Here is a 56,146-nt window from a genome sequence, read left to right on the forward strand (position 1 = left end):
GTCAACCCGTTCTTCCATACCTTCGGGTTGAAAGCGGGCATCGTGTCCTCGCTGGTCCGGGGCGCGACCATGCTGCCGGTGCCGGTGTTCGACGTGGACCGGGTGATCGAACTCGTGGAGACCGAACGGATCACCATGCTGCCCGGGCCGCCGACGCTGTACCACTCGCTGCTGGAGTACCGGGGTGCGCGCGATATCTCCTCGTTGCGCGCGGCGGTGACCGGGGCGGCCGATATCCCGGTCGACCTGATCCGCCGGATCCGGGAGGAACTGCCGTTCCGGTCGATCATGACCGGTTACGGCCTCACCGAAGCCGGTACGGCCACCGCGTCGCGGCCCGGGGACACCTTCGAGCAGATCGCGACCACCGCGGGTAGCGCCTGCGACGGAATCGAATTGCGCATCGCCGACGACGGAGAAGTGCTCATCCGCGGTTACAGCGTGATGCAGGGTTACCTCGACGACCCGGAGGCCACCGCCGCGGCCGTCGATGCCGACGGCTGGCTGCACACCGGCGATCTGGGCAGTCTGGACGACGGCGGCCGGCTGAAGGTGATCGGCCGGAAGAAGGATATGTACATCGTCGGCGGGTTCAACGCCTATCCCGCCGAGATCGAAGGGTTCCTGCTGGAACATCCGGCGGTCGCGCAGGCCGCGGTGATCGGTGTCCCGGACGAGCGGATGGGCCAGGTCGGGAAGGCGTTCGTGGTGGCACGCGGACAACTCGGCGAAGCGGAGCTCATCGTCTGGGCCAGGGAACGCATGGCGGGGTACAAGGTGCCGCGGTCGGTGGTCTTCCTCGACGAGCTACCGCTCAATGCCACCGGAAAGGTCGTGAAGGATCAGCTGCGCTGAGAACAGCGGCGCGGCACCGGATCACCGGGAACTGTGCCGAGGAATCGGTGCGGCGAGATTCCACTCCGACCCGCACGGTAGCGGATCGGGCCCGTTCCCGAAGCGGTACCTCCGGCGGGTGCGCCGGGCTCCTCCGCGGAGTCCGGCGCGTCGGCATGCCCGGCGGTGGCGTCCGTGCCGGGTTTCCGCCGGCGTCCGTGCCGGGTTTTCGGCGGGATCCACCCGCGAACGATCTCGACCGGGACAACGCCCACGGTGTATCGTCGAACACAACCGAGAGTGAGATTCTCATAAAAGGAGACTTTTGATCTCCTGGTCCGGGCCGCGCCCGGCGTCGACCATGAACAGCGAGGAGCCCGGTGAATATCGACGACATGATTCTGGTGAGCATCGACGACCACGTGGTCGAGCCGCGCAATATGTTCGACAACCACGTACCGAAGAAGTACGCCGAGTACGTTCCCAAGGTCGTCGTCGACGACACAGGCATCGATCGCTGGATCTACCGGGACCGGCCCACCGGTGTCACCGGGCTCAACGCGGTCGTCTCCTGGCCGGCCGAGGAATGGGGATACGATCCCGCCGGATATGCCGAGATGCGGCCCGCCGTCTACGACATCCACGACCGGGTACGCGATATGGACGCCAACGGCGTTCTCGGCTCCATGTGCTTCCCCACCTTCACCGGTTTCAGCGCCGGGCATCTGAGCCGCGGTGGCATGGACGAGATCACCGTCGCGATGATCTCCGCCTACAACGACTGGCATATCGAGGAGTGGGCGGGCGCCTACCCCGGTCGCTTCATCCCGATCGCCATCCTGCCGCTGTGGGAGCCACAACTGGCCGTCGACGAGATCAACCGCGTCGCCGCCAAGGGCTGTCATTCGGTGACCATGCCGGAACTGCCGCATATCGACGGCCTGCCCAGCTACCACGACATCGACTACTGGGCCCCGGTCTTCCAGGCACTCAGCGATAACGACACCGTGATGAACCTGCACATCGGGCAGGGCTTCGGCGTCCTCAAGCTGGCGCCGGACGCGCCGATCGACAATCTCATGGTCCTGGCGCCCAGTATTTCGCTCATCGGTACCCAGGATCTGCTGTGGGGACCGGCCTTCCGCAGCTTCCCGAAACTCAAGGTCGCCCTGTCCGAGGGCGGCGTGGGCTGGATCCCGTTCTTCCTGGACCGTTCCGACCGGCACTACACCAACCAGCGCTGGCTGCGCCGCGATTTCGGCGGCAAGATGCCCAGCGAGGTGTTCCGGGAGCACGTCCTCGCCTGCTATGTCACGGACCCGACCTCACTGAAACTGCGGCACGAGATCGGCATCGAGAACATCGCGTGGGAATGCGACTACCCGCATTCCGATTCGCTGTGGCCGGGCGCCCCGGAATTCGTGCTCGACGAACTGCAGGGTGCCGGTGCCGACGACTCCGATATCGACAAGATCACCTGGCAGAACGCCTGCCGCTTCCTGAACTGGGACCCGTTCGCCCATACCCCGCGGGAGCAGGCGACGGTCGGCGCGCTGCGCGCGAAGGCCACCGACGTGGACCTGTCGACCACGACCCGCGCCGAGTACGCGGAGCGCTTCGCGGCCAAGCACGCGAGCTGAGCCGGGGTAGCCCGCGTTCCCGAGAAGGCGCCGAACATGCGGACCCCGTGCCGGGCTCGGGGAGACCGACCCGGAGTCGGAGATGTTCCGCGAATGCGCATCCGCGCCCACGGCGGCCGGAGTCTCCAGCGGTCGGTGGCCCGAGTCTTTCCGGGCCGGTGGCTACCGTAGGTTGCCACCGGCCCGGTCCGGTTACGCCTCCCGGCCGGCAATCACGCCGGGTTCGCGGGCACCCACGGTCGCGGCTCGCCCTCCCCGGCGCCGCGGTAGCCGGCACCGTCGTGGATGTGCAGGATCGCATCGGCGGCATCGATCGAGGCTCGATCGAGCGGGAAGTAGCCGTGCGCCGGGGTGTGGTCGTCGCGGGTACGGGCGGTGGGGATCTCGGTGGGTGCGATCAGTCCCCGATCCGGGATACGGGTCTGCAGGAACCCCTCGTAGGTGCCGGGGTCGGGTTCGAGCAGGTCGAAGGTCTCGTCGCGCCCCAGGCTGCCGAGGACCAGAGCGTAGCCCGTGCCCACCAGAGAGTGCACGACGGCGCCGGCGCTGTGCCAGTCGAGTTCCATGGGCCCCATGGTCATATGGCTCGGGTTCCGTTGCAGATGCGCGTTCTGGGCGAATACCAGCGTCGGGCCCCGGCCGGCCTCGAAGCGGCGGATATCGAGGAGGTTCTGTGCCATCAGCGCGTCCCGGGCGGCACACATACGGGTCCAGCGGTCGGCCTGTTCGACGCGGCGGGCCGCCAGCCCGTGGTACCGCAGCAGACCGAGTCCGGCGGTGAGATATGTTTCGGCCCGGAACCATTCGGCACGTGAGGTTTTCTCCATCAGCTCCGGCGCCCGCAGATAGAGCTCGGTGAGCATATCGTCGGCGTGCACCCGGAGGGCGCCGGCCGCCGCGGTCGCACCGATCGATTCCGCCGGATCCATGACCGCCTCCGTGCGATGCCACCGTTCGTCCGCACCGAGCAGGCCGGCCAGCTCGAGGTCGAGGCCCAGGTAGTCGCGGGCGTATTCGAGGTAGCGGCGCGGACTGAACGCGCTCATCGTCTCCGCGGAGATATCGAAGCCGTGGAACGACAACCGCTCGGCGGCGGGCCGCCCCTCGTTGTATTCCCGCATCCAGGCGACCAGCTGCCGGTTCGCGGCGAGACCACCGAACCCGTGCGAGAAACCCTCGTCCATGGCCGTATCGAGGGTGCCCACACCCTGCTGGACATAGTCGTTCACGGTGAGGGCGGCCACCCGATCGGTCTCCAGGGCGATCGAGCGATAGCCGCGGCCCGCCAGTTCGGCGAAGAGCTCGTTGCGGGTCCAGGCAAAGGCGGGTTCGAGATGGGTCGGTTCGCCGAATGCCAGCAGCTCAGGAGAGGTGGTGAGCAGGGTATCGATATCGAAGTTCATTTCTTCGATCGTATCTTTGAAGGCCCGGTTGATACTTTCTTCACCTCTACGCGTTGATCGGGCGGTAAAGTTTCAAACCGATGATCACCCTGCGACCGGCCGACCTCGCGCGCGAGCACGGACTCTCGACCCAGGCGGTCCGCAATTACGAACGAGACGGATACCTCCCGGCCGCCGAACGCACGGCGAGCGGCTACCGGGTCTACACCGAGGTCCACGCGGCGGCCCTGCGCGCCTTTCTCGCCCTGGTCGCGGCATACGGGCACGCACTCGCCGGCCGGATCATGACCGAACTGCACACCGGCGACCTGGACAACGCCCTGAAACTCATCGACCGCGGGCACCAGCAATTGCTGCGGGACCGCGAAACCCTGGAGACGGTCCGCCGGGCCATCGCGCACCTGCCTACCGGGCACGACCCCGACCCCGGCCGTTCACGTGCGACCACCGACCGCACTGTGGGCGAGCTGGCCCACCACCTCCACCTCACCCCGGCCACCCTGCGCGCGTGGGAAGCCGCGGGAATTCTCATCCCCCAGCGCGACCCGGGCACCGGCTACCGGATCTACCGCGCGCCCGATATCCGTGACGCCGAACTGGCCCACCTGCTCCGGCGCGGGGGCTACGGGCTGGAACGTATCGCCACGGTGGTCGCACAGGTCCGGACAGCCGGCGGCACCGACGCCCTGACGACCGCGCTGGCCGCCTGGCAGCGCCGGCTCACCGACCAGGGGCTCGCCATGCTGCGGGCAGCGGGCCGGCTCGGAGAGTATGTGCCCCACCTCCCGCACGGAGACCGGGAGCGGCCGGGATGACCGTGGCTCGTCGCTCGCGGGGTGCGCGGCGAATGTGCGTATTCAGGGGTGTTCGGCGGCGTAGTTCTCGCGCCATCGGTCGATGAGAGGGACCAGTTCATTGAGCATGAAGGTGTAGAAATCCTGCATTTCGTGCATGCGCCGCGCGGTGACGGTATCGGGCCCGGTGGCGTCGAGGCCTTCTTGCGCGGAGTCGCGCATGGTGGCGAGCACGCTGTTCTGCTGCGACATCAACGCCGCCCAGGCTCCGGCCCGGAACCGGTAGTGGTCACGGCGGCTCCCGGGCGCGGGAACGCGTTCGATGAACCCTATCGGGGTGAGGTGTTTGATCGCGGTCGACACGGCGCCGGAGCTGATCGAGAGCTCTTCACACAGGTCGGCGGCGGTCATGGTGTCCTGCTCGGTGTAGAGCAGGGCGGTCAGTACCCGGGCGGTGGAGCGTTGCATCCCACCGCCGGCCGACAGGACCAAGGCCAGTTTCTCGGCGGCTTCACGCAATCGCTCGTTGGTGCCCATGCCCGTCAAAATATCAGAAGGATGAGCATTCTGAATATTTACAAATCTCTGAACTCTGGATAGTTTCTGCTCATGGTGAAAGCAATCGAGCTGCACGGGCTCACGAAGACCTACGGCTCGTCCCGCGGTCTGGCCGGATTGTCGCTATCGGTGGAGAGGGGGGAGGTCTTCGGCTATCTCGGGCCCAACGGCGCCGGGAAATCCACCACCATCCGGCTGCTGCTCGATCTGATCAGGCCCACGGCCGGCACTGCTCGGGTCCTCGGCATGGAACCTCGTGCCGATACGGTGGCGCTGCACGCGCGGCTGGGCTATCTGGCCGGGGATTTCGTCACGCCGGGACGTCAGCGGGTCGGTGCGGCCCTGCGATTCCTGGCCGCGCTGCGGGGCGGAGCGGGAGCCGACCACATCGATGGACTGTGTGAGCGGCTGGAGTTGGATCAGGGGGCGCGGACCTCGGCGCTGTCGAAGGGTAATCGGCAGAAGGTGGGATTGGTGCAGGCGTTCATGCACAACCCGGAGCTGCTGATCCTCGATGAACCCACCAGCGGGCTGGACCCGTTGGCGCAGCAGACGTTCCTGGACATGGTGACCGAGGCCGCGGCCGCCGGGCAGACGGTGTTCATGTCCAGCCACATCATGAGCGAGGTCGAGGCAGTCGCCGACCGGGTCGCGATCATCCGCGAGGGACGACTGGTCGCGCTCGACACCGTGGCGGGCCTGCGTGCCGACGCGGTCCGTGACGTCGAGGTCGGCTTCACGAACACGGTCGAAGCCGGCGAGTTCGCGGCGTTGCCGGGCGTCACGGGCGTGCGGGTCGAGGCGAACACTCTCCGCTGCCAGGTGACCGGCAGCCCGGACGCACTGCTGCGTGCGCTGGCCGGCTATCACGTGGCCGGGCTGCTGGTCACCGAACCAGCCCTCGAGGACCTGTTCCACAGCTACTACACCGGAGAAGCCGATGCTGCCTGACCTCTACACCCGCACCCTGGCCGACAACCGCCGTGCCCTGCTGGCGTGGTCCGCCGGTATCGCCGCGGTGGGGTCGGCCTATGCCGCGTTCTATCCGCAGGTCTCCGAGGGCGGTATGGCCGACACCGTGGCGAACTACCCCGAGGCGATGCGCGAAGCCCTGCGGATACAGGATATGAGCTCCGCGGCCGGATATCTCGGGTCCACCGTGTTCGGGTTGCTGCTGCCGCTGCTGGTCACCGCCTTCGGGATCACCTTCGGTGCCCGCTTGATCGCCGGCGACGAGGAAACCGGATACCTGGACCTGCTGCTGGCCCATCCGCTGGGCCGCATCCCGCTGGCGCTCCAGCGTTTCGCCGCCCTGGCCACCGGCGCGGCCGGCATCGCGCTGCTGGTCTTCGCCGCGATGATGGCGATCCGATCCGGCGCCGACCTCGACAGCGTCGGTATCGCCGGGTTCGCCGGCCAATGCGTGCACCTGGCGCTGCTCGGCACCACCTTCGGAGCCCTGGCCATCGGCCTGGGCGCGGCGATGGGCACCCGCGGACCCGCACTCGGTATCGCGGCCGGGATCGGAGTGTTCACCTACGTGGCGGGCAACCTCGCCGGTGTGATCGGCGCCGACCGGCTGAAATACCTGTCCCCGTTCCACTACTACATCGGCGGTGAACCCCTGCGCCATGGCCTGCAACCCGGCGATGCCGCGGTCCTGCTCGCACTCACTCTCGTCCTGCTCGCTCTCGGGTTCTGGCGATTCGACCGCCGGGACCTACGCTCCTGACCGAGCACCGGGATGCCCCGTAGCACAGTGAATGGCTGCGGGGCCTTTCTCGACACGGCCACGGCGGAGCATCGAAGCCCGCCTACCGCCGCGACACTCCCAGAAGCCGGCGGTGACCGGCGGTATCGGACCGCACGCCTGCATCCGGCGGGCCGAACGTGGATACTGCGAACACGGACAGCCGTTCCCCGAGACGAGAGGAGCAGCGAGAGTGCGATACATCGCGAACACCCTGGGCGTCCTCGCCACCGGCGCGGCGCTCACGCTGACCGTCCCGCTCAGCGCGCACGCGGAGGCCGGCGACTTCGTCTACGTATCACAGAAGGGCGGCCCGGCCGTATTGAGCGATCCGGTGCCCGATCGATGCCACAACACGCCGGGCGCCGCCGGGATGCTCGCCAACGACACCCGGTTGCGGGTAGCCGCGTTCCCCGGGCCGAACTGCGAGGGCGCCCCCTCCGCCCCGGAGCAGCAGTCGGCGTTCGAGAGCGTGGTCTTCAGCGAATAGGCCGTACCCGGAACCCGAGGAGTACCGGGCAACCCGTTCCCGATCCGGATTCCGTGGTCGAACCCGGAGTTCCGACCGGGTCAGAAGCCGCGCAAGCGGTCGGGCACCACGCGGAGCGGCACCGAATACTCGGCACGGAACTGATCACCGGTCATGGCCAGCTCGGCCAGCCCCGACTCGTACTTGTCGAGATAGGCCGCGATCTCATCCGCGTCGACGGGGGGCTCGAGTTGGGCAGCACCGCCGAAGACCACCACTTCTCCCCCGCTCTCGGTGCTGTTGAAATGCAGCGCAACCCGCGGGTTACTGGCGATATTGCGCAGCTTGGGACGGTCGGGCTGACTGAATATCAGGAAGCTGTGCCCGTCCCAGCGGAACCACACCGGGTTGGGCTGCGGGGTCCCGGTGGGGCCCACGGTGGTCAGCCAGATGATCTGCTCGCGGTCCAGCCGCTCGGCCACACGGGCGCCGAAATCCGTTGCGGGGTCGATCAGATGCGCGCGCGGTGTCGTCATGAGCGGCCTCCGGGGGGATGGGCGGGCGGGATGCGCCCGGAACAACATTCGGGCCCACGCGAGGATTCCCGCCCGAGAACGCGGTTGCCCTGCGTTCCGGTAAGTATCCGGTAACTATTTTTATAGGTCACTTTTCCGTTAAATCCGGGCTTGCCCGGCCGGGGTCGTGCAAAACTTCAGCGATTCATCCTTCCCGCTGAAAGAAGCCTCGATGAAAACCCTGTCCATCCTGGGCACCGCCGCCCTCGCCGCCGCGTCGTTCGGCCTGATGGCAGCCGCGCCGGCCGGCGCCGCACCGGCCGGATGCCACGCCTCCTACGACCCCTGCGTACCCATCACCAGTGATGTCGACTGCGCCGGCGGCAGCGGTAACGGGCCCGCCTACACCGGGCGAGTGCGGGTGATCGGACCCGACGAGTACGACCTGGATCGCGACGGCAACGGAATCGGCTGCGAGAGTAGCTGAACGGACGCGCAGTGGCGCCGGCACCCTCGAGGTGCCGGCGCCACTGCGTGCGATCGGTCAGGCCACCGCGCCGCTGGTCTTCAATTCGATGATCCGCTCCCAGTCCCAGCCGAGCTCGAGCAGAACCTCCTCGGTCTGCGCCGCGAACTCCGGCCCGGGCCGCAACTCGGGAGCCGTGACATCGAACTGCACCGGACTGGAGACCAGTTCGAGCTCTCCGGCCGGGAGAATGTATTCGTTGGACCTGATCTGCTCGTCCTGTCCCACCTGGTGCGAGTCCTGGACCGGGGCCCAGGGGCCCTTGAGTGTCGCGAATTTCTTCGTCCACTCGGCCAGCGTCCGCTGCGCGATGGCCTCGCGCAGGATCTCGACCCCGGCCGCGGTATTGGCGGCGATCTGCGCCGCGTCGGCGAAGCGGGGATCCTCGGCCAGCTCCGGGCGGTCGATGTGGTGGCAGACGTCGGCCCAGAACTTACCGGGCTGCAGCATGACGAACGACAGATAGCGGTCGTCGGCCGTGCGGTAGAGGCCTGACAGTGGGTTCGCCATCGCGCCGTGGGTCCCGGGCGGAGGTGCCAGCATGGGTTCACCCTGATACGCCGACAGCGCGACCGTATGCCCCAGCGACCAGAGTCCGCTGCCCAGCAGCGAGACATCCACGACGGACGGTTCCCCGGTGCGCTCCCGCTTCAGCAACGCCGCGGCGATTCCGCCGGCCAGGTTCGTCCCGGAGATAGTGTCGCCGAAGGCCGGACCGGGCGGCTGGATCATCCCGTCGGTGCCCTCCGGGGTGATGGTGGCGGCCACACCGCCGCGACACCAGAAGGCGGTCATGTCGTAGCCGCCGCGATCGGACTCCTGGCCTCGCGGTCCCAGCGCGCTACCCCGGGCGTAGACGATCTTCGGGTTCACCGCGCGGATATCGTCGACGTCGATCCCGAACTTCGCCCGGGCCGAGGGCAGGAAACTGGTGAGGAACACATCCGCGCGTCGCGCCAGTTCGTGGATGACCTCGCGGCCCCCGGGGTTCGACATATCCACGCCGATACTGCGTTTCCCACGGTTGGCGTGCTCGATGTTCGGGTTCGGGTCGCCCTCGACCTTGAACTTGCCGATCTGGCGCAGCCCCCGCTGCGGATCGCCGGTGACCGCGTGCTCGACCTTGATCACGTTCGCGCCCCAGTCGGCGAGCACCGCGCCCGCCGAGGGGACGAACCCGTACATGGCGACCTCGAGGACCGTGATCCCCTCCAGCGGCCTGCTCCTGTGCCCATCCGGCACGAGCGAGGGCCCTGCGTGGTCACGCTCCGCTGCCGCCTCCGGGCCTGACTCGCTCATGCCGAAACCACCTCCGCGAGGGTCTTGCGCTCCATGAACTCCTCCATGCCCACGACGCCCATCTCCCGCCCGACACCGGACTGTTTGTAGCCGCCGAACGGCGCGTCCGGATGGAAGTAGTTGCCACCGTTGATGCTGAAGGTGCCGGTGCGGATCCGGCGGGCCACCCCCCGCGCCCGCTCCGCGTCGGCGCCGAAGACGCCGCCGGACAGGCCGTAGATGGAGTTGTTGGCGATCCGCACGGCGTCGTCGATATCGTCGTAGGGGATCAGCGCGAGGACCGGGCCGAACACCTCCTCCTGCGCGATCTCGCTGTCGGGGTCGACATTCGCCAGCAGGGTCGGCTTGTAGAAGTACCCCGGATCGACCTTCTCGCCGCCGGCCACCAGAGTGGCCCCCGCGGCGACCGCCCGCTCCACCAGGCCGTGCACCTTGTCGCGCTGGCGTTCACTGATCAGCGGGCCCATATAGTTCTTCGGGTCGGCCGGGTCGCCGTAGGTGATGTTGGCGAGGTTGGCGGCCACCAGTTCGGCCACCTTGTCGTGGTCGGCGCGGGGTACCAGCAGGCGGGTGGTGATCGCACAGCCCTGGCCGGCATGCGAGCAGATGCTGAACGCGGCGAACATGGCGCCCAGGTTGTAGTCGGCGTCGTCGAGCAGGATGGCCGCGGATTTTCCACCGAGCTCGAGGAAGACCTTCTTGAGGGTGGCGCTGGCGGCGGCCATGATCTTGCGACCGACCGGGGTGGAGCCGGTGAAGGACACCACGTCGACGTCGGGATGCGTGGTCATCCGTTCCCCGACGGCCACATCGGAGCCCGCGAGGATGTTCACCACCCCGGCGGGGATATCGGTGTGGTTCGCGATGAGCTCACCCAGTGCCAGCGTGATGAGCGGGGTGTCGGGGGCGCCCTTGAGCACCACCGTGCAGCCCGCGGCCAGCGCCGGCGCGAGTTTGGCGAATGCCAGCTGGTAGGGATAGTTGTACGCGGCGATGGCGGCGACGACGCCCGCGCCCTCCTTCTCCACCCAGCGCTGGTGCTGCGCACCGCGGATCTCAACCGGGCCGAGGTCCTCGGTCCAGGTGTAGTCCTTCAGCACGCCCGCGTAGTACTTGACGATCTCGAACGGGGTCTCGAGCTGGTTACCCTTGGTGAGGATGTAGCTCGCGCCGACCTCGGCGATCATCAGGGCGCGCAGGTCCTCCACATTGTCCTGCAGCGCCTGGTAGAGCTGTTCCAGGCAGCGCGCGCGGAATGCGTGGTTCGTCGACCAATCGGTGGTGTCGAACGCACGACGGGCGGCGGCCACCGCGGCGTCGACTTCGGCGACACCGGCCTCGGGCGCGTGGCCGACCACTTCCCCGTTCGCGGGGTTGAGTGAGGCCAGGGTCGCCCCGGTCTCGACCAGCTGCCCGTCGATGAGCAACCGCTGGGTGGCAGTCACCGCCTCTTCCTGCGTTGACATCCTGCCTCCTCGAAAGATTATGAAAATTGCATTCTCGTTTGAGGAGAATAGTACATTTGGCAAGGGTGGTCCGGCTGACGATTCGGCGAGCTGGAGCAATCCGAAACATCCGCAGGTCGACCGCCCGCACGCGGCTCCCGCCGATCTTGCGGAGACGAACTGTACGAGAGTACGGTTCTCCATAATCGGAATGCATATTCTTGCGTCGGTGGGCGCGGGAGAGGAGAGGCAGGCGTGAAAACCGCAGTTGTCACCGGCGGCGCCTCGGGCATCGGACTGGCCATCGCGCAGCGGCTGCGCAGCGACGGATTCCATGTCGCCGCCCTGGACCGCAACGCCGCCGCGGAGGACGATTCCGCCTACCGGGCCGATGTGACCGATCCGGACAGCATCGCCGAAGCACTCGGAGCCGTCCGCGAGAAGCTCGGCCCGGTCACCGTTCTGGTGAATGCGGCCGGAGTCGACGGATTCAAACGGTTCCAGAACATCGACTTCGCGGAATGGCAGCGGGTCATCGAGGTGAACCTGCACGGCGTCTTCCACACCATCCAGGCGGTACTGCCGGATATGATCGAGGCCGGCTGGGGCCGCATTGTGAACATCTCCTCGTCGAGCGCACAGTCGGGTCAGCCGTTCATGTCCCACTACGTATCGTCGAAATCCGCGGTCAACGGACTCACCAAATCCCTTGCGCTGGAATTGGGTCCCTCGGGTATCACGGTGAACGCGGTACCCCCGGGCTTCATCGACACCCCCATGCTGCGCCGCTCCGAGGAACGCCGGTTGCTCGGCGGCACCGTCGAGGACCATATTCAGCGCACCCCCGTGCGGCGCGTCGGCAAGCCCGAGGACATTGCCGCCACCTGCGCTTTCCTGATCTCCGAGGAGGCCGGCTATATCACCGGCCAGATCATCGGCGTCAACGGCGGACGCAACACCTGACAGCCACAGGAATCCGCCCACCGCATCCGAAGGGAAGTGACAACCGTGAAGGTCCATGTCGATCAGGAACGCTGCCAGGGGCACACCCTGTGCTCGATGATCGCCCCGAAAGCGTTCGAACTCAGTGAAATCGACGGGCATTCCTCGCCGGTCGACGAAAATGTAGCCCACGACCAAGAGGACCAGGTGCGCGAAGCGGTGCACTCCTGCCCCGAGCGCGCCATCTCGCTCACCGAGTAGTACGAGGGGCACCCGATGTCCGCCACCGAACCCACCGACCGCCTGCATCCCCGGCTCGATTTCGACCGCTACGGGCCCGCCTACCGGGAATCGTTCCAGGCGATCACCGAGCATATGCACCGGCAGTGCCCGATCGCCTGGACCGACCGCCACGACGGTTACTGGGTGGCCGCGGGAAACCGGGAGGTCTTCGAACTCGCCCGGTGCCCCTACGTCTCCAACGACCGTGACGTCGACGGCGTGCGGCGCGGATATCAGGGCATCACCATCCCCTCCACCAACCAGGCCGCCATCCGCAACGGCATCCTGGAGATGGACGACCCCGAGCACCGTGAACTGCGGGCCGTGCTCAACCCGTATCTGTCGCCCGCCGCGGTACAGCGGTGGATCCCGTTCGTCGACGAACTGGTCCGCGCCGCGCTCGACGAGAAGATCGCCACGGGCCGCATCGATTTCGTCGACGACCTGGCCAATATCGTGCCCGCCGTCCTGACCCTGGCCATGCTGGGGGTACCGCTGCGCAACTGGGCGGTCTACAGCGAGCCCGCGCACGCGACGGTGTACACCCCGCCCGACTCGCCGGAGTTCGAGCGGGTACACCGGATGCACCAGGAGATGGGCCTGGACCTCTACACCAATCTCACCGAGATCCGGGCGAATCCCCGGCCCGGCCTCATCCACGCGCTCGCGACCGAGGCGACACTGGGCGGGGAGCCCCTGTCCGATATCGAGATCCTCGGCATGCTCGGCCTGTTGATCGGCGGAGGTTTCGACACCACCACCGCACTCACCGCGCATTCGCTGGAGTGGCTGTCCGAGCATCCGGGCGAACGGGAAACGCTCAGCCGGGAACGGGACCAGCTGCTGGACTCGGCGACCGAGGAGTTCCTGCGCTACTTCACGCCGGCGCCCGGCGACGGCCGCACCGTGAACACCGATGTCGAAGTGGCCGGCGCGCGGTTCGCCGAAGGTGAACGACTGTGGTTGTCCTGGGCCATGGCCAACCGTGACCCGGCCGTGTTCGAGCACCCCGATACGGTCGTGCTGGACCGTAAGGGGAACCGGCACTTCAGTTTCGGATTGGGCATCCACCGGTGTATCGGATCGAATGTGGCCCGGGCGGTGTACAAGCGGATGCTGGTCGCGGTGCTGGATCGGCTACCGGACTTCCGGTGCATCCCGGAGGAGGCCGTGCACTACGAGACCATCGCGGTGATCCAGGGCATGCGGCACCTGCCGGCCACATTCACCCCCGGGGAACCGCTCGGTCCCGGGCTCACCGAGACACTCGCGAAACTGCAGACCGTCTGCGACGAACAGCGGCTCGCCGAGCCGGTGACAGTCCGCAAGGACGCGGCGCAGATCTGACGCAGAACAGCACAACGTAATTCCGGCCCCCGGACGGGCGACCGCCCGGGGTGGAACACCGGACGTGGTCGCCACCGGCGGCACCGGGCCCCGGTACCGACGCCACGAGGAGGCGATATGTCATCGACGACCGGCGACGAACCGGCACCCCGATCGGGGCGACCACTACCGCTGCTGTCCCTGGACACCGAGTTCTTCTGGACGTCGGGCGCCGACGGGAACCTCCGCATCCAGGAGTGCCGGGCGTGTTCGGCACTGATCCATCCGCCGCAGCCTATCTGCCGCTACTGCCGAGGACGCGAGCTGGCGCCCCGGATCGTGTCGGGTACCGCGATCCTCGCGTCGTTCACCGTCAACCACCGCTTCGCGCTACCGGGTCTCCCGCCGCCGTACGTGGTGGCGACGGTGGCGCTGGACGACGATCCGCGGGTGCGGCTGACCACCAATATCGTCGACTGCGATCCCGGCGAGCTCACCCTGGGTATGCGGCTGGAGGTGGTGTTCCGGCAGGACGGCGATGTGTGGCTGCCACTGTTCCGGCCCGCCGCGCAACAGCCCGGCCCGGCACCGCTGCCGGTGGACGAGATACCCGCGGATCAGTTCGGGCGGCACGTGACGACGATGCGGCGCCGCGACAAGTTCGAGGACAGCGTCGCGCTCACCGGGATCGGGATGTCGCGAATCGGGCGGCGGCTCATGCGGCCGCCACTGGAACTGACCGTCGACGCCTGCCAGCAGGCGATCGCCGACGCGGGCCTGGGCCTCGACGATATCGACGGACTGTCCTCGTATCCGGGCGGCGGTAATCTCGGCGGATTCGGGGAAGGCGGCGTCACCGCGCTGGAGTCCGCGCTCGGTATCCGGCCCACCTGGCACAACGGCGGGATAGAGACCTTCGGGCCCGGCGGGTCGGTCATCGCGGCCATGCTCGCGGTGCACGCGGGTCTGGCCACCCATGTGCTGTGTTTCCGCACGGTCTGGGAAGCCACGTTCAACGAGTTGATGAAGCGGGGCACGATCCCCGCGGCCGGCGGCGGCCGCACCGCGAGCTGGATGCATCCGTTCGGCTCCACCTCGGCCGCGCATACGCTGGCGCAGAAGGCGCAGCGGCATTTCCACGACTACGGCACCACCCGCGAAACCCTCGGCTGGATAGCGCTGAACCAGCGCGCGAACGCCGCGCTGAATCCGAGCGCGGTGTACCGGGATCCGCTGACGATGGACGACTATCTGAACGCCCGCCCGATCACCACACCGTTCGGCCTCTACGACTGCGATGTCCCGTGCGACGGCGCCGTCGCGGTGATCGTCTCGGCCCGGGAGGCCGCCGCCGATCTACCCGGCCCCGCCATCCGGGTGGAGGCGGTGGGCACCCAGATCGTCGAGCGGATCGAATGGGATCAGAGCACGCTCACCCACGAACCCCAGGTTCTCGGCCCCGCCGCCCATCTGTGGACCCGCACCGAGCTGCGGCCCGAGGATGTGGATGTCGCCGAGCTGTACGACGGGTTCACCATCAACTGCCTGTCCTGGATCGAAGCGCTCGGTTTCTGCAAGATCGGCGAGGCCAAGGATTTTTTGGACGGCGGCCGGAACATCGCCCGCGACGGCGTGCTGCCGCTGAACACCCACGGCGGCCAGCTCTCGCACGGCCGCACCCACGGGATGGGGCTGATGCACGAGGCGATCGTGCAATTACGCGGGACCGCCGGGGCGCGGCAGGTGCCCGGCGCGAAGGTGGCGGTGGTGTCCAGCGGGGGTCTCACCCCGGGCGGCGCGGTCCTGTTGCGGAGCGAATCCTGATGGCCCGGGGTGCGTGGTGACACTGACCGGATTCGAGCCGGCCCCGGCCGAGTCCACCGGCCCGTTGCCGGTGGTCGCCGAAGTACCCGAAGTCGACAGGATCCCGGTCTCCGGACTGCTGGCCGAGGTGGCCGACCCACGGGCGGTCGTGGTCGCCCTGCACGGCGGCGCCGTGGACTCCCGGTACTTCGACTGCCCCGGACACCCGGAGTACTCGCTGCTGCGCACCGGGCAGCGGCTCGGCTACACCGTGCTCGCGCTGGACCGCCCCGGGTTCGGCAGTTCGGCCCCGCACGCCCGGCTCCTGGACCCACCGCAGCGCCGGGTGGACCTCGTCTACGGCGCCGTCGACGCACTCCTGGACGGCTTGCCGCGCGGCGCGGGCGTCTTCCTGCTCGCGCATTCGGCGGGTTGCGAACTCGCGGTCCGGATGGCGGCCGCCGACCGCGGCGCCGACCTGCTCGGACTCGAACTCGCCGGCACTGGACGCCGGCACCAGCAGGCCGCGCAGGACCTGCTCTGGGGCGCCGACCGGATCGCCGGCCGGCGGCCGCGTGGGGTGGGGCGGCTGATCTGGGAACCGTCCCGGCTGTATCCCGACGACGTCCTGGGCGGCAGTACCGTGTCCGCGCAGGGCTCGCACCTGGAGTCGCGGGCGCTGCACGACTGGGCCGCGCGGGAATTCCTCGGCCTCGCCCCCGATATCGGTGTTCCGGTGCGATACAGCCTGGGTGAATACGAACGGGTGTGGCGAAACGATCCCGCGGAGATGGTCGCGGTGGGCGGTTTGTTCACCCGGTCGCCACGGGTTGTACTGAACCGGATGCCCAATACCGGTCACAACGTCGGCCTCGGCCGGACCGCACCGGCCTACCACCTCACCGTGCTGGCCTTTGCCGAGGAGTGCATCATCGCCCGCGGGACCGGAGAATTCTCCGGCCCCGCCCTGCAATTCGACGGCGGCGCGGCGGCGCGGCCGGAAAGGTAGCCGAATGGACGTCACCGATATCGCACTGCTGCTGCTCCGCCTGGTCGTGGGCGGCACCATGATCGCCCACGGGATCAACCACTGGATCGGGGGCGGCAAGATCGCCGGCACCGCAGGCTGGTTCAGCGGCCTCGGGTTACGCCACGGCGTACTGCAGGCCTGGTTCAGTGTGATCACCGAGATCGGCGCGGGGGCGCTGCTGGTCGTCGGGCTGCTCACCCCGCTGGCCGCCGCGGCGGTGATCTCGGTGATGCTGGTCGCCGCCCTGCTCGCGCACCGGAAGAACGGCTTCTTCGTGTTCAAGGACGGCTACGAGTACGTCCTGGTCCTCGCGGTCGTCTCGCTGGCGCTCGGGATTCTCGGACCCGGATGGCTGTCGGTGGACCACGCCGCCGGGATCGAGCTCACCGGCTGGGGCGGCGGCGCCGTCGCGCTGGGGGTCGGTGTCATCGCCACCGCCGGTCTGCTGGCGGTCTTCTGGCGACCGGCCACCCCGGAAACGGAGTCGGCGGCCGCCGACTCCTGAGCTGCGCGAGAGAGGAACACCATGCGCGTCGGATTCATCGGACTGGGTAGTCAGGGCGGGCCCATGGCCCGCCGTATCGTCGAGGCCGGGTACCGGACCACCCTGTGGGCACGCCGCCCCGTCACCACCGAACCGTATGCCGATACCGCGGCGAAAGTCGCCGCGACTCCCGCGGAACTCGCCGCCGACAGCGATCTGGTGTGTCTGTGCGTGGTCGGTGACGCCGATGTGCGCGAAGTCCTCGAACGCGCGGACGGCGTCCTGGCGGGATTCGCCGCCTCCGCGGCCGGGCGCGACACGGCACCGGTGATCGCGATCCACAGCACGGTCCACCCCGACACCTGTCGGGAACTGGCCGAAATCGCCGCCACACAGGGCGTTTCGCTCATCGACGCACCGGTCAGCGGTGGGGCCCCCGCGGTCGCGGCCGGGCGGCTGCTGGTGATGGCCGGGGGTGACGAGGACACCCTCGCGCGCTGCCGGCCGGTTTTCGAGACCTACGCGGCCCCGATCGTGCATCTGGGCGGTGTCGGCGCCGGGCAGACCACCAAACTGCTCAACAATCTCCTGTTCACCGCGCATATGGCCACCGCGGTCAGCACCTTGGAACTGGGCGCCCGGCTGGGCGTCAGCCCCGAGCGGCTCGGCGAAGTGATCGGCAACGGCAGCGGCAACAGTTTCGCGCTCGGCCGCATCCTGGCGGGCGGCGGAAGCCTGGACCAGATCGCCGCGCACGCGGGTGATCTGCTGCGCAAGGACGTCCGGTTGATCAGCGAACTGGCCGACGCCGCACAGATCGTCCCCGGGGTGGTACTCGATACCGCCGACGCCACGCTCGCCCTGATGGGCCGCCCCCGCTGACCGAACGAAGGAGAACCGAGTGCGCATCGGATTCATCGGCGCCGGCCGCATGGGAACCCCCATGATCCGGCGCCTGACGGCCGCCGGGCACAGTGTCCGTGCACTCGGGCGCAATCCCGGCGCCCGGGCCGCGATCACCGCGACCGGCGCCACCGCGACCGGCTCGGTGATCGAGGCCGGACAGGACGCCGAGGCGGTGGTGGTCTGCGTTTTCACCGATCAGCAGGTCCGCGAGGTGTGCCTGGACAGCGGACTGCTCGAGACGATGCCGCCCGGCTCGGTCCTGATTCTGCACACCACCGGCAGCCCCGACACCGCGACGACGATCGCCGCCGACCGGGCCGCTGCCGGACGCCATGTGGTCGACGCCCCGGTGAGCGGGGGTCCGCACAACATCGCCGACGGTTCGCTCACCGTCTTCCTGGGCGGCTCGGCCGACGCGACCGCGCGGGCGCGCCCCGTGCTGGCCGCGTACGCGGATCCGGTCCTGGCGGTCGGGGAACTCGGTAACGGGCAGCGCGTGAAACTCGTCAACAATTCGCTGTTCGCCGCCCAGATCGGCCTGGTCACCGAAGCGGTGCGGCTGGCCGGCGAACTGGGCCTCACCGAAGCCGAGGTCCTTTCCGCACTGCCGCATGCCAGTAGTTCGGGGCGTGCGGTGCTGAGTGTGGCAGCCAAGGGTTCGGTGGCGGCGTTCGCGGACTCGGTGGGCGATTTCCTGCGCAAGGATGTCGCCGTGGTCCGCGAACTCGCCGACCGGCTGGGCAGCGATCTCGGCCTGCTCGACCCCGCCATCCGCGCGGCGGTCGGCTCCGGCTGACTCCGGCATCCCGCTTCGTGCCGAACACCGCCCGCTGCTGCGCCGCCTTGTTGTCGCGGAGGGGTTTCCGGGTACCGCGATGTCGGTGATGGTCGACAGGACGAACGATTGCCTCACCGGCCATTCCGCTGCCGCTCCCCGTTTTCCCCGCCGTCACAGAGCGGTTGGCGCCGAGGGGCCGGCCCGGAGGACTGCTACTCGCTTTTCGGCCAGGCGGGCGAACGACCGAGCAGGCGGAGGATCCGGTCCAGCGGCGCACCCGGGTCGCCACCCGGCAGCGCATGGGCGAAGGGGGACCCGGGCTGCTCGCGTTCCGGGCCGTCGGGGACGGATTCGGCGATACGCAGCACCGGCTCGGCCGTGGCCGCGTCCAGTTCATAGCCCACACCGAGGGCTCGCGCGAGATCCCAGCCGTGGACGACGTAGTCGACCAGGTGGAATCCGAGGGCCTGATGGCCCGGGACCGTGACGTCCGGCCCGAATTCCGGCATCGCGAAGAGGCGTTCCACCGTGCCGGGCTCGGCGAATGCCTGTAGGACCTCGGCCGCGGATTCGGTGTACTCGGCCGGGGTGTGCGGTCCCGGCGGCCGCACCTGCCAGTGGGCGAGGTCGGCGCCGTCACCACGGGCACTGGCGGCGAAGCCGCGATGCTGTGCGGCCATATGCGCCAGCAGGTCGCCCACCGTCCAGCCCGCGCACGGGGTCGGCAGGCCGAGTCGGTCGGGGGTGACGAGTTCTGCGGTGGTCACCGTGGTGAGTACCGCGCGGCGGTCGAGTTCGACGAGGCCTGTGGTCATATCGCAGACCATACGCACCAGCTTATCGTACGTCAATGCGTACTGTTTTCCAGTGGGTAGGTTCTACTCATGGGAACCACGGACCGTCCGGATCTGGCCGCGATGCTCGCGCCGCTGACCCGCACCCTCATCGCCCTGGAACGCCCGATTCTCGAAGCCCACGGGCTGACCATGTGGGCCTACACGGTCCTGATCGCGCTGAGCCGGGGCTCCGCCCGCGGGCAGGGCGTACTCGCCCAGGAGATCGGCGCCGACAAGACCCGGATCATCGCGGTCCTCGACGACCTCCAGGAGCGCGGTCTCATCGAACGCACCCCCGATCCCGCCGACCGCCGGGCCCGGCTGCTGGCGCTGACGCCGGAGGGCCACCGGATCGCGGCCGCGGTACAGGCCGAGATCCAGGCGCGCGAGAACGCACAGATCCTGGAAAATCTGCCCGCCGCCGACCGTCGCGGCTTCCTCAACGCCTTGCGCATCCTGACCGAGCTCCCCCGGGATCCGGCACCGGACGGGAACGACTGACAGCGACCCTCGGCCCTCGCCAGCCGATTGCGGGTGGCCGACCGCCCTGGTCGACCAGAGATACTGTCGCGGCCGGCGGTCGAACCGGACGATCGCACCGGGCGCTGGGCGGGGACACCGGACCGCTCGACTACGACCCGCCCGGCAGGTGCGCCGGTTCGCTCACTGCCCGTCTTCGCTCGCCCGCAATACCCGCAGCGGCGCGTGATTCGCCCAGCCTTCCCGCGGCCAGTTGAACCACCCGGCGGACGCCCACGTACCTCCATCGGGGTGCAGGGTGGTCCCGGTGAGGTAGGCCGACAGGCGGGAAGCCAGGAATACCGCGCACTGCGAGATATCGGTGAGGTGCCCGGCCCGGCCCATGGGGATGGCCACTTTCACGCCTGCCGGGTCGGTCATGGCGTTGTCGCCGGTCCCGATACGCTCCAGATTCGGCGTGGGCACGAAATCGGGGGCGATGTTGTTGACCCGGATCCCGTCGGGGGCCACTTCCACGGCCAGCGTGCGGGCGAACTGTTCCACCGCCGCCTTCGCCGCGGCGTACACCGCGAAACCCGGTGCGGCCCGGTGGGCTTCGATGGTCGTGATATTGATGATGCTGCCCCCGCGGCCCCCCGCGCGCATCCGGGGTACGGCCAGATGGCAGGCGTGCAGGACATGGGTCAGATTGGTGCGCAACAGCGCGTCCCAGCCCTTCGGGCCGGTCTCGGAGAAGGGGGCGCGGAAGGTGCCGCCGACCACATTCACCAGGGTGTCGAGTCGGCCCCATCGGGCGTCGGCGGCCTCGAACAGCGCCGCCAGGACCGCCGGGTCGCGGGCATCACCGTGGTGTAGGACGGCCTCCTGCCCGGCCGGTGACTCCCGCAGTTCCGCGAGCGCCGCGGCATCGAGATCGAGTACCGCCGGACGCACTCCATTGGCGACCAAGTCCGCGACGATCGCCCCGCCCAGACCGCCGGCCCCGCCGGTCACCACCGCCACACTGCCGGCGAGACCGCCACGTTCCTCGAACCAGCCCATCGGTTCCGCCTCCCTAGCCGATGTAGTGCGCGCCGAAGGACGTCAGGAAATCGAAGGTGGCCGCCGGGTCGAGCGGATCGCGCACACCGCCCCGAGTGGAGACGGTGATCCAGTCGACCCCGGCGCGCGCCAATTCGGCGAACGCTTCCCGGTGGGGGCCGGGATCGGCGCCTGGACCGGTGAGCCCGGTATGGCTGTAGGAGTACACCAGGTCGATATGGCCGGTGCGCCCGTTGTCCGCGGCCGCCGCTCGCACGTCGGCGATCTTGCGGGCCAGGTCCGCGATGGTGCCCAGTTCCGGTGTGCGGGCGGTGGTGCTGAGTTCGGCGCCGCCGGACATCGGGATCCAGCCCTGGGCCGCCCGGGCCACCCGGCGCCGGCTCAGCGCCGAATTACCCCCGATCCAGATGGGGATGGGCTGCTGGACCGGGGTCGGGCGGGCCTGCACCTCGCGGGCGCTGAAATGTTTCCCGGTATAGCTGAACGGCTCGCCTTTCCAGTGCAGCGGCAGCACGTCCAGGGCTTCGTCGAACAGGGTGTTGCGCTCCTCGAAATCCACCCCGACCGCGTGGAATTCACCCTTCAGATAGCCGGTACCGATACCCAGGACGGCCCGCCCGCCGGACAGTTTGTCCAGGGTGGCCGCCGCTTTGGCCAGCAGCATCGGGTTCCGGTAGGGCGCCACCGACAGATAGGTGATCAGGCGGATCCGTTCGGTCAGCGCCGCCGCGTACCCCAGTGACACGAAGGGGTCGAGGGTTTGATGGCCGCCGGCCCCCAGCCACCGGGCGCCCGGCGCCGGATGCTCGCTGAGCGAGAATCCGGCGAAGCCGGCTCGCTCGGCCGCGCGCGCGACCTCGCCCAGCGGCCCCGCGTCGAGCACATCGCCTGCCGCGCCGCCGGTTTCGGGATAGTGGAAGATGAAACGCATCGCTACCTCCGTGTCCTCGCTCCGTCTCCGGCGTTACCGTCCACGTTTCACCTCGTTGAACGGCACGTCCCGGTCGGCGGCGTACTCCCGCGGCATCCCGAGCACGCGTTCGCTGATCACATTGCGCGCGATCTCGGTGCTACCGCCCGCCAGACTCCAGGCGGCGCGGAACAGGAAGTCGGTGCCGATGCGCGCGGTGTCCACCGGGTCGCCCGGGGCGTGTGTCGCGGCGGCCGCCCCCGCGACCTTCACCGCCAGATCCGTTTGCAGCCAGGAGTTCTCCGCACTGAACAGGCGCGTGATCGAGCCGGCGGCCGGCGGCAGCTCCCCGGCGAGCACACTGTGGGTGATGTGGTCGATGAGCTGATCGCGCACCACCTGCATGGCCCGCGCCTCGCCGACATCCTCGCGGACCCGGATATCGTCGAGCCGGCCGCCGGCGCGGGCGATATCCAGGAGCGGGGACTCCTCGCCGCCGATATGCGGCCGGGCGCCGCTGAGATAGGGCGAGGTCCCGCCGATGGCCGAACGCTCGTGATAGAGCAGCCGGGACGCCGCCTCCCAGCCGTCGTCGACCCGGCCGATCACGGCTTCGTCGCCCAGCACCACATCGTCGAAGAACTCCTGGCAGAACTCGGTGGATCCGGTAACCTGTTTGATCCGCTGCACGGTCACTCCCGCGGCGTCGATGGGCACCAGGAACATGGTGAGCCCACGGTGCTTGGGCACCTCCCAGTTGGTGCGGGCCAGGCACAACCCGTAGTCCGCCGCGTAGGCGCCCGAACTCCAGATCTTGGAGCCGTTGAGGAGCCAGCGGTCGCCGTCCCGTTCGGCCCGGGTGGTGAGTCCGGCCAGATCCGACCCGCCGCGCGGCTCGGACAGCAACTGCACCAGCACCTCGTCCCCGCGCAGCACCGCGGTCAGATGCTCCCGCTTCTGCTCCTCGGTACCCAGGTCGAGCAGGGTGGCCGCGCAGATGGCGAGGGTCGGCACATTCAGGATCACCGGCATCTCGTAGGCGTAGGACTCCTTGGTGAACGCCTGCTGATGCGCGAGGGTCAGGCCGAGGCCGCCGTACTCCTTCGGAAAGCAGATGCCGGCGAATCCGCCGTCGTGGAGCATCCGCTGTAGTTCCCGCGCCCGGTCCCACTCCTCTTTGCTGTCGGGCGGGCCCTGGTCCGCCGGCGCGGGGGGAAGGTTGGCGCGCAACCAGTCCCGGGCGCGTGCGCGGAACTCGGCTACGGGTTCGGGTTCGGTGGTCATAGCGGTACTGCCTTCCGGAGAGTTCTGCGGCGCTACGCGGCGGTGAGGAGGTCGGTGATCCGGCGGCGATGCTCCTCGGGCGTGCCGTAGAGCGCGCGGCCCAGTCCGATCCGCCGCAGATACAGATGCAGATCGTGTTCCCAGGTGACCCCGATGCCGCCGTGCAACTGCACACAGTCCTGACCGATCACCGGCGCTTTCGCGCCCACATAGGATTTCGCGACGCTCACCGCTTCCGCGGCGGACCCCGGATCGTCGTCACAGGCGGCCGCGGCCGCGGCGGCGGTCGCCCGGCATGCCTCGTACCAGGTCTTGTTATCGGCCATCCGATGTTTGAGCGCCTGATACGAGGCCAGCGGGCGGCCGAAGGTGAAGCGGTCGGTGAGCCAGGCCAGGGTCGCCTCCATCGCCTTGCCGGTGGCGCCCACCGTCTCCGCCGCCGTCAGTACCGCGGCGGTGTGCAATTGGGCGCGGACGGCGTCGGCCGCGGCGGCTCCGGTGTGCACCACGGACTCCGCGGGCACCGCGACCTCGGCGAATTCGATCCGGGCGGTGCGGCGTACCAGGTCCAGGGTCCAGGTGGGGATGACGGTGACCCCCGGTGCGTCGGTGGGCACCAGCAGTTGTACCGGGCCGTCCGCGCTCTGCGCGGTCACCAGCAGGATATCGGCGCGGTCCCCGGCTTCGACCCGGTCCTTCACCCCGGTCAGCCGGTAGCCGTCGCCGTCCCGGACCGCACGCGCCCATTCCCCGTCGGTGGGCGCTTCGCGATCGGCGAGCGCGTCGACGATATCGAGACCACGTCCGGGTTCGTAGACGGCCCAGGTGGCGATGAGGGTGCCCGCCGCGATTCCCGTGACCGTATCGTCGAGCGCCGCGCGCGCGGTCGCCAATCCGGCGAGGACCGCATTGGTGGTGACGAACGGCCCCGGTGCGCAGGCCCGGCCGAGTTCGGTGGCGATCAAGGCCAATTCGGTCATCGGCCGCCCGGACACGGTGCCGCCGCCGTGCTCCTCCGCGACCAGCATGGCGGTCCAGCCCAGTTCGGCGGCCGAGCGCCACCACCGATCGTCGAATCCGGTCCCGGCCTCGCCGAGCGCGCGTACTGTCGGCACCGGGACGGTGCCGGCCAGGAATTCCCGGGCTGTCTGCTGGAACAGCCGCTGGTCAGCGGTGAGATCAAGGGTCATGTTCGCCGGTCCTCCGGTTGACGCACGGCACACCGTGTGGAAATCTCATATTCACAGATGAGAGTTATATTCTCAAATGCGGAAGTCAACCGGCGGAGCTGCTCGTGGTGGTGGGTGCCGGCCGAGCGAAGGGAACCCGTCACGTGAAAAACTTCGAGGATCTGGACTTCTTCCTCGGGCAGGAGCTGGTCGCCGATCCCTATCCGTACTTCGACGCCCTGCGCGAACAGTGCCCGGTGACCCGCGAGAAGCACCACAACGTCATGATGGTGACCGGCTACGACGAGGCGTTGGAAGTCCTCAACGATGCCGAGCGTTTCTCCTCCTGCATTTCGGTGACCGGACCCTTCCCCGGCTTCCCCGTGCCCATCGACGAGAACTCCGACGCCGACGCCCTCATCGCCGAACACCGCGATTCGCTGCCGTTCAGCGATCAGCTTCCGGCCCTGGACCCACCGACCCATACCGCGCACCGTGGGCTGCTCATGCGGCTGATCACCCCCAAACGTCTCAAAGAGAACGAAGAGGCGATGTGGGATCTGGCCGACAAGATGCTCGACGAGTACCTGGCGCCCGGAAAAGGGGAACTCATCCGCGATTTCGCGGGCCCCTTCACCCTCTATGTGATCGCGGACCTGCTCGGCGTGCCGCCGGAGGATCAGGAGGAGTTCCTCAACGCGTTGCAGCGCGATCCGCACCGCACCGGCACGGTCGGCAGCACCAGCTCCGATCACGCCATGGAGCACAACCCGATCGAATTCCTCTACGAGAAATTCTCCACCTACATCGAGGACCGGCGCACGAATCCCCGCGGCGATGTGCTGACCAGTCTCGCGGAGGCCACCTTCCCCGACGGCAGCCGACCGGAGGTGATCGACGTGGTCCGGGTCGCCGCAAACCTCTTCTCGGCCGGCCAGGAAACCACCGTGCGATTGCTGTCCTCGGGGCTGAAACTGATCGCCGAGGACCCGGAACTGCAGGCCTGGCTGCGCGGCGACCCGGAACGCATCAACAACTTCATCGAAGAGATGCTGCGGATGGAGAGCCCGGTGAAGGGCGATTTCCGGCTGGCGAAGACCACCACCACGATCGGCGGTGTGGAGGTCCCGGCGGGCACGGTCCTCATGCTCGCCAACGGCGGCGCCAACCGCGACCCGCGGCGCTTCGAGAACCCGAGCGTTTTCGACGCCAAGCGGTCCAATGCCCGCTCCCACATCGCTTTCGGACGCGGTATCCACACCTGCCCCGGCGCCCCGCTGGCCCGCACCGAGGCGAAAGTGGCGTTCAAACGCCTGCTCGAGCGCACCACCGATATCCGTATCGACGAGAGCGCCCACGGCCCGGCGGACGCGCGCAGATACCAGTATCTGCCGACCTTCATCCTGCGCGGGATCACCGCACTGCACCTGGAATTCGACCGGACGGAAGGGTAGGCCAGATGAAGGTCATCGTCGACGAGGACTCCTGCAAGGGGCACGGTATCTGCACCACGCTGTGTTCGGAAGTGTTCGCGCTCAACGACTACGGCTACGCCGAGGCGGTCGCCGAGGACATCCCGGAGGATCTGCACGAAGCGGTGCTGACCGCCAAGGACGCGTGTCCCGAGTGGGCGATCAAGATCGTCGACGAAACGGAGGGTTGACCACCGCGCGGGACTTCAGACGGTGAGCAGGACCTTGGTGGCGCGACGCTCGTCCATCGCGCGGTAGCCCTCCGCGGCCCGCTCCAGCGGCAGCGTGAGATCGAAGACCTCTCCCGGATCGATATCGCCGCGGACGATGAGGTCGATCAGCTCCGGCAGGAAACGGCGCACCGGGGCCGGCCCGCCGTGCAGATGGACAGTGGAGAAGAAAAGCCGCATACCGTCGAGTTCGACGCCGTGGGCCACCCCGACGTAGCCGACATGGCCGCCGGGGCGGGCGGCGCGAATGGCCTGCGTCATCGATTCCTGGGTGCCGACCGCCTCGACCACCGAATGCGCGCCGAGCCCGTCGGTGAGTTCCTTGATCCGGGCCACCCCGGCCTTACCACGCTCTTCGACGATCTCGTCGGCGCCGAACTCGAGGGCCAGCGCCTGCCGATCGGCGTGACGGCTCATCGCGATCACCCGGTCGGCGCCGAGTTGTTTCGCGGCCAGGACGGCGTGCAGACCCACCGCACCGTCGCCGACGACCACCACCGTCTTCCCGGGGCCCGCCTCGGCGGCAACGGCGGCGAACCAGCCGGTTCCCAGCACATCGGAGGCCGCGAGCAGGCTCGGATACAGCGCCGGATCCGGAGATCCCGGGACGGCGACCAGAGTTCCGTCGGCGAGCGGGATACGGGCCCGCTCGGCCTGGGTGCCGATCGAGCCCATCGGGACATTGTGCACGCAGCGGCTCTGGTATCCGGCCCGGCAGATCTCGCAGGTGTTGTCGGAGGCGAAGAACGATCCGACCACGAAATCGCCGACCGCGATATCGGCCACCTCCGGGCCGACCTCCTCCACGACGCCGATGTACTCGTGCCCCATCGGGGCGGGGCCCTCGACCGGTTCCACGCCGCGATAGGGCCACAGGTCCGACCCACAGATACAGGTGGCGGCGATGCGGATGACCGCGTCGGTGGGCTCGACTATTTCGGGATCGGGCCTATCCTCGACCCGGATGTCGCCGGGAGCGTACATGATGACTCCACGCATGTTCACCGTCTCCTGTTGTTTTCGCTCAGGTTTCGATTTTCTGGAGCACGTCGCGGATATTCCCGCACGCGGGATCATGCGGCCGAGCGAAGAATTCGCGTCAGGCGAGTACTTCGAGAACTTTCTCGGCGAGCGGACCGGAGGAAGCCGGATTCTGGCCGGTGAACAGATTCCGGTCGACAACGGTGTACGGCTTCCAGATTTCGCCGCGTGTGAAATCGACGCCGAGCTTCACCAGTTCGTCCTCGGCCGTCCACATCGCTTTCTCGCGCAATCCGACGGCATCTTCTTCGTCATTTGTGTACGCGGTCAGGCGATACCCGGCGAAGGGCGATACACCGTTGCGTCTGGTCGCCAGGATCGCCACCGGCGCGTGGCAGACGATGGCCAGCGGCTTGCCCGAGGCCAGGGCCGCGGTCAGCAACCTGCCGGAGTCCGCGTCCCGCCACAGGTCCTCCATGGGGCCGTGGCCACCGGGATAGTAGACGGCGTCGTAGTCGGCCGGTCGGGCATGCGCCAGCCCGATCGGCCGGCGTAACTCTTCGGCCGAGCGCAGGGTCTCTTCCAGATCCTGGGCGATCTGTTCGCTACCGGCCATCGACGGTCGCAGACTCATCACATCGACATGGGGTACCACCCCGCCGGGAGTGGCCACCACAATTCGATGACCGGCACCGGTCAGGATCCGATAGGGGGCGGCGAACTCTTCGGCCCAATACCCGGTGGGGTGCCGGGTGCCGTCGTTCAGTGTCCAATAACTCGCGCCGGTCACCACGAAAAGAATATCGGCCATAACAGCTTACTCCCCGATCGGTTGTAGAGCTGTGAGCGGGTGAAGTCGATTTCACGCAACCCGAATTCGCATCCACTATAAAGCGGCCGCGCGGGGGCGGGCAACAGTCCGGGCGCTCGAGCGCGCCCGACGGTAGCGGCGTGATGAAACAGATCATCGGTGAACGTGCATGCGATTCGCACGAGAACCGACGAATACGATGCGGCCCGCTCGTCGCCCGAGGTCATTGCCTCGAACGAGCGGCCGGACGCATCTCGACCCGGCCGTCACACTGCGGTGAGCGCGCGGCGGCCGGCACGTCCCCGGCCGCCCCGGCCGCCCATACTCCTGATCGGCGATCGACCTCGGCGTCCCGGTGCCGCGCCGGCCCGGGCCGTGCTCACTCCCCCGTCCACCGCGGCGCCCGCTTGGCCGCGAACGCCGCCGGCCCCTCCTGCGCGTCCGCGCTGTGATAGGCCCGCGCCGCGGCGTGCCGGGCGGCCCGCAGCGCGGCCGACCGGCCCATTTCCGTGGCCAGCATGACGGTTTCGCGGGCCGCGCGCACCGACAGCGGGGCACCGGCGAGCACGGTCGAGGCCAGGTCGAGCGCCGCCGGTAACAGCTCGTCCGGTTCGGCCAGCCGGTTCACCAGACCGATCTCGTACGCGCGGTGCGCGCTGATCGGGTTACCGGTGAGCAGGATCTCCATCATGATGCGCTGCGGGATCATATGGATCAGCGGTGCGGCCCACGGCGAGCTGCGGCCCACCTTCACCTCGCTCACCGCGAAGGTCGCCGTCGTACTGGCCACGCACAGATCGCAGGCCTGGGCGATCATCCAGCCGCCGGCGAAGGCGGCGCCGTTGACCGCGGCGATGGTCGGTTTGGACAGTTCGATCGTGTCGTAGGGGACGGGGAACATCTCCCGGGGCGGTTCGGCCATCCCGGTGTCCACCATCTCCCGTAGGTCACCGCCTGCACAGAACGCCTTCGGGCCGGCGCCGGTGAGGATGGCGATCCGCAATGCCGGGTCGTGTTCGAAACGGTCCCATGCCGTGAACAACCCGGCCCGGACCTCCGCGGACAGGCAGTTACGGGTCTGCGGCCGGTTGAGGGTGATCACCGCGATGCCGTCGGCACGGGCGTCGAAGAGTACGGCGTCCTCCATCTAGAATCCTCGTTTCTCGATGAGGCGGGCGGTCCGGGCCAGTTCGTCGCGGAAGCCGGGATGGGCGATACCGATGAGGCGCCGGGCGCGTTCGGCCAGCGATTTCCCGGCGAGTTCGGCGGCGCCGTATTCGGTGACGACCAGGTCGACTTCGGTCCGCGCGGTGGTGACCGGTCCGGACAGCGCGGCGGTGATCCGGCTGACGGTGCCGTTGCGGGCGGTGGCGGGCAGGGCGATGATCGACCGGCCACCGGGCGAGCGCAGCCCGGCCCGGACGAAGTCCACCTGACCGCCGGTGCCGCCGATATAGCTCTCGCCGGACTGTTCGGCGTTCACCTGCCCCGTCAGGTCCACCTCGAGCGCGGAGTTCAGCGTGACGAGATCGTCGAGCCGCGCGAGGACGGCGGCGTCGTGGGTGTAGGAGGTCGGGCACATGCGCAGGGCCGGATTGCGGTGGGCGAAATCGTAGAGTCGCCGGGTACCGATGAGCGCGCCGGTGATCGACACACCCGGGTCGATCCGTTTGCGCGCGTTGGTGATCACACCGGCTTCCACGAGGTCGACGAGGCCGTCCCCCATCATGCCCGAGTGGACGCCGAGGTCGCGGCGGTCGCGCAGCAGCCGCACCACCGCGTCGGGGACGGCACCGATACCGATCTGCAGTACCGCGCCGTCGCCGATGTAGTCGGTGATGTGGCGGGCGACGGCCTCGTCCACCGCACCGATCGCCGCGGGGGCCACCTCCACCGGCGGGGTCGATACGGTGACCGCGCAGTCGATCTCGGCGGCGGCCAGTGATTCACCGAGGGTGTAGGGCACCTGCTCGTTGACCTCCGCGATCACCACCCGGGCCCGCGCGACCGCCGCCCGGACATAGTCGCCGACCAGTCCGAAGCTGTGCCTGCCGGCGGAATCGGCGGGGCTGACCTGGATGAGCGCCACATCGCAGCCGAGCTCGCCGGATTCGATCATCGGGGCCACCCTGCCCACATGGCACGGCACGATCTCGAGCTCGTGGGTCCTGGTGAGGCTGCGCAGCGCACCGATGGCGCCCATACTCGACAGCGCGATAGAGCGGCCGACCCCGGGCGCGAACCGGCCGGAGAAGCTGGTCGCGATGAAGGCGGACAGGTCGCCGATCCGCCGCCCCTGGTCTATGAGCGCCTCGAGCAGAGTGGTGGGCTCACCGCAGGCCTGCCCGATGACGATCCGGTCGCCGGGGCGCAGCCACCGCCCCAGGTCGATATCGGCCTCGCTCATCCTCGGGTGCCCCTGCCGTGGCCGGCCGGCCCGGAGGGTTCCGGTTCGCGTACGGCCGCCGCCTCCAGTACTTCCCGGGTGTGGGCGCCGAGCCGGGGCGCCGGACCGGATACGCGCCCGGGGGTGCGGGAGAACCAGGTCGGCGGACCGGGGAAACGCAGCGGGCCGTCGGGGCTGTCGACGGTTTCGAAGAAACCGGCCTCGTTCAGGTGCGGGTTGTCGAAGAGATCGTCCAGGCTGCGCACCGGCGCGGCCGGAATATCGAGGGAATCGAGCAGTTCGAGCCAGGCGGCGGTGGTGCGGGTCGCGAAAGTCTCCCGCAGGTGGGCGTAGACGGTGTCGATCCGGCGCGCACGCTGCGCGAGGGTCGCGAATTCCGGACGGTTCCAGGGCGGGCGGACCGCGGTCACGAAGGCCGTCCACTGTTTGTCGTTGTAGACGAGCGCGGAGAGATAACCGTCGGCAGTGCGGTACGGCGTGCGCTCGGGCGTCACCGCGCGCGGGTAGGCGGCGGACCCCAGCGGCGGATCGAACAGGGCGCCGTTGGCGTGCTCGACCAGCATGAAGGCGGCCATGGTTTCGAACATCGCGACTTCCACTTCCTGCCCCTCCCCGGTCCGCTCGCGATGGAACAGGGCCATCGTGGTGGCGTAGACGGCAGTCAATCCGGCGATTTTGTCGGCCATGATGGTGCCCACGTAACCCGGTGTGCCGGTGAGGAGTTCCTGCACATGCGGTAGTCCGCATTCGGCCTGGATCGTGTCGTCGTAGGCGGTGCGGTCGGCGTCGGGGCCGCGGCGGCCGTAGCCGTAGCAGTTGGTGTAGACGATCGCCGGATTGATCGCGGCGACCTGTTCGTAGCCGAACCCGAGCGCGTCGACGGCCTTACCGCGCATGGAGTGGATGAATACATCGGCGCCGGTGATCAATTCGCGCAGTGCGGTTTTGCCCGCCGGCTCGCGCAGATCGAGGACCACACTGCGTTTTCCGCGGTTGACGTTGACGAACACCCCCGCCATCCCCGGTTCCGGGCCCACCGAGATATGGCGGGTGTTGTCCCCGGCCGGCGGCTCCACCTTGATCACGTCCGCGCCCATATCGGCCATGATCTGGGTGCAGTAGGGACCCATCACCATCGCCGTCAGATCGATCACCCGCACCCCGGCCAGGGGCCCTGTGTGCTGCATACGCCCTACCTTCACCGGGCCGGCCGAACAAATCGGCGGCTATCTGATGAATCTTTGTAAGGATAGTGATATCAAGTATGAGTGCCCAGTTTCAATGGCGAGAACGCCGGGCCCGGTAGTGGCGCCGGCGTGCCCGTGATTCCGGCGTCCGTCGCCGAGGTACTCCAACCCGTCCTTGCGGCAAACCCCGAAGCGGTCGCCGTCGAGGCGGTATCGGGTTCCTGGACGTACCGCGAACTCGACGAACAAGCCCACGCGGCCGCCGGGGCGCTGTGGTCGCTCGGCGTCCGCCCCGGCGACCGCGTCGCTGCCTGCCTGCCCAACGATCTGCCGATCGTGGCCGCCTTCCACGGCGCGCAGCGCATCGGGGCGATCTGGGCGGGTATCGGCGAAGCGCTCGCCCCGGCCGAACAGCGGTATCTGCACGATCTGATCGAGCCGCGCGTGGTCCTGGCGGGCCCCCGCTGCACGCTCGACACCCCCGGCCGGGTCGATCCGGCGCGCTGGGCCGCCGCGCTGCGCGCCCCGGCGGCACCCGGGATCACGCATGATCCGGACGCGCCGGCCGCGATCGCGTTCACCAGCGGCACCTCGGGGCGCCCGAAAGCGGTCGTACACAGTCAGCGCAACCTGTTGCTGCCCGGAGCCGTACTGGTCGCCACCCGCGGGTGGGGACCAGACTTGCGCAAAGGGGACAGCTTTCCGCTGACCATCCTCAACCTCATGGTGCTGTCCACTCTGCTCACCGCGCAGGCCGGAGGGTGCGCGGTGATCATGGACCGCCGCGATGTCGCGGGGGTCGCGGAATGGATCGCGACCCGGAAGGTGACGGTCTGGAACGGCGCCCCGGCCCAGCTCCACGACCTGGCCGCCCGTACCGAACTCGACCTGGGTTCACTGCGGGAGGTGTGGAGCGGCGGCAGCGATACCCCGGATACCCTCCGGGCGGCGTTCGCGCAGGCGCACGGAACCGTACCGCGGGTGACCTACGGCCTCACCGAAGCGCCGACCGTGGTCGCCATCGACCCGCCCGGGACCCAATGGCGGCCGCGGGCCGGCGGGCAGGTGCTGCCCCATTACGATGTCGCCGCCTACGACGACGACGGAAACCGGCTTCCCCCGGGCGGACTCGGCGAGTTGCGATTGGCGGGCCGCACGGACGGGCCGTGGGCCGGACTGTGGCGTCCGATGCTCGGGTACTGGTCGGGCGGTGAGGTACGGCCCGCACCGGACGGGCCGATCGCCACCGGGGATATCGGCACCGTCGACGCGGACGGCTGGCTCACGGTGCTCGACCGCAAGAAGATGGTCATCCTTCGCGGTAGCGCGAATATCTACCCGCTGGAGGTGGAGCGGGTGCTGGCGGCCCATCCGGCCGTCGACAGGGCGGCGGTATGCGGAGTGCCGCACGAACGGCTGGGCCAGCAGGTGGCCGCGGTGATCGAAACGAACGGGCGGCCGGTGGATTTCGCGGAGCTGGCCGAATACTGCCGAGGTGAACTCGCCGGGTACAAGGTTCCCGAGATCTGGGCCGCGGTCGACGCGCTACCGCTCAACGCCATGGGCAAGGTGGTGCGCACCGGACTCGCCGGTCTGCTCGCGCGGCAGGACCCGGCGTGAGCGGCGACCGCGCGGCGGCCGTGCGCCCCTTCGAACTCGACGGCAGGGTGGCCGTCGTGACCGGCGGGTCGTCCGGTTTGGGCGCGGCGGTGAGCAGGGCCCTGGCCGGTCTCGGCGCACGGGTCGCGGTGGTGGCGCGACGCCGGGACCGGCTGGAGTCCTTGGCCGGTGAGATCGAGGGCTTGGCCGTGGGGTGCGATCTGGGCGACCCCGAGCGGATCACCGAGATCGTCCCGGCGGTCACCGACGCGCTGGGCCCGCCGGAGATCCTGGTCAACGCGGCCGGTAACCGCTTCGGCACCGCGGGCGGGGAGGCGGAGTCGCTGATCGATATCCGACGCACCCTGGAGCTGAATCTGCTGGCACCGCTGCTACTCGCCCAGCAGGTCTTCCCCGCCATGCGCGCGCTCGGGCGAGGATCGATCGTGAACGTTTCCTCGATCAGTGGACGGGTGGGCATCCCCGGCATCCCGCAGGCCTCCTATGCCGCGAGCAAGGCCGGATTGTCCGGGCTCACCACCGAACTCGCCGTGCAATGGGCCCGGCATTCGATCCGCGTGAACACCGTCGCGCCGGGCTTCTTCCGCAGCGAGATCACCGACAGCCTCTACGACAGCGAACGCGGCGCCGGCTATCTGCGCCGCAATATCCCGCTGCCCACCGAGGGCACCGCCGCCGACATCGTGGGCGCGATCGTCTGGCTGGCCGGGGATTCCGGCCGGTATGTGACCGGGCAGACCATCGTCGTCGACGGCGGGTGGACCGCACGCTGACCCGGGGTGTTGACACCGATCCCCACTGCTGGAAATATTATTCTTGTTTCAGAGAATCAAATTCTCCAGAAGGTCTTCGGCTCGGCGCCCTGCCCCTCGGCACCGTCGTTCGACAAGCTGAACGACGGCCGAACGAATCGAGAAAGGAACACATCACCGATGTTCTCCGCAGTTCTCATCGACAAGGGTGAATCCGGCACGAAGGCCGAACTCACCAGCGTGGACGAGGCCCGGTTGCCCGAAGGCGATGTCGAAATCGAGGTGGCCTGGTCCACGCTCAACTACAAGGACGCACTCGCGATCACCGGCGCCTCCCCCGTGGTGCGCAGGTTCCCGATGATTCCGGGCATCGATCTGGCGGGCACCGTCACCGCCGACAGCCACGCCCGCTGGTCCCCTGGCGACAAGGTGGTCCTCAACGGCTGGGGCGTCGGCGAAACCCACTGGGGCGGCCTCGCGCAGCGGGCCCGGCTCGACGGCGACTGGCTGATCCCCCTGCCCGCCGAGTTCACCGAACGGCAGGCCATGTCCATCGGTACGGCCGGCTACACCGCCGCCCTCTGCGTCGATGCCCTGCTGGCCCATGGACTCACGCCCGACCGCGGCGAAGTGCTGGTGACCGGCGCGACCGGTGGCGTGGGCAGTGTGGCCATCGCGCTGCTCACCAAGGCCGGTTTCGCGGTGGCCGCCGCGACCGGCAAGTCCGGCGAACACGCCTATCTGAAACAACTCGGGGCGACCACGGTGGTGGACCGCGCCGAACTCGCCGACAAGGGCAAACCGCTGCAGAAGGAACGCTGGGCCGGGGTCGTGGACACCGCCGGCAGCCACACCCTGGCCAATGCCTGCGCGCAGACCCGCTACGGCGGCGCGGTGGCGGCCTGCGGCCTCGCCCAGGGCATGGATTTCCCTGCTTCGGTGGCCCCCTTCATCCTGCGCGGCGTCTCGCTACTGGGTGTGGACAGTGTGATGGCGCCGCAGCCGAAACGGCTCGCCGCCTGGGCCCGGCTCGCCCGGGATCTGGATCCGGCCGTGCTCGATTCGATCGTCCGCGAGATCCCCCTGAGTGAGACCGTCGCGGCAGCGAACGATTTCCTCGCGGGCACCGTCCGCGGCCGGATAGTCGTCGATGTGAACCGCTGAGCAGGAGTTCTCGTGAGTAAGAAACCGGACGCGACCACCGTCGAACTGGACCTCGGCGATGTCGACCACCGGGTCGGTAAACCGATCGGCGGCGGCCAGCTGTGGGATCCGTGCAGTACCTCCGATATCCGCCGCTGGGTGATGGCGATGGACTACCCGAACCCGCTGCACTGGGATCAGGAGTACGCGCGGGCGTCCCGGTACGGCGGGCTGGTGGCGCCGCAGTCGATCGCGGTGGCGCTGGACTACGGGCACGGCGCGGCGCCGGCCTGCGTGGGTCGCATCCCCGACAGCCACCTCATATTCGGTGGCGAGGAATGGTGGTTCTACGGCTGCCCGGTGCGGCCGGGTGACCAGCTGTTCCAGGAACGCCGTTTCCACGACTACAAGGTGGTCCAGACAAAATTCGCCGGGCCCACCATGTTCTCGCGCGGCGACACCGTCCACCGCAACCAGCACGGCACTCTCGTCGCCAAGGAGCGTTCGACCGCGATCCGCTATCTCGCCGAGGAGGCGAACAAGCGCGGTATGTACGAGAACCAGCTCGGGGCGATCAAGAAGTGGACGGCCGCCGAACTGGCCGAGGTGGACGCGCTGCGCACCGAATGGCTGATGTCCAACCGGCTCGGCGTGTCCCCGCATTTCGACGAGGTGAAGGTCGGCGACGCGCTGCCGCGGCGGGTGATCGGCCCGCACAGTATCGCGAGCTTCACCACCGAGTACCGCGCTTTCCTGTTCAATATCTGGGGCACCTTCCGCTGGACCGCGCCCGCGGGTGTCGAGGACCCCTGGGTCTACCAGGACCCGGGCTGGACCGAGGGGTTCGGTTTCGACGAAGAAGGCGCCAAGATCGACCCGCGCCTGCGCGACGGCCTCTACGTCGGACCCTCGCGCGGTCATATCGACGCCGAGAAAGCCGGTGACGTGGGTATGGCCCGGGCCTACGGCTACGGGGCGACCATGGGCGCGTGGTGCACCGACTACCTGGCCTATTGGGCCGGCAACGACGGGCTGGTCCGGCATACCAAAGCCGATTTCCGCCTGCCCGCCTTCGAGGGCGATGTCACCTATTTCGAGGGCGAAATCGTCGACAAGGACCCGGAATCGGGCTGGGGTGTACCGCTGGTCCAGGTGAAGCTGAAACTCACCAACCAGGACGGCGGTGTCCTGGTCGACTGCACCGCCGAAGTCGAACTCCCGCGGTGAGCGCGGTTCCCACGCCGCGCGCGGAAGCACTGTCAGAGAGGACTACCGGCGATGAGCACCGGGCCCCAGCACACCCCTGACCGGGCGACGGCGATCGTCGCGGGACCGCCGCTGACCGAGGAACCGGGGCTCGGGACGCTCACGCTCCCCGGATTCCTGCGCGAGGTCACCGAACAGTACGCGGCTCGAACCGCGCTGACCTCCCCTGCCGACGGTATCGCGTGGACCTATGCCGACCTGTGGGAACGGGCCCGCGAAGTGGCCCGGGCGCTGCGCGCGTGCGGGGTCGGTAAGGACAGCCGGGTCGGCGTACTCATGACCAACCGTGCCGAATGGCTGTCCGCCGTCTTCGGCACCTCGCTGGCGGGCGGGGTGGCGGTCGCGCTCAGCACCTTCTCCACGGCGCCCGAACTGGATCATCTGCTCCGGGTCTCCGGAGTTTCGGTGCTTCTGTTCGAACGCGGCGTGGCCAAAACGGATTTCGGTGACGTCCTCACCGAACTCGAACCGGGGCTCGCCACGGCCGCCCCGGGCGCGGTCGCCTCCACGGCGTACCCCTTCCTGCGCTACCTCGCGGTGGTCGGCGACCCGGTACCGGGTGCGGCGGTGGAGAGCTGGGACGCCTTCCTGGCCCGCGGCACCGAGACCGACCCGGCCCTGATCGAGGCCACCGCCGCGACAGTGCAACCCAGCGATACCGCGGTTCTCTTCTTCTCCTCCGGCACCACCAGCAAACCGAAGGGCATCCGCAGCGCACATCGCGGTGTCACCCTGCAGATGTGGCGCTTCCGGCGGATGTTCGGTTTCGGCCCCGGCGACGAGGTGCGCTGCTGGACCGCGAACGGTTTCTTCTGGTCCGGTAATTTCGCCCAGGCGCTGGGCGCGACGCTCGCTGCCGGCGGCACCCTGATCCTGCAATCGCTGATCGACGCCGCCGCAACTCTCGAACTCATCCGGACGCAGCGGGTGAACTTCCCGGTGGCCTGGCCGCACCAGCACGCCCAGCTCCAGGGCGCGCCCAACTGGGAGACAGCGGATCTGAGCAGTCTGACGTTCGTGGACCGCGACCTCCCGCTGGCCACCCACCCCACCGTCGACACCGACTGGACCGAACCCGGCCACGCCTACGGCAATACCGAAACCTTCACCATCACCACCTGTTTCCCGGCCTGCACGCCGGAGGAGACCATCGCCGGAAGCAGCGGGGTACCGCTGCCGGGGGTCACCGTGAAGATCGCCGACCCGCTCACCGGGGCGGCGCTGCGCCGGGGCGAGCACGGCGAGATCTGCGTCAAGGGCCCGACTCTGATGCTGGGATACCTCGGGACCCCGCTCGACGAAACCCTCGACGACACCGGCTACTTCCACACCGGCGACGGTGGTTACCTCGACGAGCAGGGCCGCCTGTACTGGGAGGGGCGGCTCACCGACATCATCAAGACCGGCGGCGCGAATGTCTCCCCGCTGGAGGTCGACGAGGAGCTCGATCGGTATCCGGGTGTCAAGATCGGCCGGACGGTCGGCGTCCCGCATGAAACACTCGGTGAGATGGTGGTCGCCTGCGTGGTCCCCCATACCGGCCGGACCTTGGACGCCGGCGCGATCCGGGATCATCTGCGCGCCCGGCTGGCCAGCTACAAGGTGCCGCGCGAGATCCTGTTCTTCACCGAGGAGGATCTCGCGCTGACCGGCAGTGCCAAGATCAAATCGAGCGATCTGCGAACGTTGGCGGCCCAGCGGCTCACCCCAGCGGAGTCACGGTAGTCGGAGGAGCCGCACGGTCTCCTCGCCCCCGCACGCCGGCCACCGGACAGCTGTTCCGGCACCGGGGCACACCCGCACACTCGGCCTGTCGGCGGGGAGAACGATGCAGACCGTGATCGGAGAGCCGGTACGGCCGGGATCGGCCGACCACCGGGACACCCGGACGGCGGCCCGAGCGACTCCGTAGCCCCGCCCGTCGCGAGAGTGGGCAGCAGCCACACGGAAGTACCGCGGCCCGGCCACCGCACCGAGTCCCGTCGCGCCCGGGTGGGTCGACACCACGCCGGCCGCCCGCCTCGGCGGAGTACTCCTCCTCGGCCTCGTCGGGAGCCGGGGGCCGAACCCGTTGCACTCCCCGGCCGGTATATCACCGGGCAGGTGGTCGAACCTTACCTCGATCCGTGGTCGTCACCAGCGCGTTCCGCTCCCCTTGTTTTTACATACGGTCGTATGTATGTTTTGAGCACCGGGATTTCCCCGGGCGCGTACCACGACCGGAGGATGCACCATGGACGGTCACCGCATGTTCGAACTGGCCCGCTCGCTGGCCGCCGCCAAGAGCGCCCGGGATCTGCCCGCCGCATTGCGTCTCCTCCACCCGGATATGAGGTTGGAGACCCCGGCGTTCGGGACCACCGCGCACGGACCGGCCGACAACGAGCGGGTACTGCGGCGATTCTTCGCGACCTTTCCCGACTATCACGTCGAACTGGACGGGCACGCGGACGACGGTGAGACCTTGATCTGCTGGGGCACCGCGCGAATGACCATGACCGGCGACCGATTCGGTGCCGAACCGAACGGCCGCCGTGCCGTGGTACCGGTGTTCATCGGCTTCACCTTCGCCGACGACCTGATCGCGAGCGAACGTTTCGTCTTCGATCTGGCCGAGTTGTGCGCACAGTCGGGCGTATCCACCGATGCGGTGCGGGCCCGGCTGTTCGGGCAGCCGAGCGCGACGGCCGGGCGGTGACGACGATGGACCCACGTGTGCGGCCCGTCGCGCCTATCGGTACCGCGCCGCTGTTCGATATGGTCGTGGACCTGAATCCGCGACTGGATTTCGGGACCGGCGGGCCGCTCGGCCGCCGAGTTCTGTACGGGGCGGCGGGCGGGTCGTTCGAAGGGCCCCGGTTGCGCGGCGAGGTGGTGGCCGGCGGCGGCGACTGGGCGCTGTACCGTCCCGACGGCACCATGCTGCTCGATGTCCGGCTGACCCTGCGCGTCGACGAGGAACTGGTGTACATGACCTACCGGGGCCGCTGGGTGATCCCGGACGGCGTCCGGGACGAGATGGCCGATCCGGACACTCGGTTCCGGGTCGACCCGGCCCGCTACTACTTCCGCACCACCCCGCTGTTCGAGACGGGATCGGCGCGGCTGTCCTGGCTCAACGACCTCGTCGCGGTCGCGTCCGGCTACCCGGTCGACGGCGGGGTCGCCTACCACGTCGAGCAGGTGCTGTGATGCCCGCGGCACCTGCGGTGGCCGGGTTGCGGCGATGACCACCGGCAGCGAGGATCCGCCGCCCGGCGGTGCGCGCGACGGCGACCGCCGCCGGGCGCGCGGGACACGGTCGCGGCGGATCATCACCCGGCACGCCGTCGATATCGCCTCCCTCGACGGCCTGGACGGGCTCAGCTTCGGCCGGCTCGCCGAGGACCTCGAGCTCAGCAAAGCGGGTATCCAGACACTGTTCCGCACCAAGGAGACCCTGCAACTGGCCACCGTGGCGACAGCGGGCGAGGCGTTCGCCGAAGCGGTCGTCGCCCCGGCCGGTGCCGCCCCGGCGGGTGCGCCGCGGTTGCGCGCGCTCATCGATCGGTGGATCGACTACGCCGCTCGGCCGCTGTTCCCCGGCGGCTGTTTCTGGGGCGCGAATCTCCCGGTGTTCGACAGCCGTCCCGGGCCGATCCGCGACGCGCTCCGGCGACAGCACCATGGTTGGCTGCACACGCTCGCACGGGATTTCGAGCTCGCCGCTACCGCGCGGGGACTCGGCGCAGGTGACACGGATCTGGTGGTCTTCCAGATCGACGCCGTACTCAACGCGGCCAATATCGCCCTGCGCTTCGGTGAGCCGAGCAGTGTCGAGAAGGTGCACCGCGTGGTCGACGGCCTCCTCGGCCCCGGTCACGCCCCGACGGGCCGCGCCGGCACAGGCCACTCCCCGCGATAGCGGTCGGCGAATTCGCGGCGGTGGTCGGCGGGAGTTCCGAACAGCGCACGGTCGAGTGTGGCCCGTTTGAGGTAGCGGTGAATTCCGCTCTCCCAGGTGTAACCGATACCGCCGTGCAACTGCACGGCCTTTCCGGCGATCCGGACCCCGGCCGCACCGGCACAGGCCTTCGCCGCCGAAACGGCCCGGCGGGCGGGCGCGGTACCGTCCATCGGGACGGCCAGGGCGTCCGATACCAGCCGGCGCGCGACGGTGAGGTCCACGAGCATATCGGCGCAGGCGTGTTTGACCGCCTGGAAGGAGCCGACCGGCCGGCCGAATTGCTCTCGGACGCGGACGTATTCGACCGTCGCGTCCAGCATGGCCGCGCCGACCCCCAGACTGTCGCAGGCCACCGCCAGCGCGGCACGGTCGTAGAGCGCGCGCGGTCCGCAGCCGATACCGGCGCGGAAGGGCCGGACCGCTTCCGGCGCGAGGCCGACGCGCTGGGCCGTCACTCGTCCCAGCGACCGCGTTTCGTCCACCACCGGTCGATCCTCGATGCGCACACCGGGCGCACCGGGCGCGACGACGGCCACCCACACGGCCCCGTCGGGAGCTCGAGCGGGAATCAGCAGAGTGGTCGCCGCCGCCGCATCGGGCACGAAATCCGCGTTTCCGGAGATTTCGAATCCCTCGATGGTTTGGATGATGCGGAAGGTGGGTACTATGCCTCCGGTGCCGGCACAAGCCGTTTCGCCGCCGGCCGCCGGCACCATATTTCCTTCCAGCACCGCGATGGGTATCGCGATGCCGGCGACGGTTTCGCGCAGCACCGCGTCCCGGTGGGCATTCGGCTCGAGCAGCGCCAAGGCGCCGATACCCGCCGCGGTCATACTCGGATACGCAGTGCGCGCGACCGCCCGGCCCACTTCCTCCAGCAGAATGCCGACCTCCGCGAGGCCGGCCCCGGCTCCCCCGTACTCCTCCGCCACCTCCAGCCCCGGCCAACCGGCCCGCACGAGCACCGGCCAGTCGATCCGGCCCGCGGCGCCGCACTTGCCGAGCAGTTCCCGGGCCACGGTACGCAGTTCGTCGTGGAATTCGGTGAATTCGCTCATCACGCTCCCGCCGGTTCCCTGGGCAGGCCCAGACCCCGTTCCCCGATGATGGTGCGCTGGATCTCGCTACTGCCACCCGGCACCGTCCACTCCCACGAGCCGACGAAATCCAGCACCCAGGCGCCGGACTCCCAGCCGCCCGACATGGGCTTGCGCAGCACGGTCTGCCCGGGCAGACCACAGACCTCCGCCCCGAAATCGGTCATCCGCTGGAGGAGTTCGCTGTAGTACAGCTTGACCACGGACGCGTCGGCCGGGCCGACGGTGCCCGCGTCGTGGCGTTCGACGAGGTCGCGGCACAGGGCACGCAACCCGGTCAGCTCGATCTCGAGCCGGGCCAGCCGATCGGCGATATATCCGTCGTCGACCGGGCGCCGCCCGAAGGCGTCGGGGGTGCGGCATTCCCGCACCAGCCACCCGAACCCGGCATTACCGAGCCGCTCCGCGAGTTCCAGCATGGTCAGGCCGCGTTCGGCGCCCAGCGTCTGCTGGGCCAGCTGCCAGCCCCGGTTCTCGGCGCCGATCAGATTCGCGGCCGGTATCCGCACCTCGTCCAGGAAAATCTCACAGAAATGCGATTCGCCGGTGGCCTGGCGGATCGGCCGCACCACTATCCCGGGCGTACGCATATCCATCAGGAAGTACGAGATCCCCCGGCGTTTGGCGGCGGCGGGGTCGGTACGCGCCAGCAGCAGGCACCAGTCGGCGTACTGGGCGCCGCTGGCCCATACTTTCTGCCCGGTCACCACATAGTCGTCGCCGTCGCGCCGGGCGGCGGTGCGCAGTGCGGCCAGATCCGAGCCGGCGCCCGGTTCCGAGAATCCCTGCACCCACAGTTCCCCGTCGAGGATCGCGGACAGATGGCGCTGCCGCTGGTCGGCGGTACCGCCGGCGAGCAGGGTGGCCGCGGCATGGTGGATCGCCACGAACGCCAGCACCAGCCGCGGCGCGTCGTGTGCCGCCAGTTCCTGGTAGAGCACGATCTGCTGCGGAATCGGCATACCACCGCCGTATTCGCGGGGCCAGTGCGGCACCGCGTACCCGGCGGCCCGCAACCGCTGGAACCACTCCCGCTGGAAGGCCACGAACTCCGCGTCGGTGGCACCGGTCTGGGCGGCCCGCCACTCCGCGGGGATATTCGCCCGGCACCACTTCCGCACGGTGTGCCGGAAGTCGGTGAGATCGCTGTCGGCCACGGTCACCTCCGCGTCATCGCCGCGCCCGCCCGCGCAGGGCCGCAAGCCGCGCCCGGTGGTCGGCCGACTGCATGGTCACCACCTCGGCGGCGAAACCGGCTTGCAGCGGACCTGCCAACGCCTGCGAAAGGTACATGTTCACCACCCGTTTGGTGCTACTGAGCGCCTGCTGCGGCAGTCCGGCCAGCCGCTGCGCCAGCGCCCGGGCCGCGGCCGGCAACTCCTCCGCCGGTACCGTCCGGCTGGCCAGCCCCAGCTCCACCGCGGTGGCCGCATCGATCCGGTCGCCGGTGTACAGATACTCCCGGGAGCGCAGAATCGGGGTGAGCAGCGGCCAGAGGGCCGCGCCCCCGTCACCGGCCACCAGTCCCACGGCGATATGCGGATCGGCCAGATGGGCGCGTTCGGAGATCAGGACGATATCGCACAGAATCGCGATACTCGCGCCCAGACCGACGGCCGGGCCGTTCACCGCGGCGATGACCGGCAACGGGAAGCGCAGCAACTCCTCGATGATCTCGGCGCCCTCCCGGATGCTCTCGTCCCGGGCCACCGGATCGTCCACGAACGAAGTGATCCAGTCCAGATCACCCCCCGCGCTGAACGCCCGGCCCGCACCGGTCAGTATCACCACCCGGGCCCCGGTATCGGCGGCCAGCTGCCGCCAGACCTGCGCCAGCCCCCGGTGCAGGTCGGCGTTCACGGCATTGAGTTCCGCCGGCCGATCGATGGTGACGATGCGTATCGGACCCTCCGCGGTGACGGTCAGCGCGTCGGGCAGGTCGTATCGCACAGCGCCTCACACTCCCGCCGGATCGGAGAACAGACCTGCCAGACCGCGCCGGCCGATCCGGCCGGTCAGCAGTTGCTCGGTGGTCACCGCACCGAACGGCAATCGGCGCAGCGGCAGGCTGTACCGGGACAACCACGACAGGGTGGTCTCGTCACAGAATCCGACCGCGCCGTGCAACTGGTGCGCGGTCCGGAACACGATATCGGCGGCCTCCAGCGCCGCCAGCCGCAACGCCAGCGCGTCGTCGACCGCTTCCGGGCGACCGGTCTGGATACTCCACAGCGCGTACCTGGCCAGCAGGTCGACTCCCCGCCGCTCGACCTCGGCGTCGGTGAGCTGGAACTGAACCCCCTGGAACTGGGCCAGCGGCCGCCCGAACTGTTCGCGGATCGACACATGGGCGCGGGCGAGCTCCAGGGCGCGGTCCAGCATCCCCAGCAGCGTCCAGCACGGGAGGGTCAGGGCGAGCGCGAGATCCGCACTGCCGTCCCCGTCGAGTGGCCGGATCTCGAGCGGGGCGACGAACGCCGCGTCCCGGACCGGACCGCCGGGCACCGATCGCGCGGTGCCGCGGGCGCCGGCGGGCGTCACGGTCGCCCACCGCAGATCCAGCCCCGCCACCGGTCCCGCGGGCTCCGCCCCCGCGACCACGATCAGACCGTCGTGGTCCGGGCCCGCCGGCCGCGCCAGTCGTTCGGCCACCGGGTAAGGAGTCGCCCAGTATCCGGCGCCGCGGCACAGCGCGGCCGCCGCCTCCAATTCGACGGGATCCCGTCGCGGGGCCAGTTCCCAGGCACCGAGACCGGTGAGCACGGGCTCGATCACCCGCTGCCGGTCGCGCGGGTCCTGTTCGGCCCGCCGCACCAACTCGTCCCCGCCGGCCGCGCCCAGCGCGCGCACTACTTCGCGACCGAACTCGGCGGCCTCGGCGGCGAGTTCGATCCGCACCTCGTGGGCGGCCCCGGCCGACCCGTTCGATGTACTCACACCGTCCTCCTCCGCCGACCCCGACAACCCCTGCGGTGGCGCGCCGCCACCACGGATTCCGCCGCACGCACCGGGTGGTTCTCCGGCGCCGCGGGTTTCCCCTCGGTCACGACCCGACCCGTCCGGCCTGTCGCCGCCTGCTCCGCACCGCTCCGGCCGCGGATTCCGTCGCCGGCCGCTCCCACCCCGACCCGGGAGCCGTCAGCAGTTCGCGGGCGAGCAGAATTCGCTGCACTTCGATACTTCCGGACGCGACGGTCGCGGCATTCGCATAGCGCCAGTGATCGTGGACGGCCCGCCGGAACCGGCGGCGCGTCTCCGAATCGGCGGGCACCGCCGCCGCGAGTTCCACCAGGACCTCCGCACTCTCCTGGTCGAGACGGGTCACCGCGATCCGGTAGGCGGCGGCATCGCCCGGCGCCACCGTGCCCGAACTCTGTAGCGAGAGAACCTGGTACGCGAGCAGCCGCGCGCGGCGGCACCGGGTGAGCATGCGCGCCCAACGCCCCCGCAGGACTTCCGGGATCTCGTCCCAGCTCTCGCCGAGCACCTCGGGCGCGGCGTGCAGCAACCGCTCGCAGCGGGCGTAGCGGGCGATGCCGACGCGTTCGAATGCCAGCACCTCCTGGACCACCGACCAGCCGTGGTCCACCGCGCCGAGCACATCGGCTTCGGTGGCCCGGACACCGTCGAAGAAGACTTCGTTGAGATGGTGCGGACCCAGCATGGAGGCGATCGGCCGGACCGTGATGCCCGGATGGGTCATGGGCAGCAGGAAAACGGTGAGCCCCTGCTGTTTGCGCCCGGCGTTCGAAGTACGCGCGAGCAGGAAGCACCATTGGGCCATGGAGGCGTAGGAGGTCCAGATCTTCTGGCCGGAAATGGCCCACCCGTCGCCGTCGTGGCGGGCGGTGGTGCGCAGCGAGGCCAGGTCCGAGCCCGCCTCGGGTTCGCTGAAGCCCTGACACCAGACCACCTCGCCGCGCGCGATCGGCGGCAGGTGTTTGCGCTGCTGTTCCGGGGTGCCGTGCCGCATAACGGTCGGACCCACCCAGTTGACGCCCATGTACTGCGCACCGCGCGGTTCGTGCTGCGCCCACATCTCCTCGCGGACCACGGTCTGCTCCCAGATCGAGGCGCCGCGGCCGCCGAATTCCTCGGGCCAGGCCAGGCAGAGCAGACCGCGGCCGGCCAAGGTCGCGCAGAAACGCTGCGCGACGGCAAGGTCCGCGGGATCGTCGGTGAAGGCGCCCAGATAGTCGGCGGGGACCTCGTCGGTGATCAATCGGCGTAGCTCGCCGCGGAGCTTCGCGGCGGTCGCACCCATCGTGAAGTCCATGGGCGTACCCTACGGCAATCCTCATAAGGATTGCAATGTTTGCTGGTTTGGCCGATATCCGTTTCACCCGCAGCAGACCGGGCCTCATGGAGGCGAGCCGGACGGACGGGCTGCCGCCGCGGCGGCAGCCAGGCAGAAGTCCCCCAGCCGCGCGACCTCCGCGGCGGTGGGCTCGGTATCCGACCACAGGTACTCCGACAACTTCCCGACGGTCGCGTAGGCGACCAGCCCGGCCGCGAATTTCGGTTCGGCCACGCCGAGTTCGGTGAACGGCGCATGGAGCAGGACTGCGAGCCGACGCGGCGCCGAGCCGGCCCGCCCGGTCACCAGATCGGCCCCCAGCGCGCCGGTATGACACAGCACGGCGCGTGTATCGGCGGCGAGCGCCGGCTCGGCCTGCGCCAGGATGGCCGCCACCCAGCCGCGGACCCGGGCCCGCGGCTCCCTCTCCTTGGACATCCGGTGCGCGACATATTCCGCCAGCCGTTCCGCACCGTCGGCGAGTACCGCCGCCATCAACGCATCCTTGGACGGGAAGTGCCGGTAGAACGCATCGTTGGACAACCCCGCGGCGGCGACGATATCGGCCACCCGGGGACGCGCACCGGCTCCACCCCGCCGCACCTGATCCAATGCGGCATCCAACAGCCGGCGGATCTCGCCGGCGTATTCGGCCTCCCGTTCGGCCACCGCCTTCCGGGCGATCCGGGCGACCAGATCCGACTCCGAAAGAATTGCATTCTTCTTCACAAGAAGTATATTCTCACCACAGGAGAGGAGGCGCAAATGGCATGGGATTTCGAGACCGAACCCGACTTCCAGGCGAAGCTCGACTGGGCCGATGCGTTCGTACGCGATGAGGTCGAACCACTGGATCTCCTCTGGCCGCACGAACAGTTCGTGCCCCTGGAAGGCGCCCGGCGGGCGGTCGTCGACCCGCTCAAACAGCGGGTCCGCGACCAGGGACTGTGGGCGACCCACCTCGGCCCGGACCTGGGCGGCCAGGGTTACGGTCAGCTGAAACTGGCCCTGCTCAACGAGATCCTGGGCCGCAGTTCCTGGGCTCCCATCGTGTTCGGCTGCCAGGCGCCCGATACCGGCAATGCCGAGATCATCACGCACTATGGCACCGCGGCCCAGAAGGAGCGGTACCTGCGGCCGCTGCTCGACGGCGAACTCTTCTCCTGCTACTCGATGACCGAACCGCAGGCCGGCGCCGACCCCACCCTGTTCCGCACCCGCGCTGTACGCGACGGCGACGACTGGGTGATCAGCGGCTGGAAGTTCTTCTCTTCCAATGCCCGCACCGCCGCGTTCCTCATCGTCATGGCGGTGACGGACCCGGACGTGAGCCCATATCAGGGGATGTCGATGTTCCTGGTGCCCGCCGACACCCCCGGCATCCGCATCGAACGCAATATCGGCCTGGCCGGCGAACCACTGAACGACGGCTCGCACGCGCTGATCCACTACGACGATGTCCGCGTACCCGCCGAGGCTCTGCTCGGCGAGGCCGGGCAGGCGTTCGTGATCGCGCAGACCCGGCTCGGCGGGGGCCGTATCCATCACGCCATGCGCACCATCGGGCTCGCGCAGAAGGCCCTGGACATGATGTGCGAACGCGCGCTGAGCCGGGAGACCGCCGGTAGCCGGCTCGCCGACAAACAGTTCGTCCAGGGCTATATCGCCGATTCCTACGCCCAGCTGAAACAGTTCCGGCTGCTGGTGCTGTACACGGCCTGGGAAATCGACAAATACAACGACTACAAGAAGGTCCGCAAGGATATCGCCACGGTGAAGGTCGTGATGCCGACCGTGCTACACGATATCGCCTGGCGGGCAATGCAGGTGCATGGTGCGCTGGGCACCACCAACGAGTTGCCCTTCTTCACGATGATCCACGGCGCCGGCGTGATGGGCCTGGCCGACGGCCCGACCGAGGTGCACAAAATGACCGTCGCCAAACAGGTCCTGCGCGACCACCGGCCCAGCGCCGATCAGTGGCCCACGGAATGGATACCGCGCAGGCTCGAGGCGGCGCGGGCCAAATACGCCGATTACCTGGAAAACGAAGTTGGCAACCAATGATCGACTTCGCGCCGCTGGCGCAGTGGATGGACGAGGCCGGGCTACCGGGCAAAAGCGAACCGCTGGAGACCCGGTTCCTGTCGGGCGGTACGCAGAACGAGATCTACGAGATCACCCGCGGCGAGCACCGCTGTGTGCTCCGGATACCACCGGCCGGGGCGCCGGCCGACCGTGACACCGGAATCCTGCGGGAGTGGCGGATCATCGAGGCGCTGGACGGTACCGACGTTCCGCACACCGAGGCCGTGGCGGTCTGCACCGACCCCTCGGTCCTGGGCCGCACGTTCTACCTGATGGGGTTTGTGGACGGCTGGTCGCCGATGGATCATCGCCGGGTCTGGCCGGCACCCTTCGACACCGACCTCACCGCGCGCGCCGGTCTGGCCTACCAGCTCGCCGAGGGCATCGCGCTGCTGTCCAGGGTGGATTGGCGGGACCGGGGCCTGCACGATCTGGGGCGGCCGGACGGCTTCCACGAACGTCAGGTCGCCCGGTGGACCGGCTTCTTCGAGCGGATCAAGGGCCGCGACCTCGAGGGGATGGACACCGCCACCCGGTGGCTACGCGAGCACCGGCCCCTGGACTACATCCCCGGTCTGATGCACGGCGATTACCAGTTCGCCAATGTCATGTATCGCGCGGGCGAACCGGCCCGCCTGGCCGCCATCGTCGACTGGGAGATGGGTACCGTCGGCGACCCGAAGCTGGATCTGGCGTGGATGGTGCAGAGCTGGCCGGCGGACACCTCGGCTCCCGAGGCCGCCGAATCGGGCTACGTGGATATGCGCGGGATGCCCTCCCGCGACCAGGTGGTGGCGCATTACTCGCAGGTATCGGGCCGGCAGGTCGACGATCTCGACTACTACCTGGTCCTGGCCAAATGGAAGCTCGCGATCGTCCTGGAACAGGGTTTCCAGCGAGCGGGCGACGATGTGAAACTGCAATCCTTCGGCCCGATCGTGCCCGAACTCATGCGCTCGGCCGCCGAACTCACCGAGACGACGGGGTACACATCATGAACGAGTCGGGCCCGGAGGCGGCAGCGGAGCGTAACCACGGAGGGCCCTCGGCGGGGACCGATCGACACAGCACGAACGATGCAGAATTCCTCGTGGAGCACCGCGGTCCGGTCACCGTACTCACCCTGAACCGCCCGCAGGCACGCAACGCGCTCAACGGCAACCTGATCGCCGGCATCGGCGCCACCGTGCTGGCGGCCGAACAGGATCCCGGCACCCGGGCACTGGTCCTCACCGCCGCCGGGGATCGCGCTTTCTGCTCGGGGATGGACCTGCGCGCGTTCGCCGACGGTGAGGACGTCGGGTTCGGCGATACCCCGGAGAACCGGGCCTTCCAGCGTCTCACCCGCGGGGCCGTCGCGGTTCCCGTGGTCGGGGCGGCCAACGGCACCGCGGTCGGTGGCGGATTGGAACTGCTGCTCGGCTGTGATCTCATCGTCGCCGCCGACACCGCGAAATTCGGCCTGCCCGAGGTGCAGCGCGGACTCTTCCCGGGTGGCGGGGGCACCTATATCGCCGAACGGATTCCGCTCGGAATCGCACTGCAATTGACGCTCACCGGCGAATTCTTCAGCGCCACACGTGGCTACGAGATCGGCCTGATCAATGCCGTGGTCCCGGCCGGCGACGTGCTCGACGCCGCCCTCGGTTTCGCGGATCGGATCGCCGCGAACGGACCGCTGGGGGTCGCCGCATGCAAGGAACTGGTGCGCCTGTCCGTCACCGATCCCGCGAAGGCGGCGCACCGGCTGCGGCACTGGCAAGGTGTGGTCTTCGCCAGCGAGGACGCCAAGGAGGGCGCGACGGCGTTCATGGAGAAGCGCGCCCCGGTGTGGCAGAGCAGATGACCACGGTGCGGGCAGTGGTCTGCCCCGAGTACGGCTCGCCGGAGGTACTGCGGATCGAACGGCGACCCCTCCCCCGGCCCGGCCCCGGGCAGGCGCGGGTACAGGTGCGCGCGGCCGCGGTGAACTTCCCCGACGTTCTGCTGATCGCCGGGCGATATCAGGTCACCGTGCCGCCGCCCTTCGTCCCGGGCAGCGAATTCGCGGGCCGGGTCACCGAACTCGGCCCGAACTGCTCGGGATTCGCGATCGGGGACCGTGTGTCCGGTACCGGCCTGTACGGCGCGTTCGCCGAGGAAATCGTCGCTCCGGCCACGAATCTGGCGCCGATCCCGCCGGGCGTGGACGACCGGACCGCCGCCGCGTTCGGCGTCGCCCATCGCACCGCGTACCACGCCCTGCGGTCGGTGGCCCGCGTGCGCGCGGGTGACACCGTGGTCGTCCTCGGCGCCGGGGGCGGGGTGGGATTGGCGGCGGTACAGCTGGCCGGCGCGCTCGGCGCCGAGGTGGCGGCGATCGCGTCCTCGCCCGAAAAGCTCTCCGCCGCCGCGTCCTACGGCGCGAAGCACCTGATCGACCATCGTGAATCCGATGTGCGGGCAGCCCTGCGCGCGGCGGTCCCCGCGGGCGCCACGGCAGTCCTGGATCCCGTCGGCGGTGACCTGTCCGAACCGGCATTGCGTGCGCTGGGCCGCGGCGGCCGCTTCGTCACCATCGGTTACGCCTCCGGAACGGTCCCGCGAATCCCATTGAACCTGGTACTGGTCAAGGGATTGCAGATCGTCGGCTTCCAGTTCCGCGATATCGACCCGGACGAGTTCGACCGCAATGAGCGGGAACTGGCAGGCCTGCTCGCCGACGGCCGGATCGCACCGCATATCGGCGCCACTTTCCCGCTCGCGGATACCGCCCGGGCATTCGAACGGGTCGCCGCGGGCCGGGCCGTCGGCAAGGTGGTCATCGATATGACAGCCTGATCGGCCCCCGGCGCCGAGGCGAATGCCCGCAGGTCGCCGGGTCGCCGGCGTCGCGGTACTGGTGTCGTGCCCACAGCGACCGGGCTGTGCGCGATTACCGCCGTGCGGTCGAGCATCCCACCGACGCGGTGGTCCTTCCTCCGGCCGGTCGATCGGGATCTGCCCGGTGGCCGGGCACAGTTGATGACCGAGGCCGCGATCCACTCATTCCGAAGACCGCTCGGCGCGCGTTCCCGACGACCATGCCGAGCGGCGCGAGCGCGCCGGCGAGCACCGTGCGCCAGCCGGCGACCACCCGCGGGGGCGCTGTCCGCGTGCGGTGGCCTGGCTCATCGCGGGATAGAACGCGACGATGTAGAGCGGTAACCGGTCGAACATGAACGGCACGGTGAACACATTGTGCGAGAATGAGCCCGATCGGTTCGTCCAGGCCGAACCAGCCCGGGAAGTACAGCGGTGGTTCGATGACGAACAGGTAGACCAGGGACGCGATCCAGAGGGCCAGGTTGGTCGGATCGCCGTCACGCCGTAACCGGCGGATCGCGTGTGCCAGCGCGAACACGGCCCCGGCGACGATGAGCAGCTCGAGTACCGGCAGGGTCCAGCCGGCGAGGCCGGCCGGGTTGCGCAGGGTCACGATCGGATGCGCGTCGGCACAATCGAATCCGAGTTCGGCGACAATCGCTGTGCGGTCGCGTCGCAGGTGGCGTTCATGCGCTGATGGTGGCATCACATGCCGAGGCTGTGGGGCACTATCGGCAGATCCTCCAGCGCCGCGGCGATCCGGCGATCGGCGAGTTCGTAGCGGCTGCGCCTGCCCTCGGGAGCCGCGACCACCAGCCCGCAACCGCGCAGACAGGCGAGGTGGTTGGACAGGATCTGGCGGGTCACCCCGATCTGTTCGGCCAGCTCCGAGGGATATCCGGGCGCCCGGCACAGGCTCGGCAGGATCCGGGTCCGGGTCGGGTCGGACAGGGCGTGGCCGAACCGGGCCAGGGCGTCGGTGTGTACAGCGGTCTCCACATGAGAGACAGTACATGAGAAACTGTATTCAGAAAACAATGAACTATCCGAGGGAGCGGTCGAGAAGTCGATCTGACACCGGACGTTGGACAGCATGGTCATCACGTAGGTGCCGACGGGTCCGGTGTGGTCGTAGAGTGTGGCGGCGCCAGGCCGAGCCGGCCCGAGAACGAGCAGGCTCCCGCGTGCGCTCACCGTTTGACCACCATCTCCAGCCCCGCCGTGAACGGCAGAGTTTGGGAGAGCAGGCCATTGGCCGGGTCCTCGATGAAGGCGAATGCGTCGCGGTAGTTCTCCCGATGCCCCTCGGTGTTGTCGATCAGCACAACGCCGCCGGGCCGCAGCTTCGGGGCGATCATTTCGAGCGCCGGGCGCGCCAGCACCGGCCAGATATCGATCAGCGCGAGATCGAGTGGCGCTTCCAGATCGGCCAGCGTCGTGCGGATATCCCCCACGCGTAGATCGATCACGCTCTGCAGGCCGGCACGGCGGAAATGCTCCCGGGCAACCGCGGCTTTGGCGGGTTCGATCTCGGTGCCGACCACGGTGCCCGCACCGCCGTCGCTTTCGGTCACCAGGCGCACCGCCTGCGCCAGGTAGAGCGTCGACACACCATGGGACGTGCCGACCTCCACCACCCGCCGCGCGCGCATGGCCAGGCACAACCGGTGGCACAGCAGTGCCTTGTCGTGTTCGAGCGCGATGAGTTTATCGGCCAGGAAGGTTTCGGCGTCGGCATCGAGAGCATTCGGATCGGCCGCGTCCCCGCGCGCGGCACGCTCGGCGAAATAGCCTCCGATGGCCGGGATCTGCTCGGTGCTGCGCTGTTGCAGCTCCGCGACCAATCGGTCGAGTTCCGGGTTCAGCAGGGTGCCGGATTCCATCGCAGTGCCTCTCGTCGATCACGCCACCGGCGGTGCGCCGCGGCTACCCCAGTCTGGAAAACCACATCACTGATGTCAATGGGTCGTGAACTTCAAGGACGGGTCGGTACAGTCCGAAGCTGTGTCCCAACCGCTTCCCCCCGGTCGCCACCGGCGCAGCCCGCTGACCCGGGGCGGCCGGGTGACGCTGACCGCCGACGCGATCGCCGCGGCGATGCTGGAGCTCGCGGGCCGGCGCGGCTTCGCCGCGGTCTCGATGCACGATCTGGCCGCCGAACTCGGTGTCACCGTCCGTGCCCTCTACCGCCATGTGCGCGATCGGCAGGAGGTCGTCGACCGCGCCGTCGAACTCTGGCTGTCCCGCTGGCCGACCCCGGACCTCGACCCCACCCGCTGGCGGCAGAGCCTGCGCGAGTATTGCCACCTGCACCGCGCCCTGGCCCGACGCCATCCCCGAGCGCTACTGGTGTCACTGGACGAACGCATCAGCGATGCCCGCGTACCCGAACGCCGACTCGCCGCACCGGAACAATTCCTGACCTTCCTCACCGGAGTCGGACTGGACCTGCCGGACGCCCTCTTCGTGCACAGCGATCTGACGATACGGATCTACGGATTCGTCCTGTTCATCGATTATCGGGCCGATATCGGCGAACCGGTCGCCGAACAGTATCCGGCCCCGCGGTCATGGCTCGACCGCCATCCGGACCTCGACCTGCCCCTACTGCACCGCGCCGGTGCCGAAGCCGGTTTCGACAGCGACGCCATGTTCGAACGCGTGACGACCGAGGTGGTTCACACGGTGGAAAGACTGCTCGCGGCAACGCGATAGCCGCTGTGCCGGTGGCGTGAACTGCCCGGACACCGCGCAGAAATGATCGACGTCCGCGGCCACTGCGGCGTGGCGTCCGGGCGCGAGATCGCTCAATCGGCCGGTGGACGCCGAGCCCGATCGAGTCGATCGGCTTTGTCGCGGAGATACCGCTGTTCGGCTTGATTGCCGGTCAGGTCGGCGGCGCGGCGGAAGAGTTCGGCCGCGGTGGTGCCGTCGCCGGTCTGCTGCAGGAGGTGCGCGCGTACGGCGTGTTCGCGTTGCCGGGTGAGCGGGTTACGGTCCAGGTGGTGGTGTCGATCGAGGTCGTCGAGCAGGGCGAGACCGCGGGCGGCCCCGTAGGCGTGGGCGACGGCCACGACGCGGGCGAGTCGGACGGGCGGGGTGGGAGTGAGGCGTTCGAGCCACAGGTAGAGCATCGCGATCTGCGGCCAGTCGGTCCGGCCCGGCTCGGCGGCGGCGTGGACCGCGGCGATGGCGGCCTGGAGTTGGTACGGGCCGGCCGGGCCGCGGTTCCAGACCCGATCGATGAGTGCGGTTCCCTCATCGATCAGTTCGCGGTCCCACCGCGTGGAGTCCTGTTCCGCTAGGGGTATCAGTTCGCCGGCGTCGGTGCGTGCCGCGCGGCGGGATTCGGTGAGCAGCATGAGTGCGAGCAGGCCGGTCACTTCCGCGTCGCCGGGGTCGGTGGCGTGCAGCATTCTGGTCAGTCGGATGGCCTCTCGGGTGAGATCGACCCGGGTGAGATCGGCTCCGGCGGTGGCGGTGTAGCCCTCGTTGAAGATGAGGTAGAGCACGCGCAGGACAGCGGTCATCCGGCTGTCGCGGTCGCTGTCGGTGGGTGGGGTGAAGCGGGCGCCGGCCTTGGCGAGCTGTTGTTTGGCGCGACTGATCCGCGTGCCCATGGTGGCCTCGGCCGTGCCGTAGGCGTGCGCGATCTCGGCAGTGGTCAGGCCGCCGACCGCGCGGAGGGTCAGCGCCACCTGTGAGGTGTGGCCGAGCGCGGGATGGCAGCACAGCAGGAGCAAGGTGAGGCTGTCGTCGAGGCCTGTGGTCTGCGCGCGCCGCGCGGGTTCGGCCATGGCCAGTTCGGCGGTGCCGGCTTCCAGTTCACGGCGGCGGCGAGCCCGGTCGGAGCGCAGTAGATCGACCATGCGCCGGTAGGCGATTCGAACGAGCCAGCTCCGCGGACGGTCCGGGACACCGTCGAGCGGCCACGCGCGCGCGGCGATCAGCAACGCTTCCTGCACAGCGTCCTCGGCGATATCGAATCGTCCGAATCGGCGGACCAGCGCACCGAGTACCTGCGGCGCTTCGGCGCGCAGCAGGCCCTCGATCGCGGGGGTCATGTGGTGAAGTCTTCGCCCATGACCGGGCGGATTTCGATCGGCTCGCCGAGTGCTTCGACAATGCGGGCGGTGATCTCCACGGCTCGTTCGTGGCCGGCGACATCGATCACGGCGAAGCTGGCCAGGACCTCCTTGAGTTCGGCGAACGGGCCGTCGGTGGCCACCACACCGTCCGCGGTTTTGCGGACGGTGGTGCTGACGGCCGGGTGGCCCAGGCCCTCGCTGGTGACCAGTTCACCGGCGGCGATCAGTTCCTGTTCCAGTTGCCGGTAGGTGGCGAACGCCGCCAGTGCCTCCGCCGAGGGAGTGTCGGCGGTCGCGGCGTCCCACGCGGTGGCCGGGGTGTAACCGAGCAGCAGGTATTTCACGGTCCGTCCTTCCGAAGCGGTCGGGTTGTCATCACGGTAGCCGGGGGCAGAGCCATGGCCCGCTCAGGCGGCGCGGCGCTGGGACAGCGCCAGCACGGTGGTCCAGGTGAAGGCGATCAGACCGTTGATCGCGATCTGGATGCTCATATAGCCGGGCGATATCGGCACCAGCAGAACGAGTCCGGCAGCGGCGCTCGCCACGGCGGGCAGCACCATCCGGCGGCGCGCGCACCGTACGCTCAGTACCAGAGCCGCGAGCGCGAGCGCGGTGAACGCCACTGCGGCGGCGGCCGAATGCGCGATGCTGTGCCAGGACATCTGCGCGACCGGCCCATCCGGTGTGCCGGCCGGGAATCCGTTCTCCGGATCCATGGTGAACATCCCGGCAGCGATGAGTCCGATGCCGAAAACTCCCACCAGGATCGGTAGCGCCCGCCGCCCGAGTCCTTCCGTGAGAGTGCGCCAGAGGCCGGCGGCCAGGGTCAACGCACCCATCCCGGCCGCGATGAACGTGATGATCTGGATCCAGCCGAGATCTCCGGTGGCGAGCTGGCTGATCGGGTGCCGGGTGATGTCGAAACCCGCACGGGTGAGCATCTGCGTGATGGCCGAAGCGAAGAACGCCGGACCGGCAGCGGCACCTGCGAGCAGTAGATACCCGGTTGCCGGAGCAGGTGCGTGTTCGGAGGTGTTGGCTGTCGGGGCGTGGGACGCGAGAGTCATCGGGTTCCTTCCTCGGTGATGGGTTGGTCGCTGCTACCTCGGAGCCACCGGTCGGATCTCGACACCCCGGGGCAGTGACTCGCATCACACCCCCTGAGCGTCGAAGCCGGCGGAACCGCTCCGAGGTAGCAGCGACCAACCCACACAGGAGGACGAACATGATCGACACCCAGCAGCAGCCCACCCCCGAACTGCGGGCCCTGGACCGCCTGGCCGGAACCTGGAAGGTCAGCGGCGGCGCGGAGGGAACTGTGCGCTACGAATGGATGCCCGGCCGGTTCTTCCTGCTCCAGCACATCGACCTGACCCAGCACGGCGAACCTGTCACCGGTATGGAGGTGATCGG

At 69.0% G+C, this 56,146-nt stretch carries 58 protein-coding genes and 1 pseudogene (2 of these 59 running past the window's edge); 32 read left to right on the top strand and 27 right to left on the bottom strand.

All coding sequences use genetic code 11. The annotated features are described in order from the left end of the window. Positions 1-855, top strand: partial view of a FadD3 family acyl-CoA ligase gene (locus tag IG75_RS0110400; RefSeq protein ID WP_030520995.1) — the 3' portion only. 573 nt of this gene lie to the left of the window's left edge; 855 of the gene's 1,428 nt are visible here — the last part of the coding sequence; its start codon lies beyond the left edge, outside the window; the stop codon is at positions 853-855. Positions 856-1,214: 359 nt separating this feature from the next. Further along, complete coding sequence (locus IG75_RS0110410) at positions 1,215-2,474, top strand: amidohydrolase family protein (protein WP_030520997.1); 1,260 nt, start codon at positions 1,215-1,217, stop codon at positions 2,472-2,474. Between the two features lie 212 nt (positions 2,475-2,686). On the opposite strand, the gene IG75_RS0110415 is transcribed toward IG75_RS0110410, so the two are convergent. Further along, entirely contained in the window at positions 2,687-3,877 is a 1,191-nt protein-coding gene (locus IG75_RS0110415) for an erythromycin esterase family protein (RefSeq protein ID WP_051714465.1), read from the bottom strand. Positions 3,878-3,957: 80 nt separating this feature from the next. Here IG75_RS0110415 and IG75_RS0110420 point away from each other — a divergent pair, with 80 nt between their 5' ends. Continuing rightward, positions 3,958-4,692, top strand: coding sequence for a TioE family transcriptional regulator (locus tag IG75_RS0110420; protein WP_051714466.1), 735 nt, complete (start codon positions 3,958-3,960; stop codon positions 4,690-4,692). Positions 4,693-4,734: 42 nt separating this feature from the next. Here the strand turns inward: IG75_RS0110420 and IG75_RS0110425 are convergent, their stop codons facing one another. Continuing rightward, positions 4,735-5,208, bottom strand: coding sequence for a GbsR/MarR family transcriptional regulator (locus tag IG75_RS0110425; protein WP_036513280.1), 474 nt, complete (start codon positions 5,206-5,208; stop codon positions 4,735-4,737). 72 nt (positions 5,209-5,280) lie between these two features. Here IG75_RS0110425 and IG75_RS0110430 point away from each other — a divergent pair, with 72 nt between their 5' ends. The 3 genes from IG75_RS0110430 to IG75_RS0110440 all read left to right on the top strand — a co-directional run bounded on the left by IG75_RS0110430 (position 5,281) and on the right by IG75_RS0110440 (position 7,469). Beyond that, entirely contained in the window at positions 5,281-6,180 is a 900-nt protein-coding gene (locus IG75_RS0110430) for an ABC transporter ATP-binding protein (RefSeq protein WP_030521001.1), read from the top strand. Then, entirely contained in the window at positions 6,170-6,961 is a 792-nt protein-coding gene (locus tag IG75_RS0110435) for an ABC transporter permease subunit (protein WP_030521002.1), read from the top strand. The genes IG75_RS0110430 and IG75_RS0110435 overlap by 11 nt, the downstream gene beginning before the upstream one ends. A 211-nt stretch (positions 6,962-7,172) precedes the next feature. Continuing rightward, positions 7,173-7,469: a hypothetical protein gene (locus tag IG75_RS0110440; protein WP_030521003.1), complete on the top strand. Its 297-nt coding sequence runs from the start codon at positions 7,173-7,175 to the stop codon at positions 7,467-7,469. A gap of 80 nt (positions 7,470-7,549) precedes the next feature. Here IG75_RS0110440 and IG75_RS0110445 read toward each other — a convergent pair whose 3' ends face one another. Next, complete coding sequence (locus IG75_RS0110445; protein ID WP_030521004.1) at positions 7,550-7,984, bottom strand: TIGR03667 family PPOX class F420-dependent oxidoreductase; 435 nt, start codon at positions 7,982-7,984, stop codon at positions 7,550-7,552. A gap of 211 nt (positions 7,985-8,195) precedes the next feature. Between IG75_RS0110445 and IG75_RS0110450 the strand changes: the two genes are divergently transcribed. Next, positions 8,196-8,450, top strand: coding sequence for a hypothetical protein (locus tag IG75_RS0110450; RefSeq protein ID WP_030521005.1), 255 nt, complete (start codon positions 8,196-8,198; stop codon positions 8,448-8,450). 57 nt (positions 8,451-8,507) lie between these two features. Here IG75_RS0110450 and IG75_RS0110455 read toward each other — a convergent pair whose 3' ends face one another. Together IG75_RS0110455 and IG75_RS0110460 are read right to left on the bottom strand one after the other, a co-directional pair. Then, positions 8,508-9,788 (bottom strand): CaiB/BaiF CoA transferase family protein, encoded by a 1,281-nt coding sequence (locus tag IG75_RS0110455; RefSeq protein ID WP_081876782.1) that lies wholly within the window; start codon positions 9,786-9,788, stop codon positions 8,508-8,510. Continuing rightward, positions 9,785-11,254 (bottom strand): aldehyde dehydrogenase family protein, encoded by a 1,470-nt coding sequence (locus IG75_RS0110460; RefSeq protein WP_030521007.1) that lies wholly within the window; start codon positions 11,252-11,254, stop codon positions 9,785-9,787. Before IG75_RS0110460 ends, IG75_RS0110455 begins: the two co-directional genes overlap by 4 nt. Positions 11,255-11,488: 234 nt before the next feature. Here IG75_RS0110460 and IG75_RS0110465 point away from each other — a divergent pair, with 234 nt between their 5' ends. From IG75_RS0110465 to IG75_RS0110500, 8 genes are all read left to right on the top strand, one after another. Then, positions 11,489-12,196, top strand: coding sequence for an SDR family NAD(P)-dependent oxidoreductase (locus IG75_RS0110465; protein WP_030521008.1), 708 nt, complete (start codon positions 11,489-11,491; stop codon positions 12,194-12,196). A 45-nt stretch (positions 12,197-12,241) separates the two neighbouring features. After that, on the top strand, positions 12,242-12,436 hold the full coding sequence (locus IG75_RS0110470; RefSeq protein WP_030521009.1) for a ferredoxin: 195 nt from the start codon (positions 12,242-12,244) through the stop codon (positions 12,434-12,436). A 15-nt stretch (positions 12,437-12,451) separates the two neighbouring features. After that, on the top strand, positions 12,452-13,804 hold the full coding sequence (locus IG75_RS0110475; protein ID WP_030521010.1) for a cytochrome P450: 1,353 nt from the start codon (positions 12,452-12,454) through the stop codon (positions 13,802-13,804). A gap of 117 nt (positions 13,805-13,921) precedes the next feature. Further along, on the top strand, positions 13,922-15,607 hold the full coding sequence (locus IG75_RS0110480; protein WP_051714468.1) for a thiolase C-terminal domain-containing protein: 1,686 nt from the start codon (positions 13,922-13,924) through the stop codon (positions 15,605-15,607). Between the two features lie 16 nt (positions 15,608-15,623). Beyond that, positions 15,624-16,595 carry an alpha/beta hydrolase gene (locus IG75_RS0110485; protein ID WP_245713300.1) on the top strand — a complete coding sequence of 324 codons (972 nt, stop codon included), beginning with the start codon at positions 15,624-15,626 and terminating at the stop codon, positions 16,593-16,595. A gap of 4 nt (positions 16,596-16,599) precedes the next feature. After that, entirely contained in the window at positions 16,600-17,121 is a 522-nt protein-coding gene (locus tag IG75_RS0110490) for a DoxX family protein (RefSeq protein WP_030521013.1), read from the top strand. A 21-nt stretch (positions 17,122-17,142) separates the two neighbouring features. Beyond that, on the top strand, positions 17,143-17,982 hold the full coding sequence (locus tag IG75_RS0110495) for an NAD(P)-dependent oxidoreductase (protein WP_030521014.1): 840 nt from the start codon (positions 17,143-17,145) through the stop codon (positions 17,980-17,982). Between the two features lie 19 nt (positions 17,983-18,001). Beyond that, entirely contained in the window at positions 18,002-18,802 is an 801-nt protein-coding gene (locus IG75_RS0110500) for an NAD(P)-dependent oxidoreductase (protein ID WP_030521015.1), read from the top strand. Between the two features lie 194 nt (positions 18,803-18,996). Here IG75_RS0110500 and IG75_RS0110505 read toward each other — a convergent pair whose 3' ends face one another. Next, complete coding sequence (locus IG75_RS0110505) at positions 18,997-19,599, bottom strand: TIGR03086 family metal-binding protein (protein ID WP_030521016.1); 603 nt, start codon at positions 19,597-19,599, stop codon at positions 18,997-18,999. A gap of 69 nt (positions 19,600-19,668) precedes the next feature. Between IG75_RS0110505 and IG75_RS0110510 the strand changes: the two genes are divergently transcribed. Further along, on the top strand, positions 19,669-20,121 hold the full coding sequence (locus tag IG75_RS0110510) for a MarR family winged helix-turn-helix transcriptional regulator (protein ID WP_030521017.1): 453 nt from the start codon (positions 19,669-19,671) through the stop codon (positions 20,119-20,121). A 162-nt stretch (positions 20,122-20,283) separates the two neighbouring features. Here IG75_RS0110510 and IG75_RS0110515 read toward each other — a convergent pair whose 3' ends face one another. The 4 genes from IG75_RS0110515 to IG75_RS0110530 are packed head-to-tail and all read right to left on the bottom strand — an operon-like array spanning position 20,284 to position 24,525. Beyond that, complete coding sequence (locus IG75_RS0110515; RefSeq protein WP_030521018.1) at positions 20,284-21,141, bottom strand: SDR family NAD(P)-dependent oxidoreductase; 858 nt, start codon at positions 21,139-21,141, stop codon at positions 20,284-20,286. A gap of 13 nt (positions 21,142-21,154) precedes the next feature. Then, entirely contained in the window at positions 21,155-22,072 is a 918-nt protein-coding gene (locus IG75_RS0110520; RefSeq protein WP_030521019.1) for an LLM class F420-dependent oxidoreductase, read from the bottom strand. A 33-nt stretch (positions 22,073-22,105) separates the two neighbouring features. After that, a complete protein-coding gene (locus tag IG75_RS0110525; RefSeq protein ID WP_030521020.1) occupies positions 22,106-23,335 on the bottom strand; it encodes an acyl-CoA dehydrogenase family protein in 1,230 nt (409 codons plus the stop codon). A 32-nt stretch (positions 23,336-23,367) separates the two neighbouring features. Continuing rightward, positions 23,368-24,525 carry an acyl-CoA dehydrogenase family protein gene (locus IG75_RS0110530; RefSeq protein WP_030521021.1) on the bottom strand — a complete coding sequence of 386 codons (1,158 nt, stop codon included), beginning with the start codon at positions 24,523-24,525 and terminating at the stop codon, positions 23,368-23,370. 143 nt (positions 24,526-24,668) lie between these two features. Between IG75_RS0110530 and IG75_RS0110535 the strand changes: the two genes are divergently transcribed. Both IG75_RS0110535 and IG75_RS0110540 read left to right on the top strand, forming a co-directional pair. Beyond that, positions 24,669-25,958 carry a cytochrome P450 gene (locus IG75_RS0110535; protein WP_030521022.1) on the top strand — a complete coding sequence of 430 codons (1,290 nt, stop codon included), beginning with the start codon at positions 24,669-24,671 and terminating at the stop codon, positions 25,956-25,958. A 5-nt stretch (positions 25,959-25,963) separates the two neighbouring features. Beyond that, positions 25,964-26,167, top strand: coding sequence for a ferredoxin (locus tag IG75_RS0110540; RefSeq protein WP_030521023.1), 204 nt, complete (start codon positions 25,964-25,966; stop codon positions 26,165-26,167). Positions 26,168-26,182: 15 nt separating this feature from the next. On the opposite strand, the gene IG75_RS0110545 is transcribed toward IG75_RS0110540, so the two are convergent. The 5 genes from IG75_RS0110545 to IG75_RS0110565 all read right to left on the bottom strand — a co-directional run bounded on the left by IG75_RS0110545 (position 26,183) and on the right by IG75_RS0110565 (position 31,592). Next, positions 26,183-27,205, bottom strand: a complete 1,023-nt coding sequence (locus IG75_RS0110545; RefSeq protein WP_030521024.1) for a zinc-dependent alcohol dehydrogenase family protein — start codon at positions 27,203-27,205, stop codon at positions 26,183-26,185. 100 nt (positions 27,206-27,305) lie between these two features. After that, the gene (locus IG75_RS0110550) at positions 27,306-27,998 is read right to left on the bottom strand and encodes a type 1 glutamine amidotransferase domain-containing protein (RefSeq protein WP_030521025.1); all 693 of its coding nucleotides are present in this window, start codon (positions 27,996-27,998) and stop codon (positions 27,306-27,308) included. 379 nt (positions 27,999-28,377) lie between these two features. Continuing rightward, positions 28,378-29,145 carry an enoyl-CoA hydratase/isomerase family protein gene (locus tag IG75_RS0110555; RefSeq protein WP_030521026.1) on the bottom strand — a complete coding sequence of 256 codons (768 nt, stop codon included), beginning with the start codon at positions 29,143-29,145 and terminating at the stop codon, positions 28,378-28,380. Continuing rightward, entirely contained in the window at positions 29,146-30,405 is a 1,260-nt protein-coding gene (locus IG75_RS0110560) for an acetyl-CoA hydrolase/transferase family protein (RefSeq protein ID WP_030521027.1), read from the bottom strand. After that, the gene (locus tag IG75_RS0110565) at positions 30,402-31,592 is read right to left on the bottom strand and encodes a CaiB/BaiF CoA transferase family protein (RefSeq protein WP_051714469.1); all 1,191 of its coding nucleotides are present in this window, start codon (positions 31,590-31,592) and stop codon (positions 30,402-30,404) included. Before IG75_RS0110565 ends, IG75_RS0110560 begins: the two co-directional genes overlap by 4 nt. Before the next feature lie 81 nt (positions 31,593-31,673). Here IG75_RS0110565 and IG75_RS0110570 point away from each other — a divergent pair, with 81 nt between their 5' ends. From IG75_RS0110570 to IG75_RS0110605, 8 genes are all read left to right on the top strand, one after another. Beyond that, the gene (locus tag IG75_RS0110570) at positions 31,674-33,212 is read left to right on the top strand and encodes a class I adenylate-forming enzyme family protein (protein WP_081876783.1); all 1,539 of its coding nucleotides are present in this window, start codon (positions 31,674-31,676) and stop codon (positions 33,210-33,212) included. After that, positions 33,209-33,985, top strand: a complete 777-nt coding sequence (locus tag IG75_RS0110575; RefSeq protein WP_030521030.1) for an SDR family NAD(P)-dependent oxidoreductase — start codon at positions 33,209-33,211, stop codon at positions 33,983-33,985. Before IG75_RS0110570 ends, IG75_RS0110575 begins: the two co-directional genes overlap by 4 nt. A 159-nt stretch (positions 33,986-34,144) precedes the next feature. After that, the gene (acuI, locus tag IG75_RS0110580) at positions 34,145-35,128 is read left to right on the top strand and encodes an acrylyl-CoA reductase (NADPH) (RefSeq protein ID WP_030521031.1); all 984 of its coding nucleotides are present in this window, start codon (positions 34,145-34,147) and stop codon (positions 35,126-35,128) included. Positions 35,129-35,140: 12 nt separating this feature from the next. Continuing rightward, on the top strand, positions 35,141-36,334 hold the full coding sequence (locus tag IG75_RS0110585) for a MaoC family dehydratase (protein WP_030521032.1): 1,194 nt from the start codon (positions 35,141-35,143) through the stop codon (positions 36,332-36,334). 51 nt (positions 36,335-36,385) lie between these two features. Beyond that, the gene (locus IG75_RS0110590) at positions 36,386-38,098 is read left to right on the top strand and encodes a class I adenylate-forming enzyme family protein (protein ID WP_030521033.1); all 1,713 of its coding nucleotides are present in this window, start codon (positions 36,386-36,388) and stop codon (positions 38,096-38,098) included. Between the two features lie 508 nt (positions 38,099-38,606). Next, on the top strand, positions 38,607-39,071 hold the full coding sequence (locus IG75_RS0110595) for an ester cyclase (RefSeq protein WP_030521034.1): 465 nt from the start codon (positions 38,607-38,609) through the stop codon (positions 39,069-39,071). A 5-nt stretch (positions 39,072-39,076) separates the two neighbouring features. After that, positions 39,077-39,565, top strand: coding sequence for a DUF3237 domain-containing protein (locus IG75_RS0110600; protein ID WP_030521035.1), 489 nt, complete (start codon positions 39,077-39,079; stop codon positions 39,563-39,565). A gap of 34 nt (positions 39,566-39,599) precedes the next feature. Next, positions 39,600-40,277, top strand: a complete 678-nt coding sequence (locus IG75_RS0110605) for a TetR/AcrR family transcriptional regulator (protein ID WP_051714470.1) — start codon at positions 39,600-39,602, stop codon at positions 40,275-40,277. Here the strand turns inward: IG75_RS0110605 and IG75_RS0110610 are convergent. The 6 genes from IG75_RS0110610 to IG75_RS0110635 form a co-directional block, all read right to left on the bottom strand. Beyond that, entirely contained in the window at positions 40,232-41,377 is a 1,146-nt protein-coding gene (locus IG75_RS0110610) for an acyl-CoA dehydrogenase family protein (protein ID WP_051714471.1), read from the bottom strand. The two genes, IG75_RS0110605 and IG75_RS0110610, sit on opposite strands and share 46 nt — an antisense overlap. Next, a complete protein-coding gene (locus IG75_RS0110615) occupies positions 41,377-42,573 on the bottom strand; it encodes an acyl-CoA dehydrogenase family protein (RefSeq protein WP_036513480.1) in 1,197 nt (398 codons plus the stop codon). The genes IG75_RS0110610 and IG75_RS0110615 overlap by 1 nt, the downstream gene beginning before the upstream one ends. A 13-nt stretch (positions 42,574-42,586) precedes the next feature. Next, a complete protein-coding gene (locus IG75_RS0110620) occupies positions 42,587-43,366 on the bottom strand; it encodes an enoyl-CoA hydratase/isomerase family protein (protein WP_030521039.1) in 780 nt (259 codons plus the stop codon). Positions 43,367-43,372: 6 nt separating this feature from the next. Continuing rightward, positions 43,373-44,314: an acyl-CoA dehydrogenase family protein gene (locus IG75_RS0110625; protein WP_030521040.1), complete on the bottom strand. Its 942-nt coding sequence runs from the start codon at positions 44,312-44,314 to the stop codon at positions 43,373-43,375. Between the two features lie 145 nt (positions 44,315-44,459). Beyond that, a complete protein-coding gene (locus IG75_RS0110630) occupies positions 44,460-45,692 on the bottom strand; it encodes an acyl-CoA dehydrogenase family protein (protein WP_081876784.1) in 1,233 nt (410 codons plus the stop codon). Positions 45,693-45,776: 84 nt separating this feature from the next. After that, on the bottom strand, positions 45,777-46,442 hold the full coding sequence (locus tag IG75_RS0110635; RefSeq protein ID WP_030521042.1) for a TetR/AcrR family transcriptional regulator: 666 nt from the start codon (positions 46,440-46,442) through the stop codon (positions 45,777-45,779). 36 nt (positions 46,443-46,478) lie between these two features. On the opposite strand from IG75_RS0110635, the gene IG75_RS0110640 reads away from it, so the two are divergent. The 4 genes from IG75_RS0110640 (at position 46,479) to IG75_RS0110655 (ending at position 50,621) form a co-directional block, all read left to right on the top strand. After that, complete coding sequence (locus tag IG75_RS0110640) at positions 46,479-47,780, top strand: acyl-CoA dehydrogenase family protein (protein WP_030521043.1); 1,302 nt, start codon at positions 46,479-46,481, stop codon at positions 47,778-47,780. Then, positions 47,777-48,799 carry a phosphotransferase family protein gene (locus IG75_RS0110645; RefSeq protein WP_030521044.1) on the top strand — a complete coding sequence of 341 codons (1,023 nt, stop codon included), beginning with the start codon at positions 47,777-47,779 and terminating at the stop codon, positions 48,797-48,799. The genes IG75_RS0110640 and IG75_RS0110645 overlap by 4 nt, the downstream gene beginning before the upstream one ends. A gap of 92 nt (positions 48,800-48,891) precedes the next feature. Next, complete coding sequence (locus IG75_RS0110650) at positions 48,892-49,647, top strand: enoyl-CoA hydratase-related protein (protein ID WP_030521045.1); 756 nt, start codon at positions 48,892-48,894, stop codon at positions 49,645-49,647. A gap of 5 nt (positions 49,648-49,652) precedes the next feature. Further along, positions 49,653-50,621: an NADPH:quinone oxidoreductase family protein gene (locus IG75_RS0110655; RefSeq protein ID WP_030521046.1), complete on the top strand. Its 969-nt coding sequence runs from the start codon at positions 49,653-49,655 to the stop codon at positions 50,619-50,621. 330 nt (positions 50,622-50,951) lie between these two features. Here IG75_RS0110655 and IG75_RS36215 read toward each other — a convergent pair. The 3 genes and pseudogenes from IG75_RS36215 to IG75_RS36220 all read right to left on the bottom strand — a co-directional run. Continuing rightward, positions 50,952-51,351 (bottom strand): annotated as a pseudogene (locus IG75_RS36215) (hypothetical protein); the annotation flags it as partial. Further along, a complete protein-coding gene (locus IG75_RS0110665) occupies positions 51,351-51,644 on the bottom strand; it encodes an ArsR/SmtB family transcription factor (RefSeq protein WP_051714473.1) in 294 nt (97 codons plus the stop codon). The gene IG75_RS0110665 and the pseudogene IG75_RS36215, both read right to left, overlap by 1 nt. Positions 51,645-51,835: 191 nt before the next feature. Continuing rightward, on the bottom strand, positions 51,836-52,528 hold the full coding sequence (locus IG75_RS36220) for an O-methyltransferase (RefSeq protein WP_036513287.1): 693 nt from the start codon (positions 52,526-52,528) through the stop codon (positions 51,836-51,838). A 121-nt stretch (positions 52,529-52,649) separates the two neighbouring features. On the opposite strand from IG75_RS36220, the gene IG75_RS0110675 reads away from it, so the two are divergent. Further along, positions 52,650-53,360, top strand: a complete 711-nt coding sequence (locus tag IG75_RS0110675) for a TetR/AcrR family transcriptional regulator (protein ID WP_036513486.1) — start codon at positions 52,650-52,652, stop codon at positions 53,358-53,360. Positions 53,361-53,452: 92 nt separating this feature from the next. Here IG75_RS0110675 and IG75_RS0110680 read toward each other — a convergent pair whose 3' ends face one another. The 3 genes from IG75_RS0110680 to IG75_RS0110690 form a co-directional block, all read right to left on the bottom strand. Further along, on the bottom strand, positions 53,453-54,709 hold the full coding sequence (locus IG75_RS0110680; RefSeq protein WP_030521051.1) for an RNA polymerase sigma factor: 1,257 nt from the start codon (positions 54,707-54,709) through the stop codon (positions 53,453-53,455). Then, positions 54,706-55,077 (bottom strand): YciI family protein, encoded by a 372-nt coding sequence (locus IG75_RS0110685; protein WP_030521052.1) that lies wholly within the window; start codon positions 55,075-55,077, stop codon positions 54,706-54,708. Before IG75_RS0110685 ends, IG75_RS0110680 begins: the two co-directional genes overlap by 4 nt. 63 nt (positions 55,078-55,140) lie before the next feature. Beyond that, positions 55,141-55,800, bottom strand: a complete 660-nt coding sequence (locus tag IG75_RS0110690) for a DUF998 domain-containing protein (RefSeq protein WP_030521053.1) — start codon at positions 55,798-55,800, stop codon at positions 55,141-55,143. Positions 55,801-55,958: 158 nt separating this feature from the next. Between IG75_RS0110690 and IG75_RS0110695 the strand changes: the two genes are divergently transcribed. Next, a protein-coding gene (locus IG75_RS0110695; protein ID WP_030521054.1) for a hypothetical protein crosses the window boundary here: on the top strand, positions 55,959-56,146 show its 5' end (the start). The gene runs 241 nt beyond the window's last position; the window shows 188 of its 429 coding nt (coding positions 1-188); it begins with the start codon at positions 55,959-55,961; its stop codon lies beyond the right edge, outside the window.

The sequence above is a fragment of the Nocardia rhamnosiphila NBRC 108938 genome (genome assembly GCF_000720425.1).
GTDB classification, from domain to species: domain Bacteria; phylum Actinomycetota; class Actinomycetes; order Mycobacteriales; family Mycobacteriaceae; genus Nocardia; species Nocardia rhamnosiphila.

Bases quoted from the DNA above. Each gene is read 5' to 3' on its own strand.
- IG75_RS0110425 (WP_036513280.1), bottom strand. From the start codon at position 5,208: ATGGGCACCAACGAGCGATTGCGTGAAGCCGCCGAGAAACTGGCCTTG.
- IG75_RS0110505 (WP_030521016.1), bottom strand. From the start codon at position 19,599: ATGACCACAGGCCTCGTCGAACTCGACCGCCGCGCGGTACTCACCACG.
- IG75_RS0110595 (WP_030521034.1), top strand. From the start codon at position 38,607: ATGGACGGTCACCGCATGTTCGAACTGGCCCGCTCGCTGGCCGCCGCC.
- IG75_RS36220 (WP_036513287.1), bottom strand. From the start codon at position 52,528: ATGGAATCCGGCACCCTGCTGAACCCGGAACTCGACCGATTGGTCGCG.
- IG75_RS0110590 (WP_030521033.1), top strand. From the start codon at position 36,386: ATGAGCACCGGGCCCCAGCACACCCCTGACCGGGCGACGGCGATCGTC.
- IG75_RS0110450 (WP_030521005.1), top strand. From the start codon at position 8,196: ATGAAAACCCTGTCCATCCTGGGCACCGCCGCCCTCGCCGCCGCGTCG.
- IG75_RS0110475 (WP_030521010.1), top strand. From the start codon at position 12,452: ATGTCCGCCACCGAACCCACCGACCGCCTGCATCCCCGGCTCGATTTC.
- IG75_RS0110690 (WP_030521053.1), bottom strand. From the start codon at position 55,800: ATGACTCTCGCGTCCCACGCCCCGACAGCCAACACCTCCGAACACGCA.
- IG75_RS0110510 (WP_030521017.1), top strand. From the start codon at position 19,669: ATGGGAACCACGGACCGTCCGGATCTGGCCGCGATGCTCGCGCCGCTG.
- IG75_RS0110540 (WP_030521023.1), top strand. From the start codon at position 25,964: ATGAAGGTCATCGTCGACGAGGACTCCTGCAAGGGGCACGGTATCTGC.
- IG75_RS0110565 (WP_051714469.1), bottom strand. From the start codon at position 31,592: ATGCAGCACACAGGGCCCCTGGCCGGGGTGCGGGTGATCGATCTGACG.
- IG75_RS0110610 (WP_051714471.1), bottom strand. From the start codon at position 41,377: ATGAGCGAATTCACCGAATTCCACGACGAACTGCGTACCGTGGCCCGG.
- IG75_RS0110560 (WP_030521027.1), bottom strand. From the start codon at position 30,405: ATGAGCGAGGCCGATATCGACCTGGGGCGGTGGCTGCGCCCCGGCGAC.
- IG75_RS0110415 (WP_051714465.1), bottom strand. From the start codon at position 3,877: ATGAACTTCGATATCGATACCCTGCTCACCACCTCTCCTGAGCTGCTG.
- acuI (WP_030521031.1), top strand. From the start codon at position 34,145: ATGTTCTCCGCAGTTCTCATCGACAAGGGTGAATCCGGCACGAAGGCC.
- IG75_RS0110645 (WP_030521044.1), top strand. From the start codon at position 47,777: ATGATCGACTTCGCGCCGCTGGCGCAGTGGATGGACGAGGCCGGGCTA.
- IG75_RS0110605 (WP_051714470.1), top strand. From the start codon at position 39,600: ATGACCACCGGCAGCGAGGATCCGCCGCCCGGCGGTGCGCGCGACGGC.
- IG75_RS0110525 (WP_030521020.1), bottom strand. From the start codon at position 23,335: ATGACCACCGAACCCGAACCCGTAGCCGAGTTCCGCGCACGCGCCCGG.
- IG75_RS0110550 (WP_030521025.1), bottom strand. From the start codon at position 27,998: ATGGCCGATATTCTTTTCGTGGTGACCGGCGCGAGTTATTGGACACTG.
- IG75_RS0110515 (WP_030521018.1), bottom strand. From the start codon at position 21,141: ATGGGCTGGTTCGAGGAACGTGGCGGTCTCGCCGGCAGTGTGGCGGTG.
- IG75_RS0110480 (WP_051714468.1), top strand. From the start codon at position 13,922: ATGTCATCGACGACCGGCGACGAACCGGCACCCCGATCGGGGCGACCA.
- IG75_RS0110460 (WP_030521007.1), bottom strand. From the start codon at position 11,254: ATGTCAACGCAGGAAGAGGCGGTGACTGCCACCCAGCGGTTGCTCATC.
- IG75_RS0110600 (WP_030521035.1), top strand. From the start codon at position 39,077: ATGGACCCACGTGTGCGGCCCGTCGCGCCTATCGGTACCGCGCCGCTG.
- IG75_RS0110420 (WP_051714466.1), top strand. From the start codon at position 3,958: ATGATCACCCTGCGACCGGCCGACCTCGCGCGCGAGCACGGACTCTCG.
- IG75_RS0110455 (WP_081876782.1), bottom strand. From the start codon at position 9,788: ATGAGCGAGTCAGGCCCGGAGGCGGCAGCGGAGCGTGACCACGCAGGG.
- IG75_RS0110530 (WP_030521021.1), bottom strand. From the start codon at position 24,525: ATGACCCTTGATCTCACCGCTGACCAGCGGCTGTTCCAGCAGACAGCC.
- IG75_RS0110430 (WP_030521001.1), top strand. From the start codon at position 5,281: ATGGTGAAAGCAATCGAGCTGCACGGGCTCACGAAGACCTACGGCTCG.
- IG75_RS0110545 (WP_030521024.1), bottom strand. From the start codon at position 27,205: ATGCGTGGAGTCATCATGTACGCTCCCGGCGACATCCGGGTCGAGGAT.
- IG75_RS0110640 (WP_030521043.1), top strand. From the start codon at position 46,479: ATGGCATGGGATTTCGAGACCGAACCCGACTTCCAGGCGAAGCTCGAC.
- IG75_RS0110495 (WP_030521014.1), top strand. From the start codon at position 17,143: ATGCGCGTCGGATTCATCGGACTGGGTAGTCAGGGCGGGCCCATGGCC.
- IG75_RS0110680 (WP_030521051.1), bottom strand. From the start codon at position 54,709: ATGACCCCCGCGATCGAGGGCCTGCTGCGCGCCGAAGCGCCGCAGGTA.
- IG75_RS0110630 (WP_081876784.1), bottom strand. From the start codon at position 45,692: ATGGACTTCACGATGGGTGCGACCGCCGCGAAGCTCCGCGGCGAGCTA.
- IG75_RS0110555 (WP_030521026.1), bottom strand. From the start codon at position 29,145: ATGGAGGACGCCGTACTCTTCGACGCCCGTGCCGACGGCATCGCGGTG.
- IG75_RS0110490 (WP_030521013.1), top strand. From the start codon at position 16,600: ATGGACGTCACCGATATCGCACTGCTGCTGCTCCGCCTGGTCGTGGGC.
- IG75_RS0110435 (WP_030521002.1), top strand. From the start codon at position 6,170: ATGCTGCCTGACCTCTACACCCGCACCCTGGCCGACAACCGCCGTGCC.
- IG75_RS0110520 (WP_030521019.1), bottom strand. From the start codon at position 22,072: ATGCGTTTCATCTTCCACTATCCCGAAACCGGCGGCGCGGCAGGCGAT.
- IG75_RS0110445 (WP_030521004.1), bottom strand. From the start codon at position 7,984: ATGACGACACCGCGCGCGCATCTGATCGACCCCGCAACGGATTTCGGC.